This window comes from Ralstonia sp. 110700041-2, from assembly GCF_056280165.1.
Genome location: NZ_JBSFAI010000008.1, coordinates 169,028 through 225,356, shown reverse-complemented (window position 1 = coordinate 225,356; position 56,329 = coordinate 169,028). Strand labels below are relative to the sequence as shown.

Annotated in this window: 53 protein-coding genes (2 of these 53 cut by a window edge); 37 read left to right on the top strand and 16 right to left on the bottom strand. The window is 64.7% G+C overall.

The features are described from left to right. From ACUXH0_RS14225 to aceA, 10 genes are all read left to right on the top strand, one after another. Nucleotides 1-931 carry the 3' portion of a sulfate/molybdate ABC transporter ATP-binding protein gene (locus ACUXH0_RS14225; RefSeq protein WP_012435419.1) on the top strand. It extends 179 nt beyond the left edge of the window, so the window shows 931 of its 1,110 coding nt (coding positions 180-1,110); the start codon falls outside the window, past its left edge; the stop codon is at nucleotides 929-931. Between the two features lie 40 nt (nucleotides 932-971). Then, nucleotides 972-1,931, top strand: a complete 960-nt coding sequence (locus ACUXH0_RS14220; protein ID WP_004626564.1) for a CysB family HTH-type transcriptional regulator — start codon at nucleotides 972-974, stop codon at nucleotides 1,929-1,931. Between the two features lie 128 nt (nucleotides 1,932-2,059). Beyond that, nucleotides 2,060-2,371: a 2TM domain-containing protein gene (locus ACUXH0_RS14215; protein WP_004626565.1), complete on the top strand. Its 312-nt coding sequence runs from the start codon at nucleotides 2,060-2,062 to the stop codon at nucleotides 2,369-2,371. Beyond that, complete coding sequence (locus tag ACUXH0_RS14210) at nucleotides 2,371-3,639, top strand: sensor histidine kinase (RefSeq protein WP_182594124.1); 1,269 nt, start codon at nucleotides 2,371-2,373, stop codon at nucleotides 3,637-3,639. Before ACUXH0_RS14215 ends, ACUXH0_RS14210 begins: the two co-directional genes overlap by 1 nt. A gap of 3 nt (nucleotides 3,640-3,642) precedes the next feature. Next, entirely contained in the window at nucleotides 3,643-4,476 is an 834-nt protein-coding gene (locus ACUXH0_RS14205) for a LytR/AlgR family response regulator transcription factor (RefSeq protein ID WP_012435421.1), read from the top strand. A 68-nt stretch (nucleotides 4,477-4,544) separates the two neighbouring features. Then, the gene (locus ACUXH0_RS14200) at nucleotides 4,545-6,272 is read left to right on the top strand and encodes a thiamine pyrophosphate-binding protein (protein ID WP_012435422.1); all 1,728 of its coding nucleotides are present in this window, start codon (nucleotides 4,545-4,547) and stop codon (nucleotides 6,270-6,272) included. A gap of 46 nt (nucleotides 6,273-6,318) precedes the next feature. Beyond that, nucleotides 6,319-6,816, top strand: coding sequence for a ribonuclease E activity regulator RraA (gene rraA, locus ACUXH0_RS14195; RefSeq protein ID WP_004626570.1), 498 nt, complete (start codon nucleotides 6,319-6,321; stop codon nucleotides 6,814-6,816). Then, complete coding sequence (locus ACUXH0_RS14190; protein ID WP_012435423.1) at nucleotides 6,813-7,235, top strand: gamma-glutamylcyclotransferase family protein; 423 nt, start codon at nucleotides 6,813-6,815, stop codon at nucleotides 7,233-7,235. Before rraA ends, ACUXH0_RS14190 begins: the two co-directional genes overlap by 4 nt. Before the next feature lie 344 nt (nucleotides 7,236-7,579). Further along, nucleotides 7,580-7,843: a hypothetical protein gene (locus tag ACUXH0_RS14185; RefSeq protein ID WP_024541673.1), complete on the top strand. Its 264-nt coding sequence runs from the start codon at nucleotides 7,580-7,582 to the stop codon at nucleotides 7,841-7,843. Nucleotides 7,844-8,239: 396 nt separating this feature from the next. Beyond that, nucleotides 8,240-9,544 carry an isocitrate lyase gene (aceA, locus tag ACUXH0_RS14180; RefSeq protein ID WP_004626576.1) on the top strand — a complete coding sequence of 435 codons (1,305 nt, stop codon included), beginning with the start codon at nucleotides 8,240-8,242 and terminating at the stop codon, nucleotides 9,542-9,544. Between the two features lie 168 nt (nucleotides 9,545-9,712). Here aceA and ACUXH0_RS14175 read toward each other — a convergent pair whose 3' ends face one another. Further along, entirely contained in the window at nucleotides 9,713-10,147 is a 435-nt protein-coding gene (locus ACUXH0_RS14175) for a universal stress protein (protein WP_004626578.1), read from the bottom strand. 84 nt (nucleotides 10,148-10,231) lie between these two features. After that, a complete protein-coding gene (locus ACUXH0_RS14170) occupies nucleotides 10,232-11,161 on the bottom strand; it encodes a LysR family transcriptional regulator (RefSeq protein ID WP_004626580.1) in 930 nt (309 codons plus the stop codon). Nucleotides 11,162-11,379: 218 nt separating this feature from the next. Between ACUXH0_RS14170 and ACUXH0_RS14165 the strand changes: the two genes are divergently transcribed. From ACUXH0_RS14165 to ACUXH0_RS14150, 4 genes are all read left to right on the top strand, one after another. Further along, nucleotides 11,380-12,078: a haloacid dehalogenase type II gene (locus ACUXH0_RS14165; RefSeq protein ID WP_004626582.1), complete on the top strand. Its 699-nt coding sequence runs from the start codon at nucleotides 11,380-11,382 to the stop codon at nucleotides 12,076-12,078. An 85-nt stretch (nucleotides 12,079-12,163) separates the two neighbouring features. After that, nucleotides 12,164-13,744: a malate synthase A gene (gene aceB / locus ACUXH0_RS14160; protein ID WP_004626584.1), complete on the top strand. Its 1,581-nt coding sequence runs from the start codon at nucleotides 12,164-12,166 to the stop codon at nucleotides 13,742-13,744. A 243-nt stretch (nucleotides 13,745-13,987) separates the two neighbouring features. After that, nucleotides 13,988-14,458, top strand: coding sequence for an SRPBCC family protein (locus ACUXH0_RS14155; protein ID WP_009238279.1), 471 nt, complete (start codon nucleotides 13,988-13,990; stop codon nucleotides 14,456-14,458). A gap of 90 nt (nucleotides 14,459-14,548) precedes the next feature. Next, nucleotides 14,549-16,006, top strand: a complete 1,458-nt coding sequence (locus tag ACUXH0_RS14150) for a DHA2 family efflux MFS transporter permease subunit (protein ID WP_012435425.1) — start codon at nucleotides 14,549-14,551, stop codon at nucleotides 16,004-16,006. A 43-nt stretch (nucleotides 16,007-16,049) separates the two neighbouring features. Here ACUXH0_RS14150 and ACUXH0_RS14145 read toward each other — a convergent pair whose 3' ends face one another. Next, nucleotides 16,050-16,319, bottom strand: a complete 270-nt coding sequence (locus tag ACUXH0_RS14145; protein WP_012435426.1) for an acyl-CoA-binding protein — start codon at nucleotides 16,317-16,319, stop codon at nucleotides 16,050-16,052. Nucleotides 16,320-16,492: 173 nt separating this feature from the next. Here ACUXH0_RS14145 and tsaB point away from each other — a divergent pair, with 173 nt between their 5' ends. Genes tsaB through ACUXH0_RS14130 form a run of 3 tightly spaced genes read left to right on the top strand, consistent with a single transcriptional unit; the run spans nucleotide 16,493 to nucleotide 18,548 of the window. Beyond that, on the top strand, nucleotides 16,493-17,233 hold the full coding sequence (gene tsaB / locus ACUXH0_RS14140; RefSeq protein WP_012435427.1) for a tRNA (adenosine(37)-N6)-threonylcarbamoyltransferase complex dimerization subunit type 1 TsaB: 741 nt from the start codon (nucleotides 16,493-16,495) through the stop codon (nucleotides 17,231-17,233). Then, complete coding sequence (rimI, locus tag ACUXH0_RS14135) at nucleotides 17,230-17,757, top strand: ribosomal protein S18-alanine N-acetyltransferase (protein ID WP_004626595.1); 528 nt, start codon at nucleotides 17,230-17,232, stop codon at nucleotides 17,755-17,757. The genes tsaB and rimI overlap by 4 nt, the downstream gene beginning before the upstream one ends. After that, nucleotides 17,754-18,548 (top strand): uracil-DNA glycosylase, encoded by a 795-nt coding sequence (locus ACUXH0_RS14130; protein WP_004626597.1) that lies wholly within the window; start codon nucleotides 17,754-17,756, stop codon nucleotides 18,546-18,548. The genes rimI and ACUXH0_RS14130 overlap by 4 nt, the downstream gene beginning before the upstream one ends. A 27-nt stretch (nucleotides 18,549-18,575) precedes the next feature. Here the strand turns inward: ACUXH0_RS14130 and lplT are convergent, their stop codons facing one another. Beyond that, complete coding sequence (gene lplT / locus ACUXH0_RS14125; RefSeq protein ID WP_004626599.1) at nucleotides 18,576-19,892, bottom strand: lysophospholipid transporter LplT; 1,317 nt, start codon at nucleotides 19,890-19,892, stop codon at nucleotides 18,576-18,578. 647 nt (nucleotides 19,893-20,539) lie between these two features. Here lplT and alr point away from each other — a divergent pair. The 4 genes from alr to ACUXH0_RS14105 all read left to right on the top strand — a co-directional run bounded on the left by alr (nucleotide 20,540) and on the right by ACUXH0_RS14105 (nucleotide 24,237). Further along, nucleotides 20,540-21,664 carry an alanine racemase gene (gene alr / locus ACUXH0_RS14120; protein ID WP_012435428.1) on the top strand — a complete coding sequence of 375 codons (1,125 nt, stop codon included), beginning with the start codon at nucleotides 20,540-20,542 and terminating at the stop codon, nucleotides 21,662-21,664. A gap of 68 nt (nucleotides 21,665-21,732) precedes the next feature. After that, complete coding sequence (gene radA / locus ACUXH0_RS14115; protein ID WP_004626603.1) at nucleotides 21,733-23,103, top strand: DNA repair protein RadA; 1,371 nt, start codon at nucleotides 21,733-21,735, stop codon at nucleotides 23,101-23,103. A 110-nt stretch (nucleotides 23,104-23,213) separates the two neighbouring features. Beyond that, nucleotides 23,214-23,693 carry a disulfide bond formation protein B gene (locus ACUXH0_RS14110; RefSeq protein WP_004626605.1) on the top strand — a complete coding sequence of 160 codons (480 nt, stop codon included), beginning with the start codon at nucleotides 23,214-23,216 and terminating at the stop codon, nucleotides 23,691-23,693. A 16-nt stretch (nucleotides 23,694-23,709) separates the two neighbouring features. Beyond that, nucleotides 23,710-24,237 carry a 2-thiouracil desulfurase family protein gene (locus ACUXH0_RS14105; RefSeq protein ID WP_137910744.1) on the top strand — a complete coding sequence of 176 codons (528 nt, stop codon included), beginning with the start codon at nucleotides 23,710-23,712 and terminating at the stop codon, nucleotides 24,235-24,237. Here ACUXH0_RS14105 and ACUXH0_RS14100 read toward each other — a convergent pair. Beyond that, complete coding sequence (locus ACUXH0_RS14100) at nucleotides 24,220-25,326, bottom strand: CaiB/BaiF CoA transferase family protein (protein ID WP_012435430.1); 1,107 nt, start codon at nucleotides 25,324-25,326, stop codon at nucleotides 24,220-24,222. The genes ACUXH0_RS14105 and ACUXH0_RS14100 overlap by 18 nt on opposite strands. A 31-nt stretch (nucleotides 25,327-25,357) precedes the next feature. Continuing rightward, a complete protein-coding gene (locus ACUXH0_RS14095; RefSeq protein WP_012435431.1) occupies nucleotides 25,358-27,295 on the bottom strand; it encodes an ATP-binding cassette domain-containing protein in 1,938 nt (645 codons plus the stop codon). A gap of 240 nt (nucleotides 27,296-27,535) precedes the next feature. Here ACUXH0_RS14095 and ACUXH0_RS14090 point away from each other — a divergent pair, with 240 nt between their 5' ends. The 9 genes from ACUXH0_RS14090 (at nucleotide 27,536) to ACUXH0_RS14050 (ending at nucleotide 37,495) form a co-directional block, all read left to right on the top strand. Further along, complete coding sequence (locus tag ACUXH0_RS14090; protein WP_012435432.1) at nucleotides 27,536-28,525, top strand: MurR/RpiR family transcriptional regulator; 990 nt, start codon at nucleotides 27,536-27,538, stop codon at nucleotides 28,523-28,525. Nucleotides 28,526-28,542: 17 nt separating this feature from the next. Continuing rightward, the gene (locus ACUXH0_RS14085; RefSeq protein WP_004626616.1) at nucleotides 28,543-29,505 is read left to right on the top strand and encodes an isoaspartyl peptidase/L-asparaginase family protein; all 963 of its coding nucleotides are present in this window, start codon (nucleotides 28,543-28,545) and stop codon (nucleotides 29,503-29,505) included. A gap of 81 nt (nucleotides 29,506-29,586) precedes the next feature. Continuing rightward, nucleotides 29,587-31,434 (top strand): dipeptide ABC transporter ATP-binding protein, encoded by a 1,848-nt coding sequence (locus ACUXH0_RS14080; protein WP_220485452.1) that lies wholly within the window; start codon nucleotides 29,587-29,589, stop codon nucleotides 31,432-31,434. Nucleotides 31,435-31,483: 49 nt separating this feature from the next. After that, the gene (gsiB, locus tag ACUXH0_RS14075; protein WP_012435434.1) at nucleotides 31,484-33,037 is read left to right on the top strand and encodes a glutathione ABC transporter substrate-binding protein GsiB; all 1,554 of its coding nucleotides are present in this window, start codon (nucleotides 31,484-31,486) and stop codon (nucleotides 33,035-33,037) included. Between the two features lie 69 nt (nucleotides 33,038-33,106). Further along, on the top strand, nucleotides 33,107-34,030 hold the full coding sequence (gene gsiC, locus ACUXH0_RS14070; RefSeq protein ID WP_004626622.1) for a glutathione ABC transporter permease GsiC: 924 nt from the start codon (nucleotides 33,107-33,109) through the stop codon (nucleotides 34,028-34,030). Nucleotides 34,031-34,040: 10 nt separating this feature from the next. After that, nucleotides 34,041-34,940, top strand: a complete 900-nt coding sequence (gsiD, locus tag ACUXH0_RS14065) for a glutathione ABC transporter permease GsiD (protein ID WP_004626623.1) — start codon at nucleotides 34,041-34,043, stop codon at nucleotides 34,938-34,940. 10 nt (nucleotides 34,941-34,950) lie between these two features. After that, nucleotides 34,951-35,976 carry a DmpA family aminopeptidase gene (locus ACUXH0_RS14060; protein WP_012435435.1) on the top strand — a complete coding sequence of 342 codons (1,026 nt, stop codon included), beginning with the start codon at nucleotides 34,951-34,953 and terminating at the stop codon, nucleotides 35,974-35,976. 8 nt (nucleotides 35,977-35,984) lie between these two features. Then, on the top strand, nucleotides 35,985-36,800 hold the full coding sequence (locus ACUXH0_RS14055; RefSeq protein ID WP_012435436.1) for a M55 family metallopeptidase: 816 nt from the start codon (nucleotides 35,985-35,987) through the stop codon (nucleotides 36,798-36,800). A gap of 335 nt (nucleotides 36,801-37,135) precedes the next feature. Beyond that, nucleotides 37,136-37,495, top strand: coding sequence for a chitin-binding domain-containing protein (locus tag ACUXH0_RS14050; protein ID WP_004626628.1), 360 nt, complete (start codon nucleotides 37,136-37,138; stop codon nucleotides 37,493-37,495). Nucleotides 37,496-37,534: 39 nt separating this feature from the next. Here ACUXH0_RS14050 and ACUXH0_RS14045 read toward each other — a convergent pair whose 3' ends face one another. The 9 genes from ACUXH0_RS14045 to dapC form a co-directional block, all read right to left on the bottom strand. Next, nucleotides 37,535-38,326 carry a DUF2182 domain-containing protein gene (locus ACUXH0_RS14045; RefSeq protein WP_012435437.1) on the bottom strand — a complete coding sequence of 264 codons (792 nt, stop codon included), beginning with the start codon at nucleotides 38,324-38,326 and terminating at the stop codon, nucleotides 37,535-37,537. Further along, entirely contained in the window at nucleotides 38,323-38,967 is a 645-nt protein-coding gene (locus ACUXH0_RS14040) for a DUF1326 domain-containing protein (RefSeq protein WP_012435438.1), read from the bottom strand. Before ACUXH0_RS14040 ends, ACUXH0_RS14045 begins: the two co-directional genes overlap by 4 nt. A 325-nt stretch (nucleotides 38,968-39,292) precedes the next feature. Continuing rightward, nucleotides 39,293-40,195: a 50S ribosomal protein L3 N(5)-glutamine methyltransferase gene (prmB, locus tag ACUXH0_RS14035; RefSeq protein ID WP_012435439.1), complete on the bottom strand. Its 903-nt coding sequence runs from the start codon at nucleotides 40,193-40,195 to the stop codon at nucleotides 39,293-39,295. A gap of 15 nt (nucleotides 40,196-40,210) precedes the next feature. Continuing rightward, entirely contained in the window at nucleotides 40,211-40,729 is a 519-nt protein-coding gene (locus tag ACUXH0_RS14030) for a class IV adenylate cyclase (RefSeq protein WP_012435440.1), read from the bottom strand. A gap of 11 nt (nucleotides 40,730-40,740) precedes the next feature. Continuing rightward, nucleotides 40,741-41,892: a succinyl-diaminopimelate desuccinylase gene (gene dapE / locus ACUXH0_RS14025; RefSeq protein ID WP_024541675.1), complete on the bottom strand. Its 1,152-nt coding sequence runs from the start codon at nucleotides 41,890-41,892 to the stop codon at nucleotides 40,741-40,743. 40 nt (nucleotides 41,893-41,932) lie between these two features. Continuing rightward, entirely contained in the window at nucleotides 41,933-42,277 is a 345-nt protein-coding gene (locus ACUXH0_RS14020) for an arsenate reductase (RefSeq protein ID WP_004626639.1), read from the bottom strand. Between the two features lie 14 nt (nucleotides 42,278-42,291). Beyond that, nucleotides 42,292-42,705, bottom strand: a complete 414-nt coding sequence (locus ACUXH0_RS14015) for a membrane protein (protein ID WP_012435442.1) — start codon at nucleotides 42,703-42,705, stop codon at nucleotides 42,292-42,294. Nucleotides 42,706-42,765: 60 nt separating this feature from the next. Continuing rightward, nucleotides 42,766-43,593, bottom strand: a complete 828-nt coding sequence (dapD, locus tag ACUXH0_RS14010; protein WP_009238252.1) for a 2,3,4,5-tetrahydropyridine-2,6-dicarboxylate N-succinyltransferase — start codon at nucleotides 43,591-43,593, stop codon at nucleotides 42,766-42,768. A gap of 46 nt (nucleotides 43,594-43,639) precedes the next feature. After that, the gene (gene dapC, locus ACUXH0_RS14005; RefSeq protein ID WP_012435443.1) at nucleotides 43,640-44,839 is read right to left on the bottom strand and encodes a succinyldiaminopimelate transaminase; all 1,200 of its coding nucleotides are present in this window, start codon (nucleotides 44,837-44,839) and stop codon (nucleotides 43,640-43,642) included. A gap of 141 nt (nucleotides 44,840-44,980) precedes the next feature. Here dapC and ACUXH0_RS14000 point away from each other — a divergent pair, with 141 nt between their 5' ends. The 7 genes from ACUXH0_RS14000 (at nucleotide 44,981) to ACUXH0_RS13970 (ending at nucleotide 56,150) form a co-directional block, all read left to right on the top strand. Continuing rightward, the gene (locus tag ACUXH0_RS14000; RefSeq protein ID WP_004626647.1) at nucleotides 44,981-45,901 is read left to right on the top strand and encodes a DMT family transporter; all 921 of its coding nucleotides are present in this window, start codon (nucleotides 44,981-44,983) and stop codon (nucleotides 45,899-45,901) included. A gap of 37 nt (nucleotides 45,902-45,938) precedes the next feature. Continuing rightward, complete coding sequence (locus tag ACUXH0_RS13995) at nucleotides 45,939-46,985, top strand: alpha/beta fold hydrolase (RefSeq protein WP_012435444.1); 1,047 nt, start codon at nucleotides 45,939-45,941, stop codon at nucleotides 46,983-46,985. Between the two features lie 250 nt (nucleotides 46,986-47,235). Beyond that, on the top strand, nucleotides 47,236-50,751 hold the full coding sequence (smc, locus tag ACUXH0_RS13990; protein WP_012435445.1) for a chromosome segregation protein SMC: 3,516 nt from the start codon (nucleotides 47,236-47,238) through the stop codon (nucleotides 50,749-50,751). Continuing rightward, nucleotides 50,752-51,966, top strand: coding sequence for a cell division protein ZipA C-terminal FtsZ-binding domain-containing protein (locus ACUXH0_RS13985; protein ID WP_012435446.1), 1,215 nt, complete (start codon nucleotides 50,752-50,754; stop codon nucleotides 51,964-51,966). It begins immediately after the preceding gene. A 10-nt stretch (nucleotides 51,967-51,976) separates the two neighbouring features. Next, nucleotides 51,977-54,430: an NAD-dependent DNA ligase LigA gene (gene ligA, locus ACUXH0_RS13980; protein WP_182594125.1), complete on the top strand. Its 2,454-nt coding sequence runs from the start codon at nucleotides 51,977-51,979 to the stop codon at nucleotides 54,428-54,430. Further along, complete coding sequence (def, locus tag ACUXH0_RS13975; protein ID WP_004626657.1) at nucleotides 54,427-54,960, top strand: peptide deformylase; 534 nt, start codon at nucleotides 54,427-54,429, stop codon at nucleotides 54,958-54,960. The genes ligA and def overlap by 4 nt, the downstream gene beginning before the upstream one ends. Before the next feature lie 68 nt (nucleotides 54,961-55,028). Continuing rightward, nucleotides 55,029-56,150: an alpha/beta fold hydrolase gene (locus ACUXH0_RS13970; RefSeq protein ID WP_012435448.1), complete on the top strand. Its 1,122-nt coding sequence runs from the start codon at nucleotides 55,029-55,031 to the stop codon at nucleotides 56,148-56,150. Nucleotides 56,151-56,225: 75 nt separating this feature from the next. Here ACUXH0_RS13970 and ACUXH0_RS13965 read toward each other — a convergent pair whose 3' ends face one another. Next, nucleotides 56,226-56,329 carry the 3' end of a pseudouridine synthase gene (locus ACUXH0_RS13965; protein WP_012435449.1) on the bottom strand. 1,921 nt of this gene lie beyond the right edge of the window, so 104 of the gene's 2,025 nt are visible here — the last part of the coding sequence; the start codon falls outside the window, past its right edge — the gene reads right to left on this strand; its stop codon occupies nucleotides 56,226-56,228.

Genomic DNA, 56,329 nt, shown 5'->3' with positions numbered 1-56,329 from the left:
TCTGAACGGCGAAGACGCATCGGACCAGCATGTGCGCGAGCGCCAGGTCGGCTTCGTGTTCCAGCATTACGCGCTGTTCAAGCACATGACGGTGTTCGAGAACGTGGCCTTCGGCCTGCGTGTGAAACCGCGCGCGCAGCGGCCGAGTGAAGCGCAGATCCGCGCGAAGGTGAAGGAGCTGCTGGAACTCGTGCAGCTGGATTGGCTGGCCGATCGTTACCCGCCGCAACTGTCGGGCGGACAGCGCCAGCGGATTGCCCTGGCGCGTGCGCTGGCGGTGGAACCTCGCGTGCTGCTGCTCGACGAGCCTTTCGGCGCGCTCGATGCGAAAGTCCGCAAGGAACTGCGCCGGTGGCTGCGCCGCCTGCACGACGATCTGCATGTCACGAGCTTGTTCGTCACGCACGACCAGGAGGAAGCGCTGGAAGTGGCCGACAACGTGGTGCTGATGAACCGTGGCCAGGTGGAGCAGGTGGGCAGCCCCGGCGCCGTCTACAACACCCCGGCCACGCCGTTCGTCTACGGCTTCCTCGGCAACGTCAATCTGTTCCACGGCCGCCTGGAAGAAGGCGAGAGCGGCAGCGTGCTGCACGTGGGCGATTCGGCCATCGCCGTGCCGTCAGGCGGGGTGGATTCGTCCCGCGCCGATCAGGCGGTGGCTTTCGTGCGCCCGCACGAGATCGACCTGGAGCGCTATGCGCCGGGCGCCGAGGGCATTCCCGTGACGCTGCGCCGTGCGCTCACGCTGGGCGCCATCGCGCAGCTTGAGCTGGAGCGCGAAGATACCGACGACATCATCGAAGTCTCCCTGCCCATCGAGCGCTTCCGCGCCGAGGGCTTCCGTGAAGGCGAAACGCTGGTGGTGCGCCCGCGCGCAATCCGGGTATTCGCGCAAGGCAATGCACGGCCCGTCGCGCAAGCCGCCGTGTAACACGACGCTCCGACGACAACCAATACGAGAGGACACGAGCATGAACTTCCAACAACTGCGTTCCATCCGTGAGGCGGTGCGCCGCCAGTTCAACCTGACTGAAGTCGCCAACGCGCTGTACACGTCGCAGCCCGGCGTGTCGCGCCAGATTCGCGAGCTGGAGGATGAACTGGGCGTGGAGATTTTCGAGCGCTATGGCAAGCGCCTGACGGGCCTGACCGAGCCGGGCCGCGAGATCGTCCGCATTGTCGAGCGGTTGTTGCTGGAAGCGGAAAACCTGCGCCAGGCCGGCGAGGAATTCTCGGGCCGACAATCCGGCCGCCTGACCGTGGCGACGACGCACACGCAAGCGCGCTATGCGCTGCCCAAGGTGGTGCAGTCGTTCCGCAAGGAGTATCCGCACGTCACGCTGGCGCTGCAGGAAGCGTCGCCTTCGCACATCGTCGAGCTGTTGCTGACAGGGCAGGCCGATATCGGCATCGCCACCGAGGCGGTGGCCAACGAGCCGGGGCTGACGTCGTTCGAGGCGTACCGCTGGCGCCACGTGCTGGTGGTCAGCCCGGACCATCCGCTGACCAAGAACCCGCTTCCCACGCTCGAAGACGTGGCGCAGTATCCGCTCATCACGTACGACGCGGGCTTCACGGGCCGACGCAACATCGACGCGGCATTTGGCAGCGCCGGCCTGCATCCCGAGATCGTGCTGACCGCCATGGACGCCGACGTGATCAAGACCTATGTGGCGCTGGACGTGGGCGTGGGCATCATCGCGTCGATGGCGTATGACGGGCGCAAGGACGACAACCTTGTCTGCATCGGCGCGGACCATCTGTTCGAGCCGAATACCACGCGTGTGGCGGTGCGCCGTGGCGCGTACCTGCGTGGCTATGCGCATGATTTCATCGGGATGTTCGCGCCGCATCTGTCGCGCGAAACGGTTGCCGAGGCGGTGGCTTCCACGGTGGTGACGCAATCCGCGCGGGAGGCGCTGGCGGCGTAATCGTCCCGCGCTCGGAGCCGGCTGCGCGCCGTTCATCCGTCCAATCGCACCATTCGTCGCATACGCATGGCGCCTGCCCAGGCGCCATTCCTATACTGCGGACATCCTCGGCTCCACAAGAGACCGCCATGTCCGCCGTGCCCTACACCCAAACTTCCGCAACCGTCGAGTCTGACGACGCTCTGCTGCGCCGCGCGCGCCACCGCGCGGGCGCGCGCCTGGGGTTCCGCATTCACCTGATGTCATTCATGGCTGTGAGCGCCGGGCTGGCGGCGATTGCGCTGTCGCGCGGCCAGCTCTGGTTTGTCTGGCCACTGTTGGGTTGGGGGTTGGGCCTGGCCGCGCACGGCCTCAGCCTGGCCTGGAGCCGGGGCAACGGCTACCAGCGCATGGTCGACCAGGAACTCGCCCGTTTGCGCGAGCAGGCCGCCCGCCGGTGATGCGGGAAACCCCAAGCTTCAACGCCGGAGAACCGTCCGGTAAGATCGCCAGCATGTTCGCCAATGTGTCGTTCCCTTCGCTTGCAGACTGCATGCGCCTGGCCCGGCGCTGGGTGATCCGCTATACCGTCATCATCGTCATCAATACGGTGATTGCGGCGGTGCTGGCGTTCGGCATCCGGCCGGAAGAGACCTTCTGGAAAGACTTCATCTTCAGCCAGGCAATTGGGCTGTCGATGTTTTCGTTGATCGGCATCCCGCGTCACGTGCTCTGGGGCGACGGCCCGCCCAACAAGAAAATGTTTCCGTGGATCATCGTGGGCGCAGTGCTGATCGGCGTGCCGCTGGGGCAGTGGATCGCGCGGACGATCCTGTGCCTGAACAACCCTAACGCGGAACCCTGGCGAGCCGACAGCCTGCGCATGAGTTTCATCATCGCCATGCTGGCCGCGCTGGGCGCAACGTATTACTACTGGTCGCGCGGCAAGCTGGCCGCATTGCAGCGCCAGGCTGCGCTCGATGCGCTGGAGCGGGAAGAAGCCGAGAAGCAGGTCGTACGTGCGCAACTGATGGCGCTGCAGGCGCAGATCGAGCCGCACTTCCTGTTCAACTCGCTGGCCCACGTCGATGTGCTGATCGCCCGGGACCCGGCTGCGGCGCGGCGTCTGCTGCAGCATTTGATCGGCTTTCTGCGCAGCTCGCTCTCGCACGCACGCGCCGAGCAGTGCACGCTCGCGCAGGAATTTGCCCTGCTGCGCGCGTATCTCGACATCCAGGCGCTGCGCTTCGGCAATCGCCTGCGTTTCTCCTTGGCGCTGGACGACGCCATCGCCAACATCGTCATCCCGCCGATGCTGATTCAGCCGCTGGTGGAAAACGCCGTGGTGCACGGTATCGAGCCCGCACGCGAGGGCGGCGAGATCGCCTTGTCTGCGCGCCTGGCGGCCAGCAGCGAGGGCGAGCGGCTCGTGCTGGAAGTGCGCGATACGGGTGTCGGTTTCGGCAATGACGGCGCCAAGGGATCGGGGCTGGGGCTCACGCACGTGCGTGAACGCCTGTCGCGCTTGTTTGATGGCGATGCACGCCTGACGATCACGGAGACCGTTCCGCACGGCGTGACGATCATCGTCGAACTGCCGCTGGCGCACGAAACGGCGCCCGTACCGTCTCAAGCCGACGCGCCGGAATGGCGCTGCCGCTTTTCGCGCTCCGCGGCCAACGCCACTGCCACCGATGCACTGTCTTCGCGCGTATCCGCCGGAACCTGATCGATGCCTGCTTCCCCACGCTTGCTGATTGCCGACGACGAACCGGCACTGGCTGAGAACCTCGTCGCTGAACTGGCGGCGCTATGGCCCGAGGCCACGTTGCTGCCGGCCGTGCACGATGGGCAATCCGCGCTCGACGTGGTTGACGACGCGGCCGACGGGCAGGCGCCCGATGTGGTCTTTCTCGACATCCGCATGCCGGGGTTGTCGGGCATTGACGTGGCGCGCGAGCTGTCGGATCGGGAAGACCGTCCGCTGGTGGTGTTCGTGACCGCGTATGACCAGTTCGCGCTCGATGCCTTCGAGCAGGCCGCGGTCGACTACGTGCTCAAGCCCGTGCAGACCGAGCGCCTGGCCGAGACCATCAAGCGGCTGAAGGACCGGCTCGGCACGCGCCCGAACGGCAACGCCAGCGCCGCTGCCACGGACCCCGCGCAGACGCTGGCGGAACTCGTCGAGCGTCTTGCCGGCCTGCAGGGCGCTGCGCAAACGCGTGCCACGCCGCAGGGCGGCTATCTGCGCTTTATCAAGGCGCTGGTCGGGCAGGAGGTGCGCTTCATCCCCGTGGATGACGTGATCTATCTGGAAGCGACCGACAAGTACGTCAACGTGGTTTCGGCCAGCGGAGAATCCCTCATCCGCACCAGCCTGCGTGACCTGCTGACCCAGCTCGACCCCGAGCACTTCTGGCAGGTGCATCGCGGTACGGTGGTCAACGTGGCGCATGTGTCGAGCGCGGTGCATCTGTCGCTGGGCCGCCTGGGGCTGAAAATCCGCGGGCGCACCGAGACGCTGCCCGTCGCGCGGCAATACGCACATTTGTTCCGCCAGATGTAGTCGCCACGGCGGCGCGTTCCGCTATGATCCATCGTGTCGTCAACGGATCGAGAGCGCGAGCACCCGCCATGGAGACACCAGCCGCACGCCCCGCCAGCCTTGTCGTTGAGCCCCGCCACGGCGGCCAGATTCTTGTTGATGCACTGCTGGCCCATGGCGTCGACATGGCCTTCGGCGTGCCCGGCGAGAGCTACCTGTCTGTGCTCGAAGGCTTTTATCAGCGCCGCGACCGCGCACGCTTCATCGTCTGCCGGCAAGAGGGCGGTGCGGCCAACATGGCGGATGCGTACGGCAAGCTCACCGGCCGCCCCGGCATCGTCTTCTGCACGCGCGGGCCGGGCGCCACCAACGCCAGCATTGGCGTACACACTGCGTTTCAGGACTCCACGCCGCTGATCCTGTTCATCGGCCAGGTCGGCCGCGATTTCGTCGACCGGGAAGCGTTTCAGGAAATCGACTACCGCCGCATGTTCGGCCAGATGGCCAAGTGGGTCGCGCAGATCGATAGCGTCGAACGCATCCCCGAATACATCGCACGCGCCTTCCAGACTGCCACCGCCGGCCGCCCCGGCCCGGTTGTGCTGGCGCTGCCCGAAGACATGCTGACCGACGTCGCCACCGTGGCTGATGTGCCGCCCGAGGTGGCAACGAAAGCCCGCGCGATGGCGTGGCCCAGCCCGCATGATCTTGCCCGGCTGAAGACGCTGCTGCAGGACGCCGAGCGCCCGATGCTGCTGCTGGGCGGTTCCGGCTGGACGCCGCAAGCCGCCGCCCGCATGCAGGCCTTTGCCGAGCGCTGGAATCTGCCCGCAGGCTGCGTGTTCCGTCGGCAAGACCTGTTCGACAACCGCCACCCCAATTACGCCGGTGATGTCGGTATCGCCATCAACCCGAAGCTCGCGGCGCGCGTGAAAGACGCCGACGTCGTGCTTGCCATCGGCACACGCCTGGGCGAGATGACGACCTCGGGCTACACGCTCTTCGATGTGCCGCGCCCGAAGCAGACGCTCGTCCACGTGCACGCCGGTGCGGAAGAGTTGGGACGCGTCTACCAGGCTGATCTGATGATCCACGCGTCGATGCCCGCGATTGCCGAAGCGCTGGATGGCGTGTCGCCTGATGCGCCGCCGCGTTGGTCCGCCTGGACAGAAGCCGCCAATGCCGATTACCGCGCCAACATCGTGCCACCGCCGTTTGGCGGCAAGGGCATCGACATGGCCCGCGCCATGCAATGGCTGCGCGAGCGCCTGCCTCGCCACAGCATCTTGACCAACGGCGCAGGCAACTACGCCACGTGGCTGCATCGCTTCTATCAATACGGTGCGCTGGCGGCAGGCTCGCGAACGCAACTCGCCCCCACGAGCGGGGCGATGGGCTATGGCGCCCCCGCTGCGGTGGCCGCCAAGATCGTCAGCCCCGACACGCCCGTCATCTGCATGGCCGGTGACGGTTGCTTCCTGATGAACGGCCAGGAACTGGCGACCGCCATGCAGTACAACGCGCCGGTGATCTTCATCGTGGTCAACAACGGCATGTACGGCACCATCCGCATGCACCAGGAACGCGAGTACCCCGAGCACGTGAGCGGTACCGAGCTGCGCAACCCGGACTTCGCCGCATTGGCCAGAGCCTACGGCGCCGAAGGGCATACGGTGCGCTCGCTTGAAGGCTTCCAGTCTGCGGTGGAGACGGCACTTGCCGCGCTTGTGGCGAGCATCATCGAAGTGCAGACCGATCCGAACATCATCAGCCCACGCGCGACGATCGATTCGTTGCATGCACAGTCACGCAGTTGATTCCGCTTTCATTTCTTGTTTTCGCCAACGCCCATCCACCATTGCCATGACGATGATTCCCGTAACTGACTTGTGCGACATGCACGAAGACAAGCTGGTGTATGGAAGCCTGCGCGTGCTCACGCCGGTGTTCCGCAGCTTCGGCAAGCGCGCCGCGTTTGCCGGCCCGGCTTCCACGCTCAAGGTGTTTGAAGACAACGGCCTGGTACGCGCCGCGCTGGAAGAACAGGGCGCCGGCCGCGTGCTGGTGATCGACGGGGGTGGCTCGCTGCGCTGTGCGCTGGTGGGCGGCAACCTCGGCAAGCTGGCCGAAGAGAACGGTTGGGAAGGGATTCTGCTCAACGGCTGCGTGCGCGATACGCGCGAGCTGGCCGAATGCAACGTCGGCATTCACGCCCTGGCCGTGCATCCGCGCAAGAGCATCAAGAAAAACGCCGGGCAGCGCGAAGTCGGCGTGCAGATGCCGGGCGCTTACATCCAGTCTGGCGAGTGGATCTATGCCGATGAAGACGGCGTGCTGGTTTCGCAGGACATGCTCGAATGACCCGCGCCAATGCCATCCACGTATTCGTCTACGGCACGCTGCGGGCCGGTGAGGCGAATGATTTGCGCGTTGCCGCGGCCAAGCGTGGCATTCCCGAACCGGAGCTGCTCGGTACCGCCACGTTGCACGGCCGTCTGTACGACTTTGGTGCGTACCCCGGCCTCGTGCTGGACCCGACCGGCACCGCCGTACGTGGCGATGTATATCGCATCGATGCGGCGCTCGTTCCCGTGCTGGACGAGATCGAAGAGGTCTACCCCGGCGGCGATGCGCTGTTCCTGCGGGAGAACCACGCCGTCGTCATGCTGGGCAGCGAACCGGTCGACTGCATTGTCTATCCGGTCAGCCCGCAGCACATTGCGGGGCGCCCCGTCATCACGGGCGGAGATTGGGTGGCGCATCGACTGTCTCGAGGCTGATTCCGATTTTGAGGGGGAGGGGCGCGCGATATAATTCGCGCGCTGTTCATTCGAGCAGCCGGGTTTAGCAGCCCACCAGATGTGCCATCTAGACGGACAATGTCCGGTGCTTGCGCACGCCTATGCTTCATGGCGGGCCGGGCGGTGAGACCTTCGGGTCTGCCGGTTTCTAGATGGCCGGTCTGCTAACGCCGTCGTCAGGCCCGCCACCCTCGTTTAGCAGCGAGCGGCTGGCCTCTTCATCTAGGAGACGTCATGTCTATCGCATCAAGCGGGCATCGCCCCGCGTCTTATCCTTCCCCACCGTCTTGCATCCCCTGGCATCCGTTTTACGGAGGTGCACGTTGAACGCGCTACGGCACTACCAATCGGGCGCCCTCGCAGCCAAGGATTTTCTTTGCCGTACGCACGTTGATGCGCGTGCCGGCCGGCCCTTTGTGGCTATGCGGCTACGCTCGAAAATCGACGGCATCACGCATGCCCTGCCGCGCGAGTTTCGGGCCGGTTTCATCGATGCGATCTATGTGTTCTTAGCGGCGGCCCTGCAAGGCAAGGCGCCCGATCTTCTGCAGTGGGACGTTTTGGCGGACGTAGAGCGGGCGTCCTGATTCCCCACACTTATCCTTCACCATCCCGAACGCCGCACCTGCGGCGTTTTTTGTGGCACCGCGATGTGATGGAGAGATATCCACGATTTTTCATAATGCGGAAAGGGGTTTTGGTCCGCAAAAATTCGCACCGCGCGGCACCATCCCTGCCTTTCATGATAGAAAAAATCTTTCCGTATCATGAAATATGGTTCATAAGTATTTGAAAAATAAAGAATAAAAAGTTTTGCCTGTACACATGTTCTCCTTGTTGCGCTGCACCCGCCCTTTCTACACTCTTATATAAGACATATGACTTGAGCCAACCAGCAGCGCCCCAAGAAGGCGCCAGCGGCTCAAGGCGCAGAGTGAGATACCGGTTTTTATTTGATGGATGCGATCAAACAGGAGAGTGCGATGTCACGCGAACTCGAAGTGCAAAAGCTGCAGAAGGAATGGGATACCAACCCGCGTTGGAAGGGCATCAAGCGTGGTTACACCGCTGAAGATGTCGTGCGCCTGCGTGGTTCGCTGCAGATCGAACATACGCTGGCCAAGCGTGGTGCCGAAAAGCTGTGGAACCTGATCAACAACGAACCCTTCGTCAACGCCCTGGGCGCACTGACGGGCAACCAGGCCATGCAGCAGGTCAAGGCCGGATTGAAGGCGATCTATCTGTCGGGCTGGCAGGTTGCGGGCGATGCCAACAGCAACGGCGAGATGTATCCGGACCAGTCGCTGTACTCGGTGGACTCGGTGCCCAAGGTCGTGAAGAAGATCAACAACACCTTCCAGCGCGCTGACCAAATCCAATGGTCGGAAGGCAAGGACGACATCGACTTCTTCGCCCCGATCGTGGCGGACGCAGAAGCCGGTTTCGGCGGCGTGCTGAACGCGTTCGAACTGATGAAGGCCATGATCGAGGCTGGAGCCGCGGGCGTGCACTTTGAAGACCAGTTGGCCGCCGTGAAGAAGTGCGGCCACATGGGCGGCAAGGTTCTGGTGCCGACCCGTGAAGCCGTGAGCAAGCTCGTCGCCGCGCGTCTGGCTGCCGACGTGATGGGCGTGCCGACCGTGCTGATCGCCCGCACCGACGCAGAGGCGGCGGACCTGTTGACTACCGATGTGGACGAGAACGACAAGCCGTTCTGCACCGGCGAGCGCACCGTCGAAGGCTTCTACCGCACCAAGCCCGGTCTGCAGCAGGCCATCTCGCGCGGTCTGGCCTACGCAGAAGTGGCTGACCTCGTGTGGTGCGAAACCGGCAAGCCGGATCTGGAATACGCCAAGAAGTTTGCGGAAGCCATTCACGCCAAGTTCCCGGGCAAGATGCTGGCCTACAACTGCTCGCCGTCGTTCAACTGGAAGAAGAACCTGGACGACGTCACGATCGCCCGATTCCAGAAGGAGCTTGGCGCAATGGGCTACAAGTTCCAGTTCATCACGCTGGCCGGTTTCCACGCCCTGAACTACTCGATGTTCAACCTGGCCTACGGCTATGCCCGCAACCAGATGAGCGCTTTCGTGGAGCTGCAAGAGGCCGAATTCAAGGCGGCGGAAAAGGGCTTCACCGCGGTGAAGCACCAGCGCGAAGTCGGCACGGGCTACTTCGATGCCGTGACGCAGACCATCGAACGCGAGGCGTCGACCACGGCGCTCAAGGGCTCGACGGAAGACGAACAATTCTTCGAAGAAACGGCGCAAGCCAAGAAGGTTGCCTGAGGCTGCCGACGCATCCGGCACCTAGGTATCCGGGCCGGCCGTGCTGACCACACGCCGGCCTCTCGAACCGCGCTTCCTCAACGGCGCGGTTTTTTTTTCGTTTTGGCTGATAAAAAAAGAGAAGCCGCCCGGGGCGGGGCGGCTTGCGTAGCGTGAGCGCCGCGGGCTTCAGCGATAGACGATCACCGGAATCTCGGTATGCGTGAGCACCTTCTGCGTTTCGCTGCCGAGCAGCAGCCCGGCCAACCCGCGCCGGCCGTGCGAGGCCATGAAGATGACGTCGCAGCCATGGCGTTCGGCCGCGTCGATGATGCCCATGTACGGGACGGCGAAGCAGCTCATGTCGGTGTCGCAGCGAATACCAGCGCTGACGGCGGCGTCCTCCACGTCCTTGAGGACCACGCGGGCCTGCGCTTCGACCCGCTCCTTGAACGCCTGCGGTGTCTCCACAACGATCTCGGAGAACGGCGTGTACGGGTATTCCTCAAGGCAGGTGTAGGCCGTCAGGCGCGCGCCCAGCGTCTTGGCAAAGTCGAGCGCGCCCGCCACCGCCTTGCGCGACAGCTCGGAACCATCGGTGGGGATGAGGATGTGCTGGAACATGCGGCCTCCTGAGGTGGTATGCGGGAAGATGTTCTTGTCTTGATTGTAGGCCGCATGCGGCGTTTCACCCACTCGGGGTGATTGCTAATCCATCCCGATCAAGGCGTCTGCCCGGCGCCAGTAGGCCGGGTTGCCATACGTGTTCTTTAGAAAATCGATAAAAAGACGCACGCGCAGCGGCAGATGCTTGCGCTGCGGAAACACCGCATGGATGCCAATCGGCGGCGCTTCAAAGGCATCGAGCACCGTGACCAGCTTGCCCGTGGCAATGTCGTGTCCGACCTCCCACCATGAGCGCCACGCCAGGCCATAGCCTTGCAGGCACCACTCGCGCAGCACGGCGCCGTCGGTGCATTCCATCGTGCCCGACACCTTGACGGTGACGGCCTTGCCGCCTTGCTGGAAGACCCAGCCGCGCTGCACGTTGGCACTGGCGCCAAAGGCCAGACAGTTGTGCGTCGAAAGCTGCTCCACCTGCGTTGGAACGCCGCGGCGCTCCAGGTACGACGGCGCAGCCACCACCACGCGGCGGTTTTCCCACAGGCGGATCGAAACGAGGCTCGAATCGGGCAGGTCGCCCAGGCGGATCGCGCAATCGAAGCCTTCGTTGACCAGGTCGACGACACGGTCGCCCAGGTCCAGCGTCATCGAGACATCGGGATGCGTCTCGATGAAGTCCGGCACCATCGGCGCGACATGGCGGCGGCCAAAACCGGCCGGGGCGGTCACGCGCAGGTGCCCGCTGGCTTTTACGCCACCGGCCGAGACGCTGGCCTCGGCGTTGTGCAGGTCATTGAGAATACGTTGGCAATCTTCCAGGAACGCCGATCCCTCGAACGTGAGGGTGATGCGCCGCGTGGTGCGCACGAGCAGCTTTACGCCCAGGCGCTCCTCCAGCGCGTCGATGCGGCGCCCGATGATGGCAGGCGCCACGCCCTCCGCGGCGGCGGCGGCGGACAAGCTGCCGCGTGTGGCGACGGCGACAAAGGTTTCGAGCTGCTTGAAATGATCCATGCCTGATGTATACCGTGGCAACCGGGGCCTGCGGGATTGTGACGAATATAAAGGTTATCACTCGTCATTCCATTGGTAAAAGTTAAAGATCAAGTGACCATTGCCGTCTTTGTGCGGTGCGTCAGCTTTTCTACAATGGCCCTCGTTGCGAAGGTCGGCAAGGCGTTCTGCGTAATGGAACGTACAAGCGGGTAGCCTTCGGGTCCGTGGAGCTTCTGATGCGTTCGATTCGGGCGGTGGTGTTCGATGCCTATGGCACGTTGTTCGACGTGTATTCCGTGGCCGCGCGCGCCGAGCAACTGTTTGCCGGCAAGGGCGAAGCACTGTCGGTGCTGTGGCGCGACAAGCAGATCGACTACACGCGCATCCGCTCGCTGGCCGGCCCCTCGGGTGAACACTACAAGCCGTTCTGGGACATCACCGTCGATGCGCTGCGCTATGCGGCGGCACGCCTGGGCGTAGAGCTTTCCGCCCACGACGAAGCCACGCTGATGCGCGAATATGCCTGCCTGTCGGCGTTTCCCGAGAACGTGCCCGCGCTGCGCCGCCTGCGTGAGATGGGCTTGCCGCTGGGCATCCTCTCCAACGGCAACCCGCAGATGCTCGACATTGCCGTGAAGAGTGCCGGCATGTCCGGGCTGTTCGATCACGTGCTGTCGGTCGACGCGGTCAAGCTCTACAAGACCGCGCCGCAGGCCTATGCGCTGGCGCCACAAGCGTTTGGTGTGCCGGCGGAACAGATTCTGTTTGTCTCGTCCAATGGCTGGGATGCCTGCGGCGCGACGTGGTACGGCTTCACAACGTTCTGGATCAACCGCCTGGGGCATCCGCCCGAGGCACTCGACGTGGCGCCTACCGCGGCCGGCCACGATATGCGCGATCTGCTGCAGTTCGTGCAGGCAACACAAGCGACGTAAGGCATTGCATTGAATCGGCCCAGTCATAGGGCCAAAGTAAGACCAAAGCGCGTTCAACCCTCACATCATCCTCTGGAGAACAACCATGGCGCTCACGCTGCCCCAAGGCATGGAGATCAAGGCTGAGATTCTGCCGGCCTATGAAGACATTCTGACCCCCGAAGCGCTGGCGCTGGTCGCCAAGCTGCACCGTGCCTTCCAGCCGCGTCGTAAAGAGCTGCTGGCTGCCCGTGTCGAGCGCGCCAAGCGCCTGGACGCCGGCGAGCGCCCGGATTTCCTGCCGGAAACCAAGGCCGTGCGTGAAGGCGACTGGAAGGTTGCTCCGATCCCGCCGGCACTGCATTGCCGCCGCGTGGAAATCACCGGCCCGGTCGATGCCAAGATGGTCATCAACGCGTTCAACTCGGGCGCGGACAGCTACATGACCGACTTCGAAGATTCGAATTCGCCGAGCTGGCACAACCAGATCCAGGGCCAGGTCAACCTGAAGGCTGCCATTCGCCGCACGCTCACGCTGGAGCAGAACGGCAAGACCTACAAGCTCAACGACAAGATCGCCACGCTGCAGGTGCGTCCGCGCGGCTGGCATCTGGACGAGAAGCATGTGCTGATCGACGGCGAGCGCGTGTCCGGCGGCATCTTCGACTTTGCGCTGTTCCTCTTCCACAACGCAAAGGAGCAGATCGCGCGTGGCGCCGGCCCGTTCTTCTACCTGCCGAAGATGGAAAGCCATCTGGAAGCGCGCCTTTGGAACGACATCTTCGTGATGGCACAGAACGAGATCGGCCTGCCGCAAGGCACGATCAAGGCCACTGTGCTGATCGAAACCATCCTCGCCGCGTTCGAGATGGAAGAAATCCTGTACGAACTGCGTGAGCACAGCGCAGGCCTGAACGCCGGCCGTTGGGACTACATCTTCTCGTGCATCAAGAAGTTCAAGGTCGACAAGAACTTCTGCCTGGCCGATCGCGCCAAGGTGACGATGACCTCGCCGTTCATGCGCGCCTACGCGCTGCTGCTGCTCAAGACCTGCCACAAGCGCGGTGCGCCCGCCATCGGCGGCATGAGCGCGCTGATCCCGATCAAGAACGATCCGGAGAAGAACGCCATCGCCATGGCCGGCATCATCGGCGACAAGAAGCGCGATGCGACCGACGGCTACGATGGCGGCTGGGTGGCGCACCCGGGCCTGGTCGAGCCGGCCATGAAGGAATTCGTGGCAGTGCTGGGCGACAAGCCGAACCAGTTCGAGAAGCAACGCCCGGACGTGGAAGTGAAGGCTGCGGACCTGCTGGACTTCCAGCCGGAAACGCCGATCACCGAAGCTGGCCTGCGCATGAACATCAACGTCGGCATCCACTACCTGGGTGCCTGGCTGGCCGGCAACGGTTGCGTGCCGATCCACAACCTGATGGAAGACGCCGCCACGGCGGAAATCTCCCGCTCGCAGGTGTGGCAGTGGATCCGCTCGCCCAAGGGCAAGCTGGAAGACGGCACCAAGGTCACGGCCGAACTGGTGCGCAAGCTGATCCCGGAAGAATTGGCCAAGGTGAAGGAGACGGGCGCGGTGGGCCACTTTGACCGCGCTGCAGTGATCTTCGAACAGATGTCGACGTCGGAAGACTTTGCGGAATTCCTGACCCTGCCGCTGTACGAAGAAATCTAAAAAAAATCGCTCACAGTCCTACTGCGCGGCCCGATCTTGGCCCTGCGATGCTCGCCGTACTCATGTACGGCTGCGCTTCTCGCGCCAACCTCGGGTCGCTCGCTACGGACCGTGAACGATTTTTAAGCGACGCTTAAAGTGCGCAACGGAAACGCCGGTTGGGGCAACCCGCCGGCGTTTTTTCATTTGGCGCAAGGTCGCCCGCGCCGCGCGATAATGTCACGAAATCTTGCGGAGGCCGCTTTGCGCTTTGAACACCTGGTGGAAGTCAACGATCCACTGAACCCCCTCATCGACACGCTCACCCTGAACCAGATCTGGCAAGGTCTGGTGCTGCGCGTGCGCGAGCAAACCGAATTTGTCGAAAGCCTGGACGCATGCATCATCACCGCTGAAGGTGACGGCTGGGTCGAGCGCGAACTCGTCTTCGGCAAGGCGCGCATCCAGGATCGCGTGACGCTCGAGCCGCACAAGCGCGTGACCTACACCACGGCAGCCACCGGCGAACACGCCGGCGGGTCGCTGACGATGACAATCGAGAGCAACGAGGCCAACGCCGCGTTCATCCGCTTCGTCTACGACACGACGCTGCCCAATGCCGATGAAACCGGCGACACGCGCTACGCCGAGATCGTCAAATCCGCCTACCGCGAATCCGACATCGACACCGTACGCCGCATCCGGGAGATCGCCGCCACCGGCCGCCTCGGCTGACGTGTCTTGCCCGGCCGGCGCTGGAGGAGGCGCCGGCCGGGTTTGCTCTGCCTGCACCCTGGTCGTCTCACACATCACGACAACGAGACCATGACGACATTCACGCCCACCCTGGAGGCGCTGCGCGCGCGTTACGGCGAGCGCTTCAAATGGCTCGTTCTCTTCACGCTGATGGTGGGTGCGGTGTCGTCCGTCATCTCCGCCACGATCGTGAACGTGGCGATTCCCGACCTAAGCCGGCATTTCGTGCTCGGGCAGGAACGCGCGCAGTGGGTATCGGCCAGCTTCATGGTGGCGATGACGTTGTCGATGCTGCTGACACCGTGGCTGCTGCTGCGTTTCGGGCTGCGTCGCACGTTTATCGGCGCGTTGCTGCTGCTGGGCGTCGGCGGGCTGGCGGGTGGCCTGTCGCCCAATTACGAAGTAATGATCGCCATGCGCGTCGTGGAAGGGATTGCGGCCGGCATCATGCAGCCGCTGCCCAACATCCTGATCCTGCGCGTGTTTCCCGAGCGCGAGCAGGGCAAGGCGTTCGGCCTGTTCGGCTTTGGTGTTGTGCTCGCGCCGGCCGTGGGCCCGAGCGTGGGCGGTTTCCTGGTGGAATTGTTCGGCTGGCGCTCGATCTTCTTCGTGGTGATGCCGTTCACGCTGATCGGCTGGGCGATGGCGCGGCGCTTCATGGCCATCAACTCGTCGATGGCAGGCGAGCCCAAGCCGCTCGATTGGCGTGGCCTGCTGCTAATCGGCGGTGCGACCGTCACGCTGCTCAACGGACTGGTCGCGCTGCATGGCGATGCTGCGCACGGCATAGTGCTGATGCTCGTGTCGGGCGTGTGCCTGGCGGGCTTCGTGTTCTGGCAGCGGCGGGTGGAGTCGCCGTTGCTGAACCTGCGGCTGTTCAGCTACCGGCAGTTTGCGATGGGGGCAGTCGTGGCTTTCATCTACGGGGCAGGGCTGTACGGTTCGACGTACCTTGTGCCCGTGTATATGCAGGTGGCGCTGGCCTATGCGCCGTCGCGCGCCGGGCTGGTGCTGCTGCCGGCCGGCCTCGTGCTGGCCGTGACGATCATGCTGGCGGGGCGCCTGACCAATCGCATCGAGCCTTTCCGACTGGTGTCGTTCGGGCTGGCGGCCCTGGCGCTGTCGTTTTTCCTGATGGCCACCAACACCCGGGCAACGAGCTATCTGCTGCTGATCGCCATCGCCGTCATCGGGCGGGTTGGGCTCGGTTTCGTGCTGCCATCGCTGAGCCTTGGCGCCATGCGCGGTGTTGATTTCACGTTGATCCCCCAAGGCTCCAGCGCCGTCAATTTCCTGCGCCAATTAGGCGGGGCGATCGGTGTGTCGGCTACGGGCATTTTTCTGCAATGGCGGCTCGCCACGCGGGGTATCGAAACGGTGCACGGTGCGGCAGTTGACCCCGAAGCTCGCATCCTGGCCTTTGACGAGACCTTCGTCTTTCTCGGGACGCTGTGCGCACTGGCCGTGCTGGCTGCATGGCGCATGCGCCGCCGCGAGCTGCCGTCCGCCATTCCTGCAGCGCAATAAAAAACCGGGCACGGGGCCCGGTTCTTCGTTGGCGATTCGACGATCAGGTCGTTGCGCCGCTCTTCAGTTCTTCGACGAGGTCGACGTACTTTTGCTTGGCTTCGTCCTGCGACGTGCCTTTCAAGCCTTCCCACGCCTCAAACTTGTAGCGCCCGACGATGTCGGTAAAGCCCGGCTTGTCGCCGTGCGCGTCGCCTTCGGCGCCTTGCTTGTACAGCGCGTACAGACGCAGCAGCGTCATGTTGGCGGGGCGCTCGGAGAGGCCCTTGACGTCGATTTGGGCTTGGTCGAAACGGGCTTGCAGGTCGCTCATGATGATTCCCGGCTGAAAACAATGGTCAGGCGATGATAGCGCCGGGGTTGGGCGGTCGGGCCGTTTGAATTCGAGGACGGCTTCGGTTTTCTGGTCGATTTTTCGCTCGGTTTCCCCGTCGGCGGCCACGGGTTTGCGCCTTCGGGCGCCACACCAGCCGTTACAATGCCGCCATGCCCTGGATTCTTGCTTTCGACACCTCCACCGAGTTCTGTTCCGTCGCCCTTGGTGACGGCACGCGCACGCTGTTCCGACATGAACACACTGGCCCGCGCTCCAGTAGCCGCGTGCTGCCCGCGGCCTCCGAATTGCTGGCCGAGGCGGGCATCGCCCTGGCCGATTGCGCGGCGATTGCCTTTGGCGCTGGCCCTGGTTCGTTTACTGGCCTGCGCACAGCGTGTGGCGTGGCGCAGGGTTTGGCCTTTGGTGCGGACTTGCCTGTCGTGCCGGTCAACTCGCTCGTCGCCTGCGCGGAACAGACGCGCGCAACATTGCCCACCGGCACAGCCGTGACCATCGCACTCGATGCGCGCATGGACGAGTGCTACTGGGCCAGCTTCGTGCCCGCCGATGCGGCGCAGGATGCCTCGGGGTGGCATGCGCTTTCCGCCATCCAGGTGAGCGGGCCGCAGAGCGTTGCCGCGCCGTCGCAGCGGTACTGGCTGGCAGGCAATGCCGCCGCGGTGTTCGGCGATCAGTTAAGCATTGCCGCAGGCGCCGAGGCTTTGTTGCCCGAAGTCGCGCCGCACGCCCGCGAGATCATCGCCGTGGGTCTGCGCCTTCTGGCAGCCGGCCATACGGTCCGACCCGAAGACGCGGCGCCGCTCTATGTGCGTGACAAGGTTGCGCTCACCATTGAAGAGCGGCAGGCGGTGCAGCTGGCCAAGGCCGCTGCAGCAGGTGCCCAGCCATGAGCCTGATCGAGAGCACGTTGGCCCGCGTCATCACGCAAGCGCCGTTGCCTGCGGGCTGGCGGGCGGAGCGCATGACGGCACTCGATGTGGCTGGCGTTGCGGCGCTCGAGCAGGTGGCGTTCACGTTTCCCTGGTCACGCGGCAACTTTGAGGATTCGCTCAAGTCCGGGCACCTCGGCATTGTGTTGCGTGATGGCGGCAACGAGGTCGCGGGCTACCTGATCCTCATGCCGGTGGTCGACGAGATGCACCTGCTCAACGTAACCGTTGCGCCGGCGTGGCAACAGCAAGGGCTTGGCCGTTGGCTGCTGCGCCTGGCCGCGGCGCTCACGTTGTCGCATGGCTTCGGCAGCCTGCTGCTGGAAGTGCGCCCCTCCAATACCGGCGCGATTGCGCTGTATCACCGTGTCGGGTTTGCCGAGATCGGCCGGCGCAAGCGCTATTACCCGGCCGAGAACAACGCGCGCGAAGATGCGCTCGTCATGCGCATGGTGTGCGAGGCGAGCGGGGTGGAGGCAGCATGAATCGTCGATCCCGAATGCTCGAAGCGCTGGGCGTTTCGACCGAATGGACCTTGCGCGGGGCTGAGCCGGCCGGGTTGGAGGCCGTCGAGGTCGCCGCCGCCGAGCCGGTTGCCGTAGAGGTGGAAGCCGATTCGTTTGTTGCGGCCGAGTCCGTGCCCGTGCGAGGTGAACCGCCTGTCATGCACGCGTTATCGGACACGGCTGCACCACGCGCCCAGCGCATCGCCGCGTTCGACTGGGCGCAGCTCGAAGCTGCCGTTTCCAACTGCACATCGTGCAAGCTCTGCGAGCGTCGCACGAACACCGTTTTCGGCGTTGGCGATCGCGAGGCGGAATGGATGCTGATCGGCGAGGCGCCGGGTGAGCAGGAAGACAAGCAGGGCGAGCCGTTTGTCGGCCAGGCCGGCAAGCTGCTCGACAGCATGCTGCGATCGATCGGCTTGTCGCGCGAGAAGGGCGTGTTCATCGCCAACGTGCTCAAGTGCCGCCCGCCCGGCAATCGGGACCCGGAGCCGGACGAAGCAGCGATGTGCGATCCGTATCTCAAGCGTCAGATTGCGCTGGTCAAGCCGCGCATCATCGTCGTGCTAGGCCGCGTTGCCGCGCAGAACCTGCTGCAGACGCAGACGCCTGTCGGCAAGCTGCGCGGCACGGTGCATGACGTGGAAGGCGTGCCCGTGGTGGTGACCTATCACCCGGCCTACCTGCTGCGTACGCTGACCGACAAGGCGCGTGCCTGGGAAGACCTCTGCCTGGCGCGTAAGATCTACGCGGAGCGCGGCGGCCAGTAGCTGTCCGCCGGCGGGGCGGGCACTGTGTCAGTGGTGCTTGTCTTCGCCGATGAGCGCGGCGGTGTGGAACAGTTTCTCGTTGATGCGATGCCGGCGCATGACCAGCGCCATCGTCAGGCAGACGAAGATGCCGAACGACACGATCACCACGCCCACCGACACATTGAGCTTGATGAGCAGCGCGTAGAGGCACAGCATCAGCAGCACCGAGACGTTTTCATTGAAGTTCTGCACCGCAATCGAGTGGCCGGCGGAGAGCAGCACGTGCCCGCGGTGCTGCAGCAGCGCGTTCATCGGCACCACGAAGAAGCCCGACATCGCACCCACGATCATCAGGAACAGGTAGGCGATCATCATGTACAGCGGCAGCTTCATGTGGCCGATGTGGAATGTGATTTCGGGAATCGTGTGCTTGGTGTAGAACGCCATCAGCATGACGACCGCGCCCATTGCCACGCCCACCGGCAACACGTCGAGCGACCGGCGCAGGGGGATCTTCACGGCGGCAGCCATGGCGCCCGCGGCCACCCCTACGGCGACCACGGCCTGCAGAATGGCACCCTGCGAGAGGTTCAGCTCCAGCGATTGCTCTGCCCACTTCAGCACGATGAATTGCAGCGTGGCGCCCGCTCCCCAGAACAGCGTCGTCACCGCCAGGGAAATCTGGCCCAGCCTGTCGTGCCACAGGGCGTTGAAGCAGTCGGCAAACTCGGAAATGAGACGTACCGGATTCTTTTCCTGCTGCGGATAGCGTGCGCCGGTATCGGGAATGCGCGTGTTGAACAGCGCCGCGATCAGGTAGATCACCATGATCACCAGCATGGCCGCTTCGGCCGGTGTATCGATGCGCTCAAGCCCAGGAATGTCGAACGACAGCAGCCATGCCGAGACATGGTTGGAGATCAAGGCCCCACCTAGCACGGTGCCGAGGATGATCGAGCCGACGGTCAGGCCTTCGATCCATCCATTGGCCGCGACCAGCTTTTCAGGGGGGAGGAGTTCGGTAAGGATGCCGTACTTGGCCGGCGAATATGCCGCCGCACCGAAGCCGACCACACCATAGGCGAGCAACGGATGCAGGCCGGTGAGCATCACGCCACAACCAACCAGCTTGATGGCATTGGTGATGAGCATCACCTTGCCTTTGGGGCGGGAGTCGGCAAATGCGCCCACGAAGGCGGCAAGTAGAACGTAAGAGAGTACGAAGAACAATTTGAGCAGCGGGGTCATCCACTGCGGCGCATGCATCTCTGTGAGAAGGGCGATGGCGGCAATGAGCAGCGCATTGTCAGCGAGCGACGAAAAAAACTGCGCCGCCATGATGGTGTAAAAACCCTTCTTCATACCTTCGAATTCGTCCCCGTAGACCGCGGTGCCATGTTCGTCTTCACGTCTTGCCGGCAGCGTGCCAGCACCCGGAAGCGCCCTCCGGGAGGTGCCGGCCAAGCGGTGCGTCGGCTGAGTGGCCGCGCAGCGCACAGGTGCGCGGTGGCGGCATTGAAGCCAGCGCCCGCGTGGGCTCCCCTGATTGTGGTTCCCTTGGACGGGGCCCGTTCGGTGCTGCAAGCCGCGCACCGCCGGACAACCGTGGGAATCTTCACTGACAGGCGTTCGGGCCATGCGTTCCGCCCGCAGTTTGTTTTGGTCTCGCCTGTTTGCATGCTCAAACCCGATGTGACGCCATCGCGCAAAGAGAAGTGGCTGGTGCCCAACTTTCCTCATGCTGGCTGCGCATCACGACGGTTTTCCCATGCCTAAATTGAACGGCTTTATATCATGAAACTTGTGCGCTTCCGGTGACGGCGGCGCACTTTCTTTCTGAGCATGCTGATGACAGGCGCGAACCAGTTGGTGTCCTGTGGTCAAATAGAACGCTCACCGCGTGAGGCCGGGCGCACCGGCCTCCGCACAGTCAATTTGCCTGTTGCACTGCAGCACCGACGCCGCGCCACGAGCGCGCCATCGCATTCACGTTTTGCAGGTTTGCCGTCATGCCAAGACCCATCCAGGCCGTCATCCACGGCCCAGCACTTGCCAATAATCTCCAGATTGCCCGCCGTCATGCGCCCAACTCGCGCGTGTGGGCTGTCGTCAAAGCCAACGCGTACGGCCACGGTATCGAACGCGTGTATGAAGGCCTGCGCCAGACCGACGGTTTCGGTCTGCTCGATCTGGACGAGGCCGTCCGCCTGCGCCAACTCGGCTGGCAGGGGCCGGTCCTCCTGCTCGAAGGCTTTTTCAAGCCGGAAGACCTGGCCATCGTCGAGCAGTACCGCCTGACGACCACCGTCCACTGCGAAGAGCAACTGCGCATGCTGGAACTGGCGCGCCTGAAAGGGCCCACCAGCGTGCAGCTCAAGATCAATACGGGCATGAGCCGACTCGGCTTCGCGCCCGCCGCCTACCGCGCCGCATGGGAGCGCGCCCGCGCCATTTCAGGCGTCGGCACGATCGTCCACATGACGCATTTTTCGGATGCCGACGGCCCGCGTGGCATCGAGCATCAACTCGCGGCGTTTGAGCGCGCCACGCAAGGTTTGCCGGGCGAAGCGTCGCTGTCCAACTCCGCGGCCACGCTGTGGCATCCGAAGGCGCATCGCGACTGGGTGCGCCCAGGCGTGATCATGTACGGCGCATCGCCGACGGGCGTGGCGGCGGATATTGACGGCACAGGCCTGATGCCCGCCATGTCGCTCAAGAGCGAGCTGATCGCCATCCAGGATCTGCAGCCGGGCGCGACGATCGGTTACGGCTCGCGCTTTACCGTGGAGCACCCGATGCGCATCGGCGTCGTCGCGTGCGGTTATGCCGACGGCTACCCGCGCCATGCGCCGGGCTGGGACGGCAACCATACGCCGGTGCTGGTCGACGGCGTGCGCACGCACATCGTGGGCCGCGTGTCGATGGACATGATCACCGTGGATCTGGCCGGCGTGCCCGAGGCGCGTGTCGGCACGCCCGTCACGCTGTGGGGCGAGGGCTTGCCGATCGACGACGTCGCACAGGCCTCCGGCACGGTTGGCTATGAGTTGATGTGCGCACTGGCGCCGCGCGTGCCGGTATTGGTCGAGCCCGTCGGCACGGCAGAGGCCGGCGACCTGGGCAAGGCTGCCTGAGCGCCGCATCGTTAATACAAAGATCAAGCGGCGGTCGCCCATGCGCGGCGCCGTAAGCAGGGGGTTGTTTGGCCAAGAGCAAGACGGTCTATACGTGCACCGAATGTGGTGGCACGGCACCGAAGTGGGCGGGGCAGTGCCCGAATTGCCAGCAGTGGAACACGCTGGTGGAAACCGTCGCGCAGCCGACGTCCGGCGCCGGCGCGCGCTTCCAGTCGCTCGCCTCCAGCGCGACGGTGCGCAAGCTGTCGGACATCGACGCGGTGGATGTGCCGCGCTTCTCCAGCGGCATCGACGAATTTGACCGCGTACTGGGCGGTGGCCTGGTCAGCGGCGGTGTTGTGCTGATCGGCGGCGATCCCGGGATCGGCAAATCGACGCTGTTGCTGCAGGCGCTGTCCAACCTGTCGGCCGATCGGCGGGTGTTGTACGTGAGCGGCGAGGAGTCCGGCTCGCAGATCGCGCTTCGTGCGCGTCGCCTGGGCATCGAAAGCCCGAACCTTGCGCTGCTGGCGGAGATCCAGCTGGAGCGCATCCAGGCGACGATAGAAACGGAAAAGCCGGAAGTCGTCGTCATCGATTCGATCCAGACGCTGTATTCCGAGGCGCTGACCTCGGCGCCAGGCTCCGTGGCCCAGGTGCGGGAATGCGCGGCGCAGTTGACGCGCATTGCCAAGCGGCTGGATGTGACGACCATTCTCGTTGGCCATGTGACCAAGGAAGGCGCGCTGGCAGGCCCCCGTGTGCTCGAACACATTGTCGATACGGTGCTGTATTTCGAGGGCGATACGCATTCCGCCTACCGGCTGGTGCGGGCGTTCAAGAACCGTTTCGGCGCCGTCAACGAGCTGGGCGTGTTTGCGATGACGGAGCGCGGCCTGCGTGGCGTGGCGAATCCGTCGGCGCTCTTCCTGTCGCAGCACGAACAGGTGGTGCCGGGCTCGTGCGTGCTGGTGACGCAGGAGGGCACGCGGCCGCTGCTGGTGGAAATCCAGGCGCTGGTGGATACGGCCAACGTGCCGAACCCGCGCCGCCTGGCGGTGGGCCTGGAGCAGAATCGGCTGGCGATGTTGCTGGCGGTGCTGCACCGCCACGCCGGCATTGCGTGCTTTGACCAGGACGTGTTCCTGAACGCGGTGGGCGGCGTGAAGATTACCGAGCCCGCGGCGGACTTGGCGGTGCTGTTGGCGATCCATTCGTCGATGCGCAACAAGGCGCTGCCGCGCGGGCTGGTCGTGTTTGGGGAGATCGGCCTTGCCGGGGAAATCCGCCCGACGCCGCGCGGTCAGGAGCGGTTGAAGGAAGCGGCCAAGCTGGGCTTCTCGATTGCCGTGATCCCGAAATCCAACGCCCCGAAGCAGGCAATCGATGGGCTGGAGGTCATTGCCGTCGAGCGCATTGAACAGGCCATCGATCGGGTGCGGGCGCTCGAGGCTTGATCGTTCAAAATTTCACTACGGTATCGCTCGTGCCATTTGAAAATGCGTGTGCCGTTGCGGTGCGATAATCCGCCAACTTTTCTCCACGACTCCTCTGTACTGACGCCGCCATGCAAGCCAACTCGCGCGCCTTTTTCCTGCTGATTGCCGTGATCTCCTTCGGGGTGGTCGGCTATGCGCTGTACCTGCAGCACGTCGAGGGGCTGCAGCCGTGCCCGCTGTGCATCCTGCAGCGGTTTGCTTTCCTGGGCATTGGTGTGTTCTCGCTGCTGGCGGCCCTGTCGTCGGCCACGCGGCTGCTGTGGCACGGGCTGGCGATGCTGTCCGGGCTGGCCGGCCTGTGTGTGGCGGGGTACCACGTATCGCTGCTGCTGAACCCGAAGGCAACGTGCGGGATCGATCCGATTGAGAACTGGGTCAACGCGCTGCCGACTGCCAAATGGTTGCCGCAGGTGTTCGAAGCCGATGGCCTGTGCGTCGGGCCGATGCCGCCGGTGCTGGGCCTGTCGGTGCCGGTGTGGTCGCTGATCTGGCTGGTGATTCTGTCGCTGACGCTGGTGGTGGGGATGATCCGCCGCGAGCGCCGCTAACCCAGAGCCGCAGATCATGCAACGCGTGCTGGTGAGTGCCTGCCTGCTGGGCCAGCCGGAGCGCTATGACGGCGGCACGGTCGCCACCGAGGGCGGCATCCTGGCGCGCTGGCAGATGGAAGGGCGTATCGTGCCGATGTGCCCGGAGATGGCCGGCGGTTTGCCGGTGCCGCGTCTGCCCGCGGAAATTCACGGCGAGGGGGGGGGCGCGGCGGTACTGCGCGGCGCAGCCCGTGTCGTCGAACACCACGGCCACGATGTCACCCAAGCGTTTCTCGAAGGCGCGCAACGCGCACTGGAAGCGGCGCAGGCGGCCGGCGTGCAAGTCGCCGTGCTTACCGAGCGGAGCCCGTCTTGCGGTTCTGCGTTTCTCTACGACGGGACGTTTTCCAGCCAGTTGCAGGAAGGCGAGGGCGTGACGGCGGCGCTGCTGCGCCAACATGGCATCCGCATATTCAGCCAGCACCAGCTGGAAGAAGCCGGGCGGCTGCTCGATGCGCTCGACGCGCAGGATCGCGCCGATTCGTCAATCGGCAAACCGTAGCGGCAAGGCAAGCTGCACGGGCTCGCCGTTCTCCTTCACCACGCTGTTGCGCTCGACAAAGAGCGGATGTTGCAGCGCTTCTTCCATGCGCAGCACGGGCGTGACACAGCAATCGGCATCGGCAAAACGCGCGGTCCATTCGGCTTGGGTGGCGGTCAGGAAGCGCGCAGCAAGTTCGTCGCGAATGGCGCGTGCGTCATCGCCGCCGACGCGCTGGCCGAGCGCCCAGTGCCGCTCTTTCCATTCGGGCTTTTCGATGACATCGCACATCGCCTGCCAGAACTTCAATTCGAGCGCGCCGACGGCCATGAAGCGATCGTCCGCCGTGCGATATACGCCGTAGCACGGCACGCCGCCATTGAGCAGATCGGTGCCCGCGGGGCTGGCCTTGCCGCGCGTGCCGACGGCAAAGAACGCCATCAGGTTGTGCGCGAACACCGAATCCGTCATCGATACATCGACGTAGCGGCCGCGGCCCGTGGCGCGCGCGTCGACCAGCGCAGCCAGGATGCCGACCACCGCCGTGAGCGCGCCGCCCAGCAGGTCGCCGATCTGCACGTTCGGGACGATGGGCGTGCCATCCGCGCTGGCAAGCTGATCGAGCATGCCCGCATAGCCGACGTAGTTGATGTCGTGGCCGGCGGCTTGCGCGAGCGGGCCGTCCTGGCCGTAGCCGCTGATGGAACACATGACGAGCGCGGGGTTGGCCGCGCGCAGCGTGTCCCAGCCGACCCCGAGGCGCGCCATGACGCCAGGGCGGAAGCTTTCGATCAGCACATTGGCGTGGCGTACGAGTTCGATGAGCGCGTCGCGGTCTTCGGCGCGTTTCAGGTCGAGCCGCATTTCGGTCTTGCCGCGATTGAGCGAGCGGAAGAACAGGCTCGGGCGTTCGGCCGCGCGGTCAGCGGAGGTGCGCATCATGTCGCGGGCGTAGTCGCCGGGGCCGGGGTCTTCGATCTTGATGACTTCAGCGCCGAGGTCGGCCAAGTGCCGCGTGGCGGCCGGGCCGGGCAGCAGGCGCGTCAGGTCGAGCACGCGCACGCCGGCCAATGGCTGGTGCGTGGCGGTGTCCGGCGAGGGCGATGTCATCAACAGGTCTCCTTGGCCGGACGCGCCAGCCTCAATTGATTTGTTCGAGTTGTTCGTGCAGCTCGAGCCAGCGTTCTTCCAGCTCGTCGAGTTCGGCGTTCAGTTCGGCCTGGCGGCGCAGGCTTTCCATCATGCGCGCCTTGTTGGCTTCCTCATACGCTACCCCGTCGGCGAGGAAGGCTTCGAGTTCCGCCTTTTCCTTCTGCAACGGTGCCATGCGTTTTTCAATGGCATCGACGTTCTTTTGCAGCGGCTTGCGTAGCGCATTCAGGCGCTGACGTTCGGTGGCTTCTTCGCGCTTCTGATCGCGGCGGTTGGTGGCCGGCGCGCCATCCGCATCGGCCGGAGCAGCCTGTGCGCCGGCGGCTGCGCGCTTGGCCGCGGCTTGCTTGAGCAGCCAGTCGCGGTAGTCGTCCAGATCGCCGTCGAACGGGGCGACAGTGCCCTGGCCAACGAGCAGGAACTGGTCGGTCGTGGCGCGCAGCAGATGCCGGTCGTGCGAGACGAGGATCAGCGTGCCGTCGAACTGGGCGAGCGCCATCGTCAACGCTTCACGCGTGTCGAGATCCAGATGGTTGGTCGGTTCATCAAGCAGCAGCAGGTTGGGGCGCTGCCAGACGATCAGGGCGAGCGCCAGGCGCGCCTTCTCGCCGCCCGAGAACGGCTCGATGGGCGAGGTCGCCATGTCGCCGCGGAAGTTGAAGCTGCCGAGAAAGTCGCGCAGCTCCTGTTCGCGTACGTCGGGCGCCAGCCGCGCCAGATGCAGCAGCGGCGAGGCGTGGTCATCTAATGTTTCCAACTGGTGTTGGGCGAAGTAGCCGATCTGCAGGCCCTTGCCGCGCCGGATCGTGCCGGACAGCGGCGCCAGCGTCTCGGCCAGCGTTTTCACCAGCGTCGACTTGCCCTGGCCGTTGGCACCCAGCAGGCCGATGCGCTGGCCGGTCTGGATCGAGAACGTCAGGTGTTTGAGGATGGTGATCGGCTGGTCTTCGGTGGGCCCCGGATAGCCGCAATCGACGCCTTCAAACGTGAGCATCGGGTTGGGCGCCGCCTCAGGCTCGCGGAATTCGAACGAGAAGCCTGCCGCCGCATGCACGGGCGCGAGGCGCTCCATGCGCTCCAGCGCCTTGACGCGGCTCTGCGCCTGCTTGGCCTTGCTGGCCTTGGCCTTGAAGCGCGTGATGAACGATTCGAGATGCGCGATCTGCTTCTGCTGCCGTGCGTACGACGCTTCCTGCAGCGCCATCTGCTGCAGGCGCTGCGTTTCGAATTGCGTGTAGTTGCCGCCGTAGCGTTTGAGCTTCTGGTTCTCGATATGCAGCGTGACGTTGCACACGCCGTCGAGAAATTCGCGGTCGTGGGAAATCATCACCAGCGTGCCTGCATAGCGCGACAGCCAGTCTTCCAGCCAGACCACGGCGTCCAAATCCAGGTGGTTGGTGGGCTCGTCGAGCAGCAGCAGGTCGGACGGGCACATCAGAGCCTGGGCCAGATTCAGACGCATGCGCCAGCCGCCAGAGAAGCTCGCCACCGGTTGCGTCGTCTGCGCCATTGTGAAGCCGAGACCGAGCAGCAGCGCTTGCGCGCGCGCCGGGGCGGTGTAGCCGTCGGCATCGGCAAAGGCCGTGTGGGCTTCGGCTTGCGCGTGGCCGTCGTGCGCGGCTTCGGCCGCGGCGAGGCGGCGTTCGATGTCGCGCAGGCGGGTATCGCCGTCGAGCGTGTAGTCGAGCGCGCTGCGGTCGACTGCGGGCGTTTCCTGCGCCACGTGTGCGACCTGCCAGGTGGGCGGGATGGCGACTTCGCCGCCGTCGGCGTGCAGCTCGCCGCGCAGCATCGAAAACAACGTGGATTTGCCGCTGCCGTTCACGCCGACAAGGCCGACCCGTTCACCGGGGTTGAGAGTGGCGGTAGCGTGGTCGAACAGCACCTTGGTGCCGCGCTGGAGGACGAGGTCGTCGAATCGGATCACGAAAAACTGCGCTTGAAGGCAAATCGGAGAAGGGTGCGATTGTAGCGTGCTGCGTCGCACGATCCTGGCGCACCTGGGGCGTTTGGACTGGTGTATTGCACCGCGACGAGGCGGCACTCGCCCGCAACCTGTGCGGCGGCATTCGACCTAGGGAAAACCATAGGTCTTCATGAAAGTTTTTTTCTTTACACGGTCGATTCGTGAAAATACATTTACACAAAATTTTCACGGCCCAGGAACATGGCGAAATCCACCAGCAAGCGTACGGATGTGTCGAAAGGCGCATTTGCCGCCGATGCGACGGTCTCCGAGCGCATTGGGGCGGCCCTTGCCACGCTCACGCCCGCGCACCAGCGCATGGCGGAATACGTGCTGGCGAACCCGTTCCGCGCCGCCACCATGCGCATCGACGAGTTTGCCGCGGCGGTCGACATGTCGATTGCCACGGCCAACCGGTTCGCGCTGGCGCTGGGCTTTGACGGCTATCCGCAGTTCCGTGCCGGGCTGCTGCGCGGTTTCGAAGCGACGCTCGCGCCAGTGGAAAAGCTGCGCCACGAGCTGGCACGCCCGGCTACCAGCGCGGAGATCTTTGCCGCCTCGCTCAACGAAGACATCGCCAACCTTGATGCCACGCGCCGCATGCTCGACCCCGCAGCCTGCGAACGCGCGGTCGACGCCATCCTGGGCGCACAGCGCATCTACGTGATGGGCTTTGGCGCCAGCGGTTATCTGGCGGGGCTGCTGCGCCATGGGCTCGATCTGTACTGCGACACGGTGATCTCCGTTTCGCAGCCGGGCGGCGCATCGGATGCGGCACGCCAACTGCGCAAGATCGGGCCGAAGGATCTGCTGATCGCCATCGCTTTCCCGCGCTATGCGGCGGACACCATCACGCTGGCCAAGCAGGCCGGTAAGCAAGGCTGCCAACTGCTGGCGCTGACCGACAGCCCCACATCGCCGCTCGCGCCGCTGGCCGACATTGCGCTGTATGCGCGGCCGGAGCGGCAATTCTCCGCCACGTCCGACACGGCCGCCGTGGCGCTGTTCGAAGCGCTGTGCGGCGCGGTGGCGCATCGTTCGGCGCATTCGCTGGAATCGGCCGAACGCCTGACTGAATTCGTGCTGCCGTGGCTGCATACAGCCCCAGCGCCGCGCACCAATGACGCCCCGGGCGCCTCCGGCACACCGACAACCACCCGACGCGGCCGCAAACGCGCCGCTGAAAACTGATTGACATCGAGCCACGCATGACTACGCCCATCCTCGCCATCCACGGCGGCGCCGGCACCATCACCCGCACGGCCATGAGTGCCGACAAGGAAGCCGCTTACCAGCAAGCGCTGAACGACATCCTGGCCGCAGGGCAACGCATCCTTGTGGAAGGCGGTAGCGCCCTGGATGCCGTGACCGAAGCCGTGCGCCTGCTCGAAGAGTGCCCGCTGTTCAACGCCGGCAAGGGCGCGGTGCTTACCAGTGCCGGCACGTATGAACTCGATGCGTCGATCATGGATGGCGCCAGGCTGGCCGCCGGCGCAGTGACCTGTGTCAAGCGCCTGCGCAACCCGATCCTCGCGGCCCGCGCGGTGATGGAGCGCAGCGAACACGTGCTGTTCACCTCCGAAGGCGCCGAGGCTTTCGCGAAAGCGCAGGGCCTGGAGTTTGTCGAGCCGGACTACTACTACACCGAAGCGCGCTACGCCCAATGGCAGCGCGCCCGCCAGCAAGACGGCATGGCGCTGCTCGATCACGATGCCGCGTCGCTCGTGGCCAAGGAAGCTGCACCCATCGACCCGGACAACAAGTTCGGCACCGTGGGCGCCGTGGCATGCGACGCGCAAGGGCGCCTCGCGGCGGCCACCTCCACGGGCGGCGTGACCAACAAGAAGGTCGGCCGCGTGGGCGATACGCCCATCGTTGGCGCGGGTTGCTTTGCAAACAACGTGGCGGCGGTGTCGTGCACCGGCACGGGCGAGATGTTCATCCGCGCCGTGGCTGCCTACGACGTGGCCGCACAGATGGAATACGCCGGCAAGTCACTGGCCGATGCAACCGACGACGTGGTCATGCGCAAGCTCATGGCCATCAATGGCCGCGGTGGGCTGATTGCCGTAGACGCGAAGGGCAACGTCGCGTTGCCGTTCAACACCGAAGGGATGTACCGCGGGTTCGCACGCGGCGCGCAAGCGCCGGTTGTGTCGATCTATCGGTAAGAAGCCGAAGCCGCCAAGCAGGACAGCAGGAGATTTGTCGTGACAGCAACCAAACAGCCGAGTGCCAGCAGCGTCATTGCCATGCCCGAGCAGCGCGTTGTGCAGGTGCAAGACCTGAGCGTGCGCTTTGCCACGTCCGAGCGCGTGGTCGACGCGGTGCGCAACCTGTCGTTCCACGTCGACCGGGGCGAGACGCTGGCCGTGGTGGGCGAATCGGGTTCGGGCAAGTCGGTGACGTCGCTGGCGCTGATGCGGCTGGTGGAACACGGCGGCGGCAAGATCGTCGGCGGGCAGATGCATCTGCGCCGCCGCAACGGCGAGGTGCTGGACTTGGCCAACGCCAGCTCAGCCGCCATGCGCGGCGTGCGCGGCGCCGACATCGCGATGATCTTTCAGGAGCCGATGACCTCGCTCAACCCGGTGTTCACCGTGGGCGAACAGATTGCCGAATCGATCCGCCTGCACCAGGGCAAGTCCGCCAGCGAAGCCAAGGCCGAGGCGCTGCGCATGCTCGAGCTGGTGCGCATTCCGGAAGCGCGCAATGTGCTGGGGCGCTATCCGCACCAACTGTCGGGCGGCATGCGCCAGCGCGTGATGATTGCGATGGCGCTTTCATGCAAACCGTCGTTGCTGATTGCGGATGAGCCGACTACCGCGCTGGACGTGACCATCCAGGCGGAAATCCTGCAACTGATCCGCGCGCTGCAGCAGGAACTGCACATGGCGGTGGTGTTCATCACGCACGACATGGGCGTAGTGGCGGAAGTGGCCGACCGCGTGCTCGTGATGTACAAGGGCGATCGCGTGGAAGAGGGCCCGTCGGCCACGGTGTTTGCACAGCCGGCGCATCCGTATACGCGTGCGCTGCTGTCGGCGGTGCCGCGCCTGGGCTCGATGCAGGGCACCGATGGCCCGGCCCGCTTTCCTCTGTTGCGGGTGGACGGCACGGCCGCCGCGGTCGATACGACACCGCAGCCGGCGGCGTCGCACGATGTGCAACCCATTTTGCGTGTGCGTGATCTCGTCACGCGCTTTGACGTGCCCACGGGCATCTTCGGCCGCGTTACGCGCCGGGTGCATGCTGTGGAGCAGGTCAGTTTCGATCTCTACCCTGGTGAGACGCTGGCGCTGGTCGGCGAATCGGGCTGCGGCAAGTCGACGACGGGACGGTCGCTCTTGCGCCTGGTGGACAGCCAGAGCGGCAGCATCGAATTTGCCGGCCAGAACATCGGCGAGCTGAAGGGGCCCGCCCTCCAGACGCTTCGCCGAAACATCCAGTTCATCTTCCAGGACCCATTCGCCTCGCTGGACCCGCGCGTGCCGGTCGGCTACTCCATCATGGAGCCGCTGCTGGTGCATAAGGTGGCCTCCGGCAAAGAGGCACAGCAACGCGTGGAATGGCTGCTCGACAAGGTGGGCCTGCAGGCCGCGCATGCATCGCGCTATCCGCACGAGTTCTCCGGCGGGCAGCGCCAGCGCATCTGCATTGCGCGCGCGCTGGCATTGAACCCGAAGGTGGTGATTGCCGATGAGTCGGTGTCCGCGCTGGATGTGTCGATCCAGGCGCAGATCGTCAACCTGATGCTCGACCTGCAGAAGGAGTTTGGCGTTGCGTTCCTGTTCATCTCGCACGACATGGCCGTGGTGGAGCGCATCAGCCATCGCGTGGCGGTGATGTACCTCGGCCAGATCGTCGAGATCGGCCCGCGTCGCGCCATCTTCGAAAACCCGCAGCACCCTTACACGAAGAAGCTGATGTCGGCCGTGCCGATAGCGGACCCGGCGCGCCGTCACCTGAAGCGTGAACTTTCCACGCACGAAATCCCCAGCCCGATCCGTGCCGTTGGCGACCTGCCGGTGGTGCAGCCGTTGGTGCAAGTGGCGCCAGACCACTTTGTTGCCCGCCATTCGATTGGCGGCGCGTATTAATCGCAATACAGAACGCAGTGAGACGTCATCTTTGATGAGGAGGAAGGAAATGTTCAATCGCTTTGCTTTCAGCCCGCGCGCAGCCATGGTTGCCAGCGGCCTGGCCCTGGCGGCATTCACCATGCCGGCCTTTGCCGCCAAGGACGCCGTGATGGCGGTCTACTCGACCTTCACCACGATGGACCCGTACGACGCCAACGACACGCTGTCGTTCAGCGCGGCCAAGTCGTTCTATCAAGGCCTGTTCGGCTTCGACAAGGACATGAAGCTGGTCAACGTGCTGTGCGACAGCTACGAGGTCAGCAAGGACGGCCTCGTCTACACGTTCAAGCTGAAGAAGGGCGTGAAGTTCCACGATGGCACCACGTTTGATGCCAACGCCGTCAAGGCCAACCTGGACCGCGTGACCGACCCGGCCAACAAGCTCAAGCGTTTCGTGCTGTTCAACCGCGTGGCCAAGACCGAAGTTGTTGACCCGACCACCGCCCGCGTGACGCTCAAGGAGCCGTTCTCGCCGTTCATCAACGTGCTGGCCCATCCGTCGGCGGCGATGATCTCGCCCACGGCGCTCAAGAAGTACGGCAAGGACATCGCGTTCCACCCGGTCGGCACCGGGCCGTTCGAATTTGTCGAGTGGAAGCAGACCGACTACCTGAAGGGCAAGAAATTCGACGGCTACTGGAAACACGGCCTGCCGAAGATCGACACCATCACCTGGAAGCCGGTGGTCGACAACAACACGCGCGCCACCATCATGCAGACGGGCGAGGCCGACTTTGCGTTCACGATTCCGTTCGAGCAGGCTGCCGTCCTCAAGAGCAGCCCCAAGGTTGACCTGATTGCCGCGCCGTCGATCATCCAGCGCTATGTCAGCTTCAACACCAACGTGAAGCCGTTCGACAACCCCAAGGTGCGTCAGGCGATCAACTATGCGATCAACAAGGATGCGCTGACCAAGGTGGCGTTCGCGGGTTACGCCGTGCCGGCCGAAGGCGTGGTGCCGCCGGGCGTTGACTACGCGGTCAAGCTGGGCCCGTGGCCGTACAACCCGGCCAAGGCGAAAGAGCTGCTGAAGGAAGCGGGTTACCCGAACGGCTTTGAGACGCAACTGTGGTCGGCCTATAACCACACGACGGCGCAGAAGATCATCCAGTTCGTGCAGCAGCAACTGGCCCAGGTCGGCATCAAGACGTCGGTGCTGGCGCTGGAAGCCGGCCAGCGCGTCGAGCGTGTGGAAAGCGTGCCCAAGCCGGAAGACGCCGGCGTGCGCATGTATTACGCAGGCTGGTCGTCGTCGACGGGTGAGTCGGATTGGGCGCTGCGTCCGTTGCTGGCATCGGAAGCCATGCCGCCCAAGTCGTTCAACACCGCATACTACAAGAACGAGCAGGTGGATGCCGACATCGCGGGCGCACTGCGCACGACCGATCGCGCTGAGAAGTCGAAGCTCTACACCGACGCGCAGAAGCGCATCTGGGAAGACGCACCGTGGGCCTTCCTGGTGACGGAGAAGATCGTCTACGCGCGCTCGAAGCGTCTGTCGGGTGCCTACGTCGCGCCGGACGGTTCGTTCAGCTTCGACGACATCGACGTCAAGCAATAAGCCTCATTGCCGTACCGGCCCGCGCAGCCTTGCGCGGGCCATTGAAATGCCGCCTGCGGTGGATTTGCCATGCTGAACTACTTCATTAAACGTGCGCTGGGCGTGATCCCGACACTGCTGATCGTGGCAGTGCTGGTGTTCCTGTTCGTGCATCTGTTGCCCGGCGACCCGGCGCGTTTGGCCGCCGGCCCCGAAGCGGACGAGATGACGGTCGATCTCGTCCGCAAGGACCTGGGCCTGGACAAGCCGATGCACGAGCAGTTCGTGCGCTTCTTCGCCAACGCCGCACGTGGTGAATTCGGCAACTCCATCCGCACCAAGCGCCCGGTGAGCGAAGAGATTGGCGAACGCTTCTGGCCGACGCTCAATCTGACGATCACCAGCATGGTGTGGGCGGTGATCTTCGGCATGGTGATCGGCATCACATCCGCCGTGTGGCGCAACAAGTGGCCTGACCGCCTGGGCATGACGCTCGCCGTGTCGGGCATCTCGTTCCCCGCGTTCGCACTGGGCATGCTGCTGATGGAAGTGTTCTCGGTGCAGCTTGGCTGGCTGCCAGCCATCGGTGCGGACACCTGGAAGCACTACATCCTGCCTTCGCTCACGCTGGGCGCTGCAGTGGCTGCCGTGATGGCGCGCTTCACGCGTGCGTCGTTCGTGGAAGTGCTGCAGGAAGATTTCGTGCGCACCGCCCGTGCCAAGGGCGTGCGCGAGACTGTGGTGGTCATCAAGCATTGCCTGCGCAACGCGATGATCCCGGTGGTCACGATGATGGGCCTGCAGTTCGGTTTTCTGCTGGGCGGCTCGATCGTCGTGGAGAAGGTGTTCAACTGGCCAGGCCTCGGCCGTCTGCTGGTGGATGCGGTGGAAATGCGCGACTACCCGGTCATCCAGGCCGAGGTGCTGCTGTTCTCGCTGGAGTTCATCCTGATCAACCTTGTGGTGGACATGCTGTACACCGTCATCAACCCCACCATCCGCTACAAAAAGTAAGGAGGCCGCCATGACCCAAGCCGCAAGCCAGGCGGTCGCACCGCAAGCCGCCACCGAACCCGTTCGCACCCCCTGGACGGAGTTCTGGCGCAAGTTCCGCAAGCAGCATCTGGCGATGGGCGCCGGTGTGTTCGTGATCGCGCTGGTATTGATCGCCATCCTCGCGCCGCACATCGTGCCGTTCGATGCGGAAAACTATTTCGACTACGACGCGCTCAACGCGGGGCCGTCGGCGCAGCATTGGTTCGGCGTCGATTCGCTGGGCCGCGACATCTTCAGCCGCATCCTGATGGGCACACGCATCTCGCTGGAAGCGGGCTTCGTGTCGGTCATCATCGGCGCCATCATAGGCACCATGCTCGGCCTGTTGGCCGGCTACTACGAAGGCTGGTGGGACCGCATCGTCATGCGCATCTCCGACGTGCTGTTTGCCTTCCCCGGCATCCTGCTGGCCATCGGCATCGTGGCCATCCTGGGCAACGGCATGATCAACGTGATCTTTGCCGTGGCGGTGTTCAGCATTCCGGCATTTGCGCGGCTGGTGCGCGGCAACACGCTCATGCTCAAGCACCTGACGTATGTGGAAGCCGCGCGCAGCATCGGCGCATCCGACTGGACGATCATCATGCGGCACATCCTGCCGGGCACGATTTCATCCATCGTCGTGTACTTCTCGATGCGGATCGGCACCTCCATCATCACCGCTGCCAGCCTCTCGTTCCTGGGCCTTGGCGCCCAGCCGCCCACGCCGGAGTGGGGCGCGATGCTCAACGAGGCGCGCGCCGACATGGTGACGGCGCCGCACGTGGCGATCTTCCCGAGCCTGGCCATCTTCCTGACCGTGCTGGCGTTCAACCTGCTGGGCGACGGCCTGCGCGACGCGCTGGACCCGAAGATCGACCGCCGCTGAGTCTGCTCGCATGTCTCTGAGTCTTCCGCACATCGGCGCACTGCCCGCGGGCGTACGCAACAGCATCGCCGACGTGGCGGGCGTGACCGTCGGCCACGCCACACTGGCAGGCGGTGCCATCCAGTCCGGCGTGACCGTGGTACGCCCGCATGCCGGCGACCCGTTCCTCGACAAGGTGCCGGCCGCCAGCGTGGTGCTCAACGGTTTCGGCAAGAGCATCGGCCTGGTGCAGGTGGGCGAGCTGGGTGTGCTCGAAACGCCGATTGCGCTGACCAACACGTTCGCTGTGGGTGCGGTGGCGCAGGCGCAGATCCGCCAGGCGGTGGCGGCTAACCCGCAGATCGGCCGCGCGTGGTCGACCGTCAATCCGCTCGTCTTTGAATGCAATGACGGCTACTTGAACGACCTGCAGGCTTTTGCCGTGCAGGACGTGCACTACGACGCGGCCTACGCTGCGGCAGGCCAAGCGTTTGAGCAGGGCGCGGTCGGGGCAGGGCGCGGGATGTCGTCGTTTGGCGTGAAGGGCGGCATCGGTTCTGCATCGCGCGTGGTGACACTCGCCGACGGCGCACAACGTACGGTCGGCGCGCTCGTGCTGTCCAACTTTGGCGTGACCAAAAACCTGACGCTTGGCGGGCGCAACGTCGGTGCGGAGCTGGCGAAAGCGCTGGCCGCCAGCACACCGGAGCCTGAGAAGGGATCAATCATCATGCTGCTCGCCACCGACGCGCCGCTGGACGCGCGCCAGTTGCGCCGCCTTGCCTTGCGCGCGGGCGCGGGCCTGGCACGCACCGGCTCTGTCTTTGGTCATGGCAGCGGCGATATCGCACTGGCGTTCTCCACTGCCTACACCGTGCCGCACGAAGGCGCGCGCGCCATGCCGGCCGTCGCCATGACGCACGAATCGCATCTCGACCCGCTGTTCCAGGCCGCCGCTGACAGCGTCGAACAAGCCATCGTGCACGCGCTGTTCCACGCAACAGCCGTCACCGGCCGCGACGGCAACGCCCGCCGCGCACTGACCGAATTGCTCTGACCTGACCCATGCGAATCCTGATTTCCGCCGACATCGAAGGCGTGGCCAACGTGTTCCACCCCGAGCAGACGCGCGCCGGTAACGGCGAATACGAGCGCGCCCGCCGCTGGATGACCGCCGAAGCCGACGCCGCCGTCCGCGGTGCCTTCGACGGTGGCGCCACGGACGTGCTCGTTAACGATTCGCACGGCGGTTTCCGCAACCTCATCCCCGATTCCATCGACCGCCGCGCACGCTTCGTCCTCGGCAAGCCGCGCTACCTCAGCATGATGGCCGGCGTGGACGGCTGCGATGCCGTCTGCATGATCGGTTACCACGCGCGCGCCGGCAGCCGCGGCGTGCTGGCGCACACCATCAACAGCTTTGCGTTTGCGCGCGTCTGGTTCAACGAGCAGGAACTGGGCGAGGCCGGCCTCTACGGCGCCCTGGCCGGGGAGCGCGGCGTGCCGGTGGCCGTTGCCAGCGGCGACGACGTGTTCATCAAGGAAACCAAGCCGCTGCTGCCGCACACCACCTTTGTCGAGACCAAGCAGGCCGAAGGCCACAACGCGGGGACATCGCTCTCGCCCGAGCAGTCGTGCGAGGCCATCTACGCAGCCGTGAAAGCCACGGTGCAGCGGGGGCATTTCAGCATGCCGCTGCGCCTCCAGGCGCCGATCGTATGCCGCCTGCAGACGCAAACGCCCGCATTGGCCGACCTGTTCTGCCAATGGCCCGCCCTCGAGCGCGTCGACGGCACGATGCTGCGCTTCGCCGCCGACTCCGTCGAACATGCCGTGCGCATGCTCAACAGCCTCTCCGCCATGTCCGCGATGCTGCGTTAAGCGCCAACTCTTCACGGCACATCAAAGCGTCAGCGCGCGTGCAGACGGTTTGGCCGTTCATGCCCTAGATGGCGCCTTGAATTTCTGTAAGCAGGCGGAAAAAAGACGGGGAACTATCTGAGCGAAGCGAGTTTTCCCCGTCTCCGCCCGGTTACATAAATTCAAGGGGAAGTCGCCATCTCGGGCGCGCCTTTCTTTGCTTACTTTCTTTGGCAGCGAGACAAAGAAAGTGAGTCGGCCCCGGCAGGGGGCGAAACAGGGGATGCACAGTGAGCACATTGCGCACTCCCCAACCCAGCGTAAACTTCGGATACCCAACCCCGAAGGAGCCTCCCATGACCCGCGCACTCACACTCGGCATGCTGCTCTGTGCGCTTGCGCTAACAGCCTGCGAACGCCGCCCCTCGCCATCGAGCCCACCGACGCCGCAGACTTCCAAAGCCGAAAAGGCGGCCGCCGCACTGGCCAAGGCCGCCGCAGAGTTCAAATGCCCCGGGCCATCCGCGCGCTTCATGTTGGACGACGGCACCAACCGTGGTCCCAAGCAACCGATCCGCACCAATTGCACTACCGCCTACGCCACCTGCGACGCACAGTCGCAAGCCGTCTTCGATCATTGTCCGAGCGGCCAGGTATTCGACAAACGTTTCAGTATCTGCGTGGTGAAAGACGCGTGTGACGAGGTGACGTCCTGATGACCTGACGGCTGACGTGCGCGGGAGCCGGGCGGTGGACTAAACCAGCAGCGTTGCACCTGCCCAGGCAATCAGCACAACGCCCAGCACACGGCCGGCCTGTTCGCCGCGGGGCAGTATCTTCTCCACGAAGACGATCACGGACAGGGCGGCAATCCAGACGAGATTCATGATGCCGCCCACAAACAGCAGCGCCATCAGCACCCAGCAGCAGCCCACGCAGTATGCGCCGTGGCGTGTGCCGAGCACGAAGCTGCCGGCAGCGCCAGGGCGCCAATGCGCCGTCAGGAAGCCCACCGGCGAGCGGCACTGCGCCAGGCACGCGTGCTTGAGCGCGGAGAACTGATATGCCCCCGCCGCCGCCAGCACCGTTGCGGAGAGTACCGCGCTCTTTGACCACAGCATCATTTCTGAAATGAGACCCGTCGGCTGCAGCGCCACCTGCAGGGATGCCGCACCCAGGGAGAAGGCCAGCCACGCAGTCAGGTAACCGGCCAGAAGACATACCGAGAGGATTGCCGACCTGGCTTCGGTCGTGCCGTGGTGCCGCAGTACACGCCGGTACAGCAGAATGAGCGGCGCCGCGCTCGGCGTCATCATCGCGGTCATCATCACCCACCACATCAGGGTCACAGTGGGCAACGATGCATCCATGCCGCCGATGCCACCAGGCAATCGATGCGGAAACAGCGTGAGTGTCGTCATGTCGAGTGCAGACATGCCCATGCCTGCACCCGTCCACAGATACCACCAAGACAGCGCGACAACGGCAACGACGCCGAATGCCGTGATGACGCGCTCGCGTTGGAGGACGCTTTCGAGGCCGCTCATGCGGCGGTGCGGTGCCGAATCGGTCCCTTGTTGTTCAGGTGCAGTCGCGCGAATTGCCCGTAGGAATCCTTGAGGTCTAGCGCGATGTTGCCCTGTGAGCGACTGGTGGCGGAGCCAACCTCGGCCAGCTCGTACTCGAAGCCGTGCGGCAGATCGATGCGGGCACGGTGCTCCGCGCCCGTTACCGGATTGCGGATCGGTTCGCCAACGGTATCGAATACGCCATCAACATGAATCCGGCCACGTCGGGCATCGACATCGACGTCGTAGTCGATCTGCGTGACGATCGGATCGAATACCTGTTCAAGTGTCGATGCAAATACCGAAAACATCGTTGCGAACGGCTCGGTATCTTGCCCTGCCATGATTTTCAGGATGGCTTCGCGTTGCGCCGGCGTGGCATGCTTGTCGACGACCGGCTGGCATCTGCCTTTGCCTTCGTGGATGGGGCCGGGCCATTGGAACACGACCGCGATCTTCACGCCGTCGAGTTGCACATTGCCGTGATGGCCGCTGTCGATCGAGATCGCGCCCATCGCTTCGCAGAAGCCTTTGGTTGGCAGCGCGTTGAACTGGCACGGGCAACCGTATGAGCAATTGCAGTTGATGAGTTCGGTCCCTTGGATTTCCCACGGAGTCATGGTGGTTCTCCTGGAGCTTCCAGGCGCTTGCGCGCCTGACGCAGGTCGTCGGACGACGGATTGCGTGGCTGGAATCTAGGGCGCGTGGCTTATGGCGTGCGCACCTTCCACGCATAATCAGACCCTAGTGCACGGCAAGGGGAAGTCAAGACAGGGATTGGGCCGCATGGACGATGGGCCCGGATGCATCTTGCGGCGCAAGGCAGGATGCCCCGGCGATGCAGAAGCGCGAAACCGTTGCGGCGGTTCCGGCAGCGGATGCTGCCTTGCCAGCGATACCTAGCGCGCCTGCTGCACTGTCAGGAGGCGCGCTTGGCGCAGCGTCTTACAGCGCTTCGCGCGTGACGAGGAACACCTGGTCTTCGCCTGCGCTGGTCGGCAGCCAGACCAAGTCGAGATCCGGGAACGCCGCCTCAACGTTTTCACGCTCGTTGCCGATTTCCACCACCAGCACGCCGTGCGGCTTCAAGTGGCGCGGTGCATCGGCCAGGATGCGGCGTACGATGTCCATGCCGTCGTTGCCGCCGGCCAGCGCCATGTGCGGCTCGGCGCGGTACTCGGGCGGCAGCGCCTGCATCGACGCCTCGTTTACGTACGGCGGATTCGTCAGGATCACGTCGTAGTGCACACCCGGCGGCAGCGGCGCATACAGGTCGCCCTCATGCAGGCGGATGCGGTCTTGCAGGCGGTATTCGTCGACATTGCGATTGGCCACCACCAGTGCATCCGGCGACAGGTCCACCGCATCGATGGTTGCATTGGGCCATTGCAGCGCAGCCAGGATCGACAGGCAGCCCGAGCCGGTGCATAGCTCCAGCACATCGGTCGGGCCGTCCTCCTGGTCGATCCACGGTTCCAGACCGTCTTCCAGCAATTCGCCGATGAAGCTGCGCGGCACGATCACGCGCTCGTCCACATAGAAGCGCATGCCGTGCATGAACGCCTCGTGCGTGATGTACGCGGCGGGCACGCGGTCGACGGCGCGGCGCTCGATCACCTTCAGCACGGCAGCCACTTCTTCGGGCAGCAGGCGCGCATCCAGGAATGGCTCCAGCGTGTCGATCGGCAGATGCAGCGTGTGCAGGATCAGGTAAGCGGCTTCGTCGTAGGCGTTCTCGCTGCCGTGGCCGAAGACAAGCCCGGCGGCGGTGAAGCGCGACACGGCGTAGCGCAGCAGGTCGCGCACGGTCGTGAACGGGTGGGAGGCGGGGAGGGTAGGCGTGGTCATGGTGACGGATATGGCTCAGCGTTGGGTGGCAGCGAGCAGGTCGACGTAGGCCACGTCGAGCAGGTCGGATTCGGCAATGCCGAGGGCGTGCATCAGTTGGTGGGCGATCTTCACGCCCTCGTCTTCGGATTGCGTGTCGCGCAGCACGACTTCGAGTTCGACGAAATCGCCGAGGTCTTTCACCGCATCGACATGAATGCGCGTCTGACCGGCGAGATACAGCTGGCGCACCTTCATGACCCGGCCGGCGGCGCCGATGGCGGCGGCCAGCGTGTCGCGCAGGGCATCGGGCGCGTTGGTCGGAACGATGTGGTAGCTGGACACCCGCGGGCCGGTGCTGTTGGCACGGAAGTAGTGGATCAGCTCCCCGCGCTCGGGCGAGAACTGCCGCAGCTTCAGGCGCCCGTTCGCGCAGGCAAAGAACGTGTCGTCCTGCTCGATGCGTTCGGGGCCGGAATCTGCGATGGCAGCCGCGCGTTCAATGAGCGCAGCCACATCGCGCACACGTGCCTTGATCTCGACGTTGCGCGCCATCGGGGGCAACCTCAGGCGATCAACGTTTCCAAGACGCGGCGATACACGTTTTTCAGCGGCTCGATAAACGCCACTTCGACGTGCTCGTCGATCTTGTGGATGCTCGCGTTCGGCGGGCCGAACTCGATCACCTGCGGGCAGATCTTGGCGATGAAGCGGCCGTCCGAGGTACCGCCCGTGGTCGACAGTTCGGTGGTCACGCCGCACTCGGCCTGGATGGCGGAGGCGAGGGCTTCGGACAGCTCGCCGCGCTCGGTCAGGAAGGGCTCGCCGCCCAGCGTCCAGTCGAGCGTGTAGTCGAGGCCGTGCGCATCGAGAATGCTGTGCACGCGCGCCTTCAGGCCGTCCGGCGTGCTCGCGGTCGAGAAGCGGAAGTTGAAGTCGATCGTGACGTGGCCGGGAATGATGTTCGTCGCGCCCGTGCCGCCGTGAATATTCGACATCTGCCACGTGGTCGGCGGGAAGTAGGCATTGCCGTCGTCCCACTTCGCGGCGGCCAGCTCGGCCAGCGCGGGGGCAGCCATGTGGATCGGATTCTTGGCCAGATGCGGATAGGCGATGTGGCCCTGTACCCCGTTGACGGTGAGCTTGCCCGACAGCGAACCGCGTCGCCCGTTCTTGACCATGTCGCCGAGGGTCGACACCGAAGTCGGCTCACCGACCACGCAGTAATCGAGGCGCTCGCCGCGTGCGCGGAGCAGGTCGCATACCTTGACGGTGCCGTCGTGCGCCGGGCCTTCTTCGTCGCTGGTGATCAGAAAGCCGATCGAGCCGGCGTGGTCCGGGTGCTTGGCAACAAATTCTTCCGAGGCCACCACGAAGCCGGCAATCGACGTCTTCATGTCTGCCGCGCCGCGCGCGTAGAGCTTGCCGTCACGGTGCGTCGGTTCGAAGGGATCGGAGTGCCATTGCTCGACGGGGCCGGTGGGCACCACATCGGTGTGGCCAGCGAACACGAGCAGCTTGCCGTCGGTGCCGGCGCGCCCGCGCTTGACCGCCCACAGGTTAGTTACCCGAAAGTGGTCCGGGCCGCTGATCACGGTTTCGCATTCGAACCCGGCGGCGGTCAGGCGTTCGATCAGCACGTCCTGACAGCCCTTGTCTTCGGGCGTGACGGAGCGGCGGCGGATCAGGTCTTCAGTGAGGGCAAGCGTGGGCTGGATGTGGGACATGACAGACAGTCACCGTGATGTGTTGTTTTGGTTAGAACAGGGTCGCGTACTGATCCGCCGAGAAGCCGACATTGACGCTTTTGCCGTGCACGAGCACCGGGCGCTTGATCAGCGACGGATTCGCCTGCATCAGCGCGATTGCGCCGGCTTCGTCTCCAGCGCGGGCCTTGTCGGCGTCAGACAAGGCGCGCCACGTGGTGCCCTTGCGGTTGAGCAGCGTGGTGAGCGGCACATGCTTGAGCCAGCCGGCCAGCATGTCGGCGCTCACGCCTTGCTTCTTGAAATCGTGAAACGTGTAGACCACGCCGTTCGATTCGAGCCACGTGCGGGCTTTCTTCACGGTGTCGCAATTGGGGATGCCATGCAGGGTCGTCATGGTGGGATTCGCAATCAGTGTCGAGAGGCTTGCAGGGCAAAGGAGAGCGCGGCAACCGCCAATGCAAAGCCGACGGACGCCAGCCACGTCATGCGCTTGAGGCGGCGCTCCAGCCGCGCGGCTTCGTCGCGCAGCGCGTCGATGGTGATGGCGTGCTGCTCGGCCAGCAGCTTGACGGATTCGGCCTGCTGCAGGATCGCCGCTTCCAGCTCGGCGATGCGTGTATTCGGGTCGGGCGCGGCGCCTTCTTCGCGGGCGGGTTCGGTGCCTGTTTTCTTGCGGTTCTTGAACTTGTCGATGGTCTTGTTCGCCTGCTCCAGGATGGTGGGCAACAGCGACAAGACAGTACCGATGGTGTTTGGATCAAGACCCATGATGCGTTGGCGCAGCTTGCCGAAGCGGGTGCCGGTGGCATTGTGTTCGGACATTGCTGCGCTTGAAGTGGTTGGCATGCCTGCAAGACTAGCAGGCATGCCTTGCGCCGGGGCTTAGTCGCCGCGCAGCAGCTCGTTCAGGCCAACCTTGGCGCGCGTCTTGGCGTCGACCTTCTTGACGATCACGGCGCAGTACAGGCTGTGCGAGCCGTCCTTCGACGGCAGGTTGCCCGCCACCACCACCGAGCCCGCCGGGATGCGGCCGTAGCTGACTTCACCGGTTTCGCGGTCGTAGATCTTGGTCGACTGGCCCAGGTACACGCCCATCGAGATCACCGAGTTTTCTTCAACGATCACGCCTTCCACCACTTCCGAGCGGGCACCGATGAAGCAGTTGTCTTCGATGATGACCGGGTTGGCCTGCAGCGGCTCCAGCACGCCGCCGATGCCCACGCCGCCCGACAGGTGGACGTTCTTGCCGATCTGTGCGCACGAACCGACGGTGGCCCACGTGTCGACCATCGTGCCTTCATCCACATAGGCGCCGATGTTCACGTACGACGGCATCAGCACGGCGTTCTTGGCGATGAACGAGCCACGGCGCGCCACGGCCGGCGGCACCACGCGGAAGCCGCCCGCCGCGAAGTCTTCGGCCGTGTAGTTGGCGAACTTGCTCGGCACCTTGTCGTAGAACTGCGTGAAGCCGCCGGCAGCCATCGGCGCGTTGTCTTCCAGGCGGAACGACAGCAGCACGGCTTTCTTGATCCACTGATTGACGATCCACTCGCCGTCCTGCTTCTCGGCCACGCGCAGCGCGCCACGATCGAGCTGGCCGATCACGTTGGCGACGGCTTCACGGACATCGGCCGGAGCGGACTTGGGCGACAGGTTGGCGCGGTCTTCCCACGCTTGGTCGATCAGGGATTGCAGTTGTTGCGTCATGGTCTTGTTGGCTCTCGGAGAGGAAACAGAAGAGAAAAATTCAGGATCAGCGTTGCTGGCAGAACTCGACGATGCGGCGGGCGCCTTCCAGGCATTCGTCCACGCCGGCTACCAGCGCGATGCGCACGTAGTCCTGGCCCGGATTCGTGCCGTGCGCCTCGCGGGCGAGGTAGCTTCCGGGCAGCACGGCGACGTTCTTGGCGGCCAGCAACTGGCGCGCGAATTCAGTGTCCGACAGGCCCGTGCGCTTGACGTTGGCCCAGAGGTAGAAGGCTGCATCGGGCAGGGCCACGTCCAGCACCTCGGCCAGCATCGGCGTGACCTGCTGGAACTTCTTGACGTATTGCGCGCGGTTGTCGCGCACGTGGGTCTCGTCATTCCACGCAGCGATGCTAGCGGACTGCACCGACGGGCTCATCGCGCTGCCGTGATACGTGCGATACAGCAGATAGGCCTTGAGCAGCTTGGCGTCGCCGGCCACGAAACCGGAGCGCATGCCCGGCACGTTGGAGCGCTTCGAAAGGCTCGAGAACATCACCAGGCGGTCAAAGCCGCGGCCCAGCTGGTGCGCGGCCTGCAGGGCGCCCAGCGGCGGGTTGGTCTCGTCGAAATAGATCTCGGAATAGCACTCGTCCGACGCAATGATGAAGCCATATTCATCCGACAGCGCGAAGAGCTGCTTCCAGTCTTCGAGCGTGAGCACGGCGCCGGTCGGGTTGCCCGGGCTGCATACGAAGACGAGCTGCACGTTGCGCCATTCTTCGGGCGTGATCGCGGCAAACTCGGGCGCGTAGTTGCGCGCCGGGTCGCTGTTGGCGAACAGCGGCGTGGCGCCGGCCAGCAGCGCCGAGCCTTCGTAGATTTGATAGAACGGGTTCGGGCACAGCACGCGGGCGCCGGGCTTGCTGCCGTCAATCACGGTCTGCGCGAACGAGAACAGCGCCTCGCGCGAGCCGTTGACGGGGATGACTTCAGTGGCTGGGTCGACCTTCGGCAAGCCGTAGCGGCGCTCCAGCCATGCAGCGATGCACTGTCGCAGTGCATCGGAACCGAGCGTCGTGGGATAATTCGCCAGCCCGCCAAGCGCCGCCGTCAGCGCGTCTTTCACCAGGGCCGGCGTCGGGTGCTTGGGTTCACCGATCCCGAAGCTGATCGGCGTATGGACGGCGCTGGGCGTGACGTCCTTCACAAGCGCTTTCAGTTTCTCGAACGGATACGGCTGCAGGGCGGACAGGCGCGGATTCACGGTGTTGGGCGGCGGTGTTGGGCTGGTTGGCGGGCAAGCTTGGCGCTTGCCGGGAAGCCCGAAATTATACGGCCAACGTGTGCTGGCCGCCCCACGACAATGCTGCATGCGGCGGATTTCCGCCGTTTTTTTATTGCGTAGATGACATCGATAGCCTCCTCCGCGGACGCCTCCGCCCACCACGAGCCGCAATGGGCGGCGGCATTCTTCATCCTCCTGGGCGCCTCGGTCTGGGGCATTTCCTGGTATCCATACCGCCTGCTCGCCGCCTGGGGGCTGGGCAGCATGCTGGCCTCGTCGATGACGGGCGCGGCTGCGGCCGTCCTGGCCGCCGTGGTGCTGCGTCGTCACTTTTCGACGTTCCAGTGGTCGTGGCTGATTCCGGCGCTCGGGGTTGCAGCGGGCATCACCAATGCGGGTTTCGTCTGGGGCACGGTGCACGGCACGGTCATGCGGGTGCTGCTCCTGTTCTATCTGACGCCCGTCTGGACGGCCCTGTTGGCGCGCCTATGGCTGCACGAGCGGCTGGGCTGGCGTGGCGGTGTGTTGCTGGCGCTGGCATTGTCAGGCGCGGGGATGATGCTGTGGTCGGGCGAGGCCGGCACGCCGTGGCCGGGTTCATCTGCGGAATGGGCGGGGCTGATTGCGGGGCTCGCTTTTGCGTGCAACAACGTGCTGTCCCGCCTGGCGGGGCAGCGTCACCCGACCATGCGCCCTGAAATGCGCACCGTGGTCGTCTTCACCGGCTGCGCGTTGGTGGGCTTTCCGGCTGCGCTGCTGCTCGATGGCGTGCGCGCGGTGCCGGCGGCTTTGTCGCAAGGCAATACGTGGCTGCTGCTGGTGGGCATGGCCTGCGTGCTGGTGGGCGGCAATGCGATGGTGCAGCGCGGCTTGCAATGCTTGCCGGCCAATCGCGCGGCGCTGCTGATGCTGTTCGAAATCGTGGTCGCGGCCGCGTCATCGGCGCTGCTGACGGCGGAGCGCTTGTCTCCCCACGAAATGCTGGGCGGCGCCTGCATCATCCTGGCAGGTGCGCTGTCGGGGCTGTTGCGGCGCAGGTAGGCCGCCGGTGTTTCGCAAACCAACCAAGGAGTTGCCGATGTGGCTTCGTTCGATTTTCATCGCGCTGACGTTTGCGCTCTCGACGTTCGCAACGGCCCCGCACGCCGCTTCCGCAGAGACAGGCCCCGCGTATGGCCCGCGCCTGGAAGGCTTCGATTACCCGGCGCCGGTCAAGCTCTTCAAGTTCGAGTCGCAGGGCAACGCGCTGGAGATGGCGTATCTGGACGTCGCGCCCAAGCAGCCCAACGGCCAGGTGGCGGTGCTGCTGCACGGCAAGAACTTCTGCGCGGCCACCTGGGAAGGCACGATCGCCGCACTGACCGGTGCCGGCTACCGCGTGATCGCCCCGGATCAGATCGGCTTCTGCAAATCGAGCAAGCCGCGCGCGTATCAGTACACGTTCCAGCAACTGGCGAGCAATACGCATGCGCTGCTGGCGTCGCTTGGGATCGGGCAGGCCATCCTGATCGGCCATTCGACGGGCGGCATGCTGGCGGCGCGTTACGCGCTGATGTATCCGAACGCGGTGTCGCGGCTGGTGATGATCAACCCGATCGGCCTGGAAGACTGGAAGGCCGAGGGCGTGCCGTCCATGACGGTCGACCAGTGGTTCGCGCGTGAAAAGCAAACCACCGCCGAGCGCATCCGTGCCTATGAGCAGTCCACGTACTACGCCGGGCAATGGCGCGCGCAATACGAACCGTGGGTGCAGATGCTGGCCGGCATGTACCGCGGCCCGGGGCGCGATCTGGTGGCGTGGAATTCCGCGCTGCTGTACGACATGATCTATACGCAGCCTGTCGTCTATGAGTTTGGCCAGTTGCGCCCGTGGACGCTGCTGCTCATCGGTCAGAAAGACACCACCGCCATCGGCAAGGACGCCGCACCGCCGGAAGCGCGGGCACAGCTGGGGCATTACCCCGAACTTGGCCGTGCAGCCGCCAAGGCTATCCCGCGCGCGACGTTGGTGGAATTCCCGGATGCGGGCCATGCGCCACAAATCCAGGATCCTGATGCGCTGCACCATGCGCTGCTCGGATGGCTGGCCACGGCGGAGCCTTCGCGCACACGCCGGCCGGACTGACGCCGTTTGTCATGAAGGTGAAACTGCTTACAAATCCGCAGCAATTTCGCCTCCCGCGCTGCAAATTTCGTCCATTTTTGTAGCGATTTGATTGGCGGGAGGCTAGGGTGCGAATGGTATGATGGCGCCATCCGCGCCCCTGGGCGTCCCTTGTCAGTCCGCGCCGCACGGCGTTGGTGTGATGACAAAGGCGCGCTCCTGGGGCGCCCGCTTTATCCCCCTTTTCTGATCCCCTCGAGACGAACACAACGTGCGCCTCTCTTCGATCAAGCTCGCAGGCTTCAAGTCTTTCGTCGATCCGACCAATTTCCATGTTCCGGGCCAGCTTGTCGGCATCGTCGGCCCGAACGGTTGCGGTAAATCCAACATCATCGACGCCGTGCGCTGGGTGCTCGGCGAATCACGCGCCGCGGAACTCCGTGGCGAATCGATGCAGGACGTCATCTTCAACGGCTCGACCCAGCGCAAGCCGGCTGGCCGCGCCAGCGTCGAACTCGTGTTCGACAACGCGGAAGGCCGCGCCGCCGGCCAGTGGAGCCAGTACGCCGAAGTGGCGGTCAAGCGCGTGCTGAGCCGCGATGGCACCTCGTCGTATTTCATCAACAACCAGGCGGTGCGCCGCCGCGACATCCAGGACATCTTCCTCGGCACGGGCCTGGGGCCGCGCGCCTACGCCATCATCGGGCAGGGGATGATCTCGCGCATCATCGAGGCCAAGCCCGATGACATGCGCATCTTCCTGGAAGAAGCCGCGGGCGTGTCGAAGTACAAAGAGCGCCGCCGCGAAACCGAAAACCGTCTGTCCGATACGCGCGAAAACCTCACACGCGTGGAAGACATCCTGCGCGAACTCGGCTCCAATCTCGAAAAGCTTGAGGGCCAGGCCGAAGTCGCGCAGCGCTTCCAGGCGCTGCAGGCCGACGGCGAAGAGAAGCAGCACCTGCTGTGGCTGCTGCGCAAGCGTGAAGCGCAAGGCGAGCAGGAACGCCATCAGCGCGCCATCGAACAGGCGCAGATCGACCTGGAAGCGCAGACCGCGCAGTTGCGCCATATCGAGGCTGAACTCGAAACGATGCGCGTTGCGCATTACGCCTCGTCCGATGCGATGCACGCCGCGCAGGGCGCGCTCTACGAAGCCAACTCCGAAGTCAGCCGTCTGGAAGCCGAGATCCGCTACGTGGTGGAATCGCGCAACCGCATCCAGCAGCAGATCGCCACGCTGACCGCGCAGCAGGAGCAGTGGCATACGCAGGGCGATCAGGCGCAGGAAGACCTTGCCGCGGCCGAGGAAGAGTTGGCCATGGCCGAGGAGCGTGCCGCGCAGGCCGCCGAAGACGTCGCGCGCAAAGCCGACGAACTGCCCGGCATGGAGGCGCAATGGCGGGACGCGCAGACCGCGCTGAACGATCAGCGCGCCGCGATCCTGCAGTCGGAACAGGCGCTCAAGCTCGAAGCCGCGCACCAGCGCAATGCCGACCAGGCCCTGCTGCAGCTTGAGCAGCGCCGCGAACGTCTGACGCAGGAGTCCTCCGGCCTCGACAAGCCGGATGACGTGCAACTCGAAACGCTGCGTGCCGAACTGGCTGAGCAGGAAGAAGTGTTGGCCGAAGCGCAGGCCGCGCTGGAAGACGCCGAGACACAGGTGCCGCAGCTCGACGAGGCACGCCGTGCCGCGCAAGACCGCGTGCAATCGGAAGCCGCCGCCATTGCCAGCCTGGAAGCCCGCCTTGCCGCGCTCAAGCAACTGCAGGAGAACGTGCAGACCGACGGCAAGGTCCAGCCGTGGCTGGCCAAGCATGAACTGAGCGAGCTGCCGCGCTTCTGGAAGAAGCTGCAGATCGAGCAGGGCTGGGAGCCCGCGCTCGAAGCGGTGCTGCGTGAAAAGCTTGGCGCGCTCGAAGTCTCCAACCTCGATTGGATCAAGGCGTTTGCGGCTGACGCGCCGCCCGCCAAGCTCGCCTTCTATGCGCCGCCGCCTGCAGCGCGTCCGGTGGAAGCGCCGGCGGGGCTGCGTCCGCTGATGTCGCTGGTGCAAGTGACGGAGCCGGGCATTCGTGCCGTGCTGCAAGACTGGCTGGCCGACGTCTATGTCGCCGACGACATGCAGGCCGCGCTCGCCGCGCGTCAGACGCTGCCGGAAGGCGGCACGTTCGTCATCAAGGCCGGGCACTTGATTGGCCGGTCGTCGGTGCAGTTGTACGCGCCTGATTCCGAGCAGGCCGGCATGCTGGCGCGTGCGCAGGAAATCGAAAACCTGCACAAACAGGTGCGTGCGCAGATGCTGTTGGCCGACGAGGCTAAGAGCGCTGCCGTGCGCGCCGAAGCGGCGTACAGCCAGGCCAGCCAAAACCTCACGCAGGTGCGGGCCCGCGCCGAGCAGGCCACGCGCCGCGTGCACGTGCTGCAGATGGACGTGCTCAAGCTGTCGCAAGCGATGGAGCGCTACAACGCGCGCAGCGGCCAGATCGACAGCGAGCTGGAAGAGATTCGCGCGCAGATCGAAGAGCAGCGTGCCATCCGTGCCGAGTCCGAAGCGGCCTTCGAACAGCACGATGCGGCACTCGCCGATATGCAGGCGCGCTTTGAAGACAGCCAGCAGGCGTTCGAGGCGCTCGAAGTTCGCCTGAGCGATGCGCGCAACGCCTTGCGCGACCAGGAGCGCGGCGCACAGGAAGCCCACTTTGCCGAGCGCAATCTGCAGAACCGCATTGCCGAACTGAAGCGCAACATCCAGGTGGCGAGCGATCAGGCGCAGCAGATCGTGCTGACGCTGGAGAACGCGCGCGCAGAGTTGGAGACCATCAACGAGCAGACCGCGCATACCGGTTTGCAGGAAGCGCTGGAGCGCCGTGCCGAGAAGGAAGAAAAGCTCGGGTTGGCGCGCATGGAACTGGATGCACTCACCGCACAACTGCGCACGCACGACGAGCAACGCCTGAGCGCCGAGCGCGGCCAGCAACCACTGCGCGATCGTATTACCGAGCTGCAGTTGAAGGAGCAGGCCGCGCGCCTGAACCAGGAGCAGTTCACCGAGCAGCTCACCGCTGCCAACGTGGACGAGGCCGTCCTGGCCGAACGCCTGACCGGCGACCTGAAGCCTTCGTACCTGCAAGGTGAAGTCACGCGCATCAACAACGCCATCAACGCGCTCGGCCCGGTCAACATGGCCGCGCTCGACGAGCTGGCGGCGGCGCGCGAGCGCAAGGGCTTCCTGGATGCGCAATCGGCCGATTTGACCGACGCCATCACCACGCTGGAAGATGCCATCCGCAAGATCGATCAGGAAACGCGCGCGCTGCTCCAAGGCACGTTCGACCAGGTCAACTATCACTTTGGCGAGCTGTTCCCGACGCTGTTCGGCGGCGGCCAGGCCAAGCTGATGATGACCGGCGAGGAGATTCTCGACGCGGGCGTGCAGGTGATGGCGCAGCCGCCGGGCAAGAAGAACTCGACCATTCACCTGCTGTCGGGCGGCGAGAAAGCGCTGACCGCGATTGCGCTGGTGTTTGCGATGTTCCAGCTGAACCCGGCCCCGTTTTGTTTGCTCGACGAGGTGGACGCGCCGCTGGACGACGCCAACACCGAGCGCTACGCCAACATGGTCAAGCGCATGTCCGACAAGACCCAATTCGTTTTTATTTCTCACAACAAGATTGCGATGGAAATGGCGCAACAGCTCATCGGTGTGACCATGCAGGAACAAGGTGTGTCCCGGATCGTGGCGGTGGATATGGATGCCGCGCTGACCATGGCGGAGGCTGCATAAATGCAGGACAACAACCTGGTGATGGCCCTGCTGGGCGCCGGCGTGGTGTTTGTGCTGGTGATCGTTGTGTACAACCAGTGGCAGATCCGCAAGGCGCGAGGCCCCGAGGCGTACAACCCGCCCGTCGACGAGACACCGCGCGGCGACGGTTGGACCGAGCGCGCCGAACCGGCCCTCGGTGGCGAGCGCGACGAAATCAACCGCGTCGAACCGCGTCTCGAGCCCGGTTTCTCGGCGAAGACGCACACGCCCGCCACGGGCAGCGCCGAAACCGAAGCCGGCGTGATTGGCGCCGAACTCACACCCTCGGGCGACGATGCCGCGCTCGAAGCCGCCGAGGCCGGAGAGATTGCCGAACCCGCCCCGGGTTCGCTGGAGCCGGCCAATGGCGTGATCGATCCGCTGATCGACTGCATCGTGCCGCTGCACCCGGATCGAGAAGTGTCGGGCGACCGTCTGCTGCCGTCGCTCGCCAAGCTGCGCCGCGCAGGCACCAAGCAGATCCACGTGGAAGGCTTGAACCCCGCCGCCAATGCGTGGGAAGCCATCCGCGCCGGGCAGCGCTACCTGGACGTGCAGGTGGCCGTGCAACTGGCCAATCGCACGGGCCCGCTGAATGCGCTGGAGTTCTCGGAATTCATCAACGCGATCGATCCGCTGTCGGAGGCGGCAGATGCCGTGCCGGAACTGCCGGACATGAACGAGACGATTTCCAACGCGCGCGAACTCGACGCGTTTGCCGCCGAGTGCGATGTGCAATTGGGCGTGAGCGTGATCTCCGACGGCGCCCCATGGTCGGCAGCATACGTGCAGACGGTGGCCACGCAAGACGGCCTCGTGCTCTCGCGTGACGGCACGCGCTTCACGCGCTTCCATGCGGGGGGCGACGGTGTGCAGCGCGCACTGTTCACGCTGCAGTTTGGCGACACCAATTTCCTGCGCGATGACCTGACCATCAAGGCCGGCCGACAGATCACGCTGTTGCTCGATGTGCCGGTGGCGGAAGAGTCGAGCAAGCCGTTCAAGCTGGTGTGCGAATACGCCTACACGCTGTCGCAGCGCATGGGTGCGCAGGTCGTGGATGACAACCTGCGTCCGCTGACGGAGCAATCGTTCGTCGCCATCCAGAAGCATCTGCGGGTGCTGTATGACAAGCTCGAATCGCGCGGCATCCCGGCCGGTTCCAGCACCGCGGTGCGCCTGTTCAGCCACTGACGGACGCACGATGAGCAAGACTGCAGAACCCGCGTCCGGACCGCCCTCAAAAGACCGGCCCGAGGCGCGGGCAGCCTGGCTGCGCGCCGAGCTGAACCGCTACGCCCACGAGTACTACGTGCTCGACCAGCCCAGTGTGCCCGACGTTGAATACGACCGGCTCTATCGCGAGCTGGAAGCGCTGGAAACCGAACACCCCGAGCTGAAGACACCCGATTCGCCCACGCTGCGGGTCGGTGGCGCTGTCCTGCCCGAATTTGCGGCGGTCAGGCATGTCATCCCGATGCTGTCGATCCGCACCGAGACCGACACCACCGCAAACGGCGCGCGCGCGTTCGACGCCAGCGTAAGGCGCGAGCTGGGCCTTGATGACACCGATCCGCCCGTGGAATACGCCGCCGAGCTGAAGTTCGATGGCCTGGCGATCAACCTGCGTTACGAGCGTGGTTATCTCGTGCAGGCGGCCACGCGCGGCGACGGCACCACCGGCGAAGACGTCACGCAGAACATCCGCACGATCCGCCAGATTCCGCTGGGGCTGTCGCCAGTTGATGGCCACGTGCCCGACGTGCTGGAAGTGCGCGGCGAGGTCTACATGCGCCGCGACGACTTCGAGAAGCTCAACGCCCGCCAGCGAGAGCGCGGTGACAAGACCTTCGTCAACCCGCGCAATACCGCAGCCGGTGCCGTCCGCCAGCTCGATCCTAAGATGGCTGCCGAGCGCCCGCTGTCGTTCTTCGCCTATGGGCTGGGCGAAGTGGCCGGCTGGAAGGGCATGCCCGGCACGCATTCCAGCATGCTCGACGTGCTGCAGGCGTTCGGTTTCCCGGTCAGTAATGAACGCGCGGCTGTGGCGGGCGGTGAAGGCCTGGTCAGATTCCATGAGGCCATCCGGGCCAAGCGCGACAGCTTGCCGTTCGACATCGACGGCGTCGTCTACAAGGTCAACTCGCTCGCGTTGCAGCGTGAACTCGGCTTTCGCTCACGTGAGCCGCGCTGGGCGGTTGCGCACAAATATCCGGCGCAGGAAGCGCTGACCACGGTCGAATCTATTGACGTGCAAGTCGGCCGAACGGGCGCCATCACGCCGGTGGCGCGGCTGGTGCCGGTGTTTGTTGGCGGGGTAACGGTCACCAATGCGACGCTGCACAACGAAGACGAAGTGCGCCGCAAAGATGTACGCGTGGGCGACACCGTGATCGTGCGGCGCGCGGGCGACGTGATTCCCGAGGTGGTGAGTGTGGTGCTTGATCGCCGCCCACTGGATGACGTCCCGGGCAGCGACTTGTTCAATCCGCAGCAGCAGCCCAAGTACCCGCCATTCGAACTGCCGAAGACGTGCCCGGTTTGCGGCTCGCACGTCGTGCGCGAAGAGGGTGAGGCGGTGGCCCGTTGCTCCGGCGGCCTGTTCTGCTCGGCGCAGCGCAAGGAGGCGATCCGCCACTTTGCCGGTCGCCGCATGATGGACATCGAAGGCCTGGGCGAGCGTTACATCGACAACCTGGTCGAGTTGGACTACGTGCACGGCATTGCCGACCTGTACAAGCTCACGCTCGAAGATTTTCTGGAGATGAAGCGCCGTGCGGACGAACGTGATGGCGTGACGCCCGAGACGGTTTCCGCAGGCAAGATCGCCACCAAGTGGGCCGAGAATCTGCTGGAGGGCATCCAGGCCAGCAAGACGCCGCCGCTGGCGCGCTTCCTGTTTGCGCTGGGCATTCGCCACGTGGGCGAGTCGACCGCCAAGACGCTTGCCGACTGGCTCGGCAGCCTGGCCATGATCCGGCGTGCGCCTGCGCCGCTGCTGCTGGCGCTGCCCGATGTGGGTGCCACGGTGGCTGAAGCCATCGCCGATTTCTTTGCCGAGCCGAAGAACCAGCAGGCGCTCGATGCGCTGCTCGAAGCCGGTGTTGCACCGCAAGGCGAGCATGCGCCCAACGCGAAGCTGCGCGAGAAGCTGGAGCCGGCCGAACTGTACGCCACGCTGGGCGTGCCCAAGCTGACCGCCACGCGCGCAAAGCAATTGGCCGTGGCAGCGCCAACGCTTGCCCAGTTGGCCAGCGTTGAGCCCGATCAGTTGGCTGGCCTGCCTGCGGATGTGACTGCATCGCTGCTTGAATGGCTCGCCTCGCACGACCATCGCGCGCAACTGGCGAAGCTCGACGCGCTGCGCGGCGAGTTGCTCGCTGCCATGCCTGCTGAGGCCGCCGAAGAAGGCGTGCTGGACGGCAAGACGGTCGTTTTGACCGGCACATTGCCGAACCTCACGCGTGACGAAACCAAGGCCATGCTGGAAGCGGCAGGCGCCAAGGTATCGGGTTCGGTGTCGAAAAAGACCGACTACGTTGTCGCCGGAGAAGATGCCGGCAGCAAGCTCGCCAAAGCCGAAGAATTGAACGTGAAGGTTCTGGACGAAGCGGGTATGCTCGCGCTGTTAAAAAAACCGGCGGGAGACCAGGCATGATCCGAAACATCCTCAAGATGGGCGACAGCCGGCTGCTGCGCGTTGCCAAGCCGGTCGAGCGTTTCCACACGCCCGAACTGACTGCCCTGATCGAAGACATGTTCGACACCATGGATGCGGCGCGCGGTGCCGGTCTGGCAGCCCCGCAGATCGGCGTGGATCTACAGGTCGTCATCTTCGGGTTCGATCGTAACGACCGGTATCCGGATGCACCGGCCGTGCCGAAGACGGTGTTGATCAACCCCACCATCGAGCCGCTGTCGGACGAGATGGAAGAGGGCTGGGAAGGATGCCTCTCGGTACCCGGCCTGCGCGGTGTGGTGCCGCGCTACACGCGCCTGCGCTATACCGGCTTCGACCAGCACGGCCACGCCATCGACCGTATTGCCGAGGGCTTCCACGCGCGCGTCGTCCAGCACGAATGCGATCACCTGCAGGGCGTGCTGTATCCCATGCGCGTGAAGGACTTCACCCGCTTCGGCTTTACCGAAGTGCTGTTCCCGGAATTGCCCGCCAATCACGACGACTGATCGAGACTGCGGCAGCGTCGCATCTGCGGGGGCGGGTGGACGCGTGTTTCATCCACCACGGAGACGATATGAGGCGAGATGGTTTGAGGGGCTGGCGCCGGCTGGCGCTTGGTGTGGCCATGACGGCGATGCTGGGGGTGGCGGCGTGCGCGGGGCCGCAGGCACCGGAAACGCCGGCGGCCGCACCGGTTGCCCAGAAGGCTCAGAGCCCAGTCTGGCAACGCGTGCGTCTGGGTACGGATGCGGTGGCCTACGATTTCCCTGTCTATGCAAACCATCCGCTTGATGGCGACCTGAGCGGCATCCGCGAAGTCGTATTCGTTCAGCACGGCCTGCAGCGCAACGGAAACGACTACTACACCGCTGGCGCCGATCTGCTCCAGGCCAGCGGCCGCAATCCCGACGAGGTCCTGCTGATTGCCCCGAACTTTCCCGGCACGCCCGATGAGGGCAAGGGTTTCGACGGCATGCCCGTGTGGTCGGTGGACGGCTGGATCGGGGGCTTCAACGCCACCAACGCACCCTACACGGACCTGAGTTCGCTCAAGGTGCTGGATGACCTGATCGGCTACGTGACCGACCCGGCACGCGCGCCCAACGTCAAGCGCGTAACGGTGGCAGGCCACTCGGGCGGTGGCCAGATCGTGCAACGCTACGCTGTGCTCAACAACGTCGACGAGGTGATCCGCAAGCGCGGCATCGACCTGCGCTACGTGGTCGCCAACCCCTCGTCATATCTGTATTTCACGCCGGAGCGTCCGAGCGGCAAGGGCTTTGCGCGCTACAGCACCAGCGTCTGCCCCGACTACGATCACTACAAGTACGGCATGGTCGACATGGTTCCGTATGCCGCCGGCAAGACCGGCCGCCAGCTGTTCAACCGCTACGCGCAGCGCCACGTGACGTACCTTGCCGGCACGAGCGACAACGATCCGAACCACCGCGTGCTCGACAAGCTGTGCGGTGCCGAGGCCGAAGGCCCGACGCGCGTGGATCGCGCACGCAACTACTGGCGCTACGAGCGCCACATGGCGGGACGCAAGCGCGTCAATCACCAGGCGCACGAAGTGGTTGGCGTAGGCCACGACCAGGCGAAGATGTTCGGCTCGCGCTGCGGCGCGCAAGCTGTGTTCGGCATGCCTGCATCGGCCAACACCGCGGGTGCAGCTTGTCAGGCGCCGCATCTGTAATGTAGACAGCGGGCACAAAAAAACCGGTCAGCGTGCAATGCGTTGACCGGTTCTTTCTTTGTGGCAGAGGCTGCCTCAGAATTTCTCGAACGGCCCCAGGAAGCGCCACTGACCGACCGGCAGGTCGCCCAGCACGATGCTGCCCATGCGGATGCGCTTGAGGCCCACCACCTCCAGTC

Excerpts from the sequence above, each read along its gene's own strand:
- ACUXH0_RS14220 (WP_004626564.1), top strand. The coding sequence starts at position 972 with ATGAACTTCCAACAACTGCGTTCCATCCGTGAGGCGGTGCGCCGCCAG.
- ACUXH0_RS14215 (WP_004626565.1), top strand. The coding sequence starts at position 2,060 with ATGTCCGCCGTGCCCTACACCCAAACTTCCGCAACCGTCGAGTCTGAC.
- ACUXH0_RS14210 (WP_182594124.1), top strand. The coding sequence starts at position 2,371 with ATGCGGGAAACCCCAAGCTTCAACGCCGGAGAACCGTCCGGTAAGATC.
- ACUXH0_RS14205 (WP_012435421.1), top strand. The coding sequence starts at position 3,643 with ATGCCTGCTTCCCCACGCTTGCTGATTGCCGACGACGAACCGGCACTG.
- ACUXH0_RS14200 (WP_012435422.1), top strand. The coding sequence starts at position 4,545 with ATGGAGACACCAGCCGCACGCCCCGCCAGCCTTGTCGTTGAGCCCCGC.
- rraA (WP_004626570.1), top strand. The coding sequence starts at position 6,319 with ATGACGATGATTCCCGTAACTGACTTGTGCGACATGCACGAAGACAAG.
- ACUXH0_RS14190 (WP_012435423.1), top strand. The coding sequence starts at position 6,813 with ATGACCCGCGCCAATGCCATCCACGTATTCGTCTACGGCACGCTGCGG.
- aceA (WP_004626576.1), top strand. The coding sequence starts at position 8,240 with ATGTCACGCGAACTCGAAGTGCAAAAGCTGCAGAAGGAATGGGATACC.
- ACUXH0_RS14175 (WP_004626578.1), bottom strand. The coding sequence starts at position 10,147 with ATGTTCCAGCACATCCTCATCCCCACCGATGGTTCCGAGCTGTCGCGC.
- ACUXH0_RS14170 (WP_004626580.1), bottom strand. The coding sequence starts at position 11,161 with ATGGATCATTTCAAGCAGCTCGAAACCTTTGTCGCCGTCGCCACACGC.
- ACUXH0_RS14165 (WP_004626582.1), top strand. The coding sequence starts at position 11,380 with ATGCGTTCGATTCGGGCGGTGGTGTTCGATGCCTATGGCACGTTGTTC.
- aceB (WP_004626584.1), top strand. The coding sequence starts at position 12,164 with ATGGCGCTCACGCTGCCCCAAGGCATGGAGATCAAGGCTGAGATTCTG.
- ACUXH0_RS14150 (WP_012435425.1), top strand. The coding sequence starts at position 14,549 with ATGACGACATTCACGCCCACCCTGGAGGCGCTGCGCGCGCGTTACGGC.
- ACUXH0_RS14145 (WP_012435426.1), bottom strand. The coding sequence starts at position 16,319 with ATGAGCGACCTGCAAGCCCGTTTCGACCAAGCCCAAATCGACGTCAAG.
- tsaB (WP_012435427.1), top strand. The coding sequence starts at position 16,493 with ATGCCCTGGATTCTTGCTTTCGACACCTCCACCGAGTTCTGTTCCGTC.
- rimI (WP_004626595.1), top strand. The coding sequence starts at position 17,230 with ATGAGCCTGATCGAGAGCACGTTGGCCCGCGTCATCACGCAAGCGCCG.
- ACUXH0_RS14130 (WP_004626597.1), top strand. The coding sequence starts at position 17,754 with ATGAATCGTCGATCCCGAATGCTCGAAGCGCTGGGCGTTTCGACCGAA.
- lplT (WP_004626599.1), bottom strand. The coding sequence starts at position 19,892 with ATGAAGAAGGGTTTTTACACCATCATGGCGGCGCAGTTTTTTTCGTCG.
- alr (WP_012435428.1), top strand. The coding sequence starts at position 20,540 with ATGCCAAGACCCATCCAGGCCGTCATCCACGGCCCAGCACTTGCCAAT.
- ACUXH0_RS14110 (WP_004626605.1), top strand. The coding sequence starts at position 23,214 with ATGCAAGCCAACTCGCGCGCCTTTTTCCTGCTGATTGCCGTGATCTCC.
- ACUXH0_RS14105 (WP_137910744.1), top strand. The coding sequence starts at position 23,710 with ATGCAACGCGTGCTGGTGAGTGCCTGCCTGCTGGGCCAGCCGGAGCGC.
- ACUXH0_RS14100 (WP_012435430.1), bottom strand. The coding sequence starts at position 25,326 with ATGACATCGCCCTCGCCGGACACCGCCACGCACCAGCCATTGGCCGGC.
- ACUXH0_RS14090 (WP_012435432.1), top strand. The coding sequence starts at position 27,536 with ATGGCGAAATCCACCAGCAAGCGTACGGATGTGTCGAAAGGCGCATTT.
- ACUXH0_RS14085 (WP_004626616.1), top strand. The coding sequence starts at position 28,543 with ATGACTACGCCCATCCTCGCCATCCACGGCGGCGCCGGCACCATCACC.
- ACUXH0_RS14080 (WP_220485452.1), top strand. The coding sequence starts at position 29,587 with ATGCCCGAGCAGCGCGTTGTGCAGGTGCAAGACCTGAGCGTGCGCTTT.
- gsiB (WP_012435434.1), top strand. The coding sequence starts at position 31,484 with ATGTTCAATCGCTTTGCTTTCAGCCCGCGCGCAGCCATGGTTGCCAGC.
- gsiC (WP_004626622.1), top strand. The coding sequence starts at position 33,107 with ATGCTGAACTACTTCATTAAACGTGCGCTGGGCGTGATCCCGACACTG.
- gsiD (WP_004626623.1), top strand. The coding sequence starts at position 34,041 with ATGACCCAAGCCGCAAGCCAGGCGGTCGCACCGCAAGCCGCCACCGAA.
- ACUXH0_RS14060 (WP_012435435.1), top strand. The coding sequence starts at position 34,951 with ATGTCTCTGAGTCTTCCGCACATCGGCGCACTGCCCGCGGGCGTACGC.
- ACUXH0_RS14055 (WP_012435436.1), top strand. The coding sequence starts at position 35,985 with ATGCGAATCCTGATTTCCGCCGACATCGAAGGCGTGGCCAACGTGTTC.
- ACUXH0_RS14050 (WP_004626628.1), top strand. The coding sequence starts at position 37,136 with ATGACCCGCGCACTCACACTCGGCATGCTGCTCTGTGCGCTTGCGCTA.
- ACUXH0_RS14045 (WP_012435437.1), bottom strand. The coding sequence starts at position 38,326 with ATGAGCGGCCTCGAAAGCGTCCTCCAACGCGAGCGCGTCATCACGGCA.
- ACUXH0_RS14040 (WP_012435438.1), bottom strand. The coding sequence starts at position 38,967 with ATGACTCCGTGGGAAATCCAAGGGACCGAACTCATCAACTGCAATTGC.
- prmB (WP_012435439.1), bottom strand. The coding sequence starts at position 40,195 with ATGACCACGCCTACCCTCCCCGCCTCCCACCCGTTCACGACCGTGCGC.
- ACUXH0_RS14030 (WP_012435440.1), bottom strand. The coding sequence starts at position 40,729 with ATGGCGCGCAACGTCGAGATCAAGGCACGTGTGCGCGATGTGGCTGCG.
- ACUXH0_RS14020 (WP_004626639.1), bottom strand. The coding sequence starts at position 42,277 with ATGACGACCCTGCATGGCATCCCCAATTGCGACACCGTGAAGAAAGCC.
- ACUXH0_RS14015 (WP_012435442.1), bottom strand. The coding sequence starts at position 42,705 with ATGTCCGAACACAATGCCACCGGCACCCGCTTCGGCAAGCTGCGCCAA.
- dapD (WP_009238252.1), bottom strand. The coding sequence starts at position 43,593 with ATGACGCAACAACTGCAATCCCTGATCGACCAAGCGTGGGAAGACCGC.
- ACUXH0_RS14000 (WP_004626647.1), top strand. The coding sequence starts at position 44,981 with ATGACATCGATAGCCTCCTCCGCGGACGCCTCCGCCCACCACGAGCCG.
- ACUXH0_RS13995 (WP_012435444.1), top strand. The coding sequence starts at position 45,939 with ATGTGGCTTCGTTCGATTTTCATCGCGCTGACGTTTGCGCTCTCGACG.
- ACUXH0_RS13985 (WP_012435446.1), top strand. The coding sequence starts at position 50,752 with ATGCAGGACAACAACCTGGTGATGGCCCTGCTGGGCGCCGGCGTGGTG.
- ligA (WP_182594125.1), top strand. The coding sequence starts at position 51,977 with ATGAGCAAGACTGCAGAACCCGCGTCCGGACCGCCCTCAAAAGACCGG.
- def (WP_004626657.1), top strand. The coding sequence starts at position 54,427 with ATGATCCGAAACATCCTCAAGATGGGCGACAGCCGGCTGCTGCGCGTT.
- ACUXH0_RS13970 (WP_012435448.1), top strand. The coding sequence starts at position 55,029 with ATGAGGCGAGATGGTTTGAGGGGCTGGCGCCGGCTGGCGCTTGGTGTG.